Source organism: Kaistia sp. MMO-174, assembly GCF_037147815.1.
Classification (GTDB): Bacteria; Pseudomonadota; Alphaproteobacteria; order Rhizobiales; family Kaistiaceae; genus Kaistia; species Kaistia nematophila.
Map to the genome: position 1 here is coordinate 109,758 of NZ_JBBCUO010000006.1, position 51,024 is coordinate 160,781.

70 protein-coding genes, 1 tRNA gene and 1 pseudogene (1 of these 72 cut by a window edge) are annotated in these 51,024 nt (G+C 66.3%); 28 read left to right on the top strand and 44 right to left on the bottom strand.

Annotated features, from left to right (window positions below; genetic code table 11):
* Both WFK98_RS21245 and WFK98_RS21250 read right to left on the bottom strand, forming a co-directional pair.
* A protein-coding gene (locus tag WFK98_RS21245; protein WP_336801634.1) for a GNAT family N-acetyltransferase crosses the window boundary here: on the bottom strand, positions 1–580 show its 5' portion. The gene continues 56 nt to the left of window position 1, outside the view; 580 of the gene's 636 nt are visible here — the first part of the coding sequence; the start codon lies at positions 578–580; its stop codon lies off the left edge, out of view.
* The gene (locus tag WFK98_RS21250) at positions 577–870 is read right to left on the bottom strand and encodes a DUF3572 domain-containing protein (RefSeq protein ID WP_336801635.1); all 294 of its coding nucleotides are present in this window, start codon (positions 868–870) and stop codon (positions 577–579) included. Before WFK98_RS21250 ends, WFK98_RS21245 begins: the two co-directional genes overlap by 4 nt.
* A 95-nt stretch (positions 871–965) precedes the next feature.
* Here WFK98_RS21250 and WFK98_RS21255 point away from each other — a divergent pair, with 95 nt between their 5' ends.
* On the top strand, positions 966–1,337 hold the full coding sequence (locus WFK98_RS21255) for a response regulator (RefSeq protein WP_266340286.1): 372 nt from the start codon (positions 966–968) through the stop codon (positions 1,335–1,337).
* 320 nt (positions 1,338–1,657) lie between these two features.
* Here WFK98_RS21255 and rpmG read toward each other — a convergent pair whose 3' ends face one another.
* The 3 genes from rpmG to WFK98_RS21270 all read right to left on the bottom strand — a co-directional run bounded on the left by rpmG (position 1,658) and on the right by WFK98_RS21270 (position 3,671).
* Positions 1,658–1,825 (bottom strand): 50S ribosomal protein L33, encoded by a 168-nt coding sequence (gene rpmG / locus WFK98_RS21260; protein ID WP_018181260.1) that lies wholly within the window; start codon positions 1,823–1,825, stop codon positions 1,658–1,660.
* An 87-nt stretch (positions 1,826–1,912) separates the two neighbouring features.
* Positions 1,913–3,127 carry an MFS transporter gene (locus WFK98_RS21265; protein WP_266340287.1) on the bottom strand — a complete coding sequence of 405 codons (1,215 nt, stop codon included), beginning with the start codon at positions 3,125–3,127 and terminating at the stop codon, positions 1,913–1,915.
* Positions 3,128–3,221: 94 nt separating this feature from the next.
* Positions 3,222–3,671, bottom strand: a complete 450-nt coding sequence (locus tag WFK98_RS21270) for a DUF983 domain-containing protein (RefSeq protein ID WP_266340288.1) — start codon at positions 3,669–3,671, stop codon at positions 3,222–3,224.
* A gap of 188 nt (positions 3,672–3,859) precedes the next feature.
* On the opposite strand from WFK98_RS21270, the gene WFK98_RS21275 reads away from it, so the two are divergent.
* From WFK98_RS21275 to dprA, 4 genes are all read left to right on the top strand, one after another.
* Positions 3,860–4,816, top strand: coding sequence for an aspartate carbamoyltransferase catalytic subunit (locus WFK98_RS21275; protein WP_336801636.1), 957 nt, complete (start codon positions 3,860–3,862; stop codon positions 4,814–4,816).
* A gap of 7 nt (positions 4,817–4,823) precedes the next feature.
* A complete protein-coding gene (locus tag WFK98_RS21280) occupies positions 4,824–6,146 on the top strand; it encodes a dihydroorotase (RefSeq protein ID WP_336801637.1) in 1,323 nt (440 codons plus the stop codon).
* A gap of 73 nt (positions 6,147–6,219) precedes the next feature.
* Positions 6,220–6,840: a glycerol-3-phosphate 1-O-acyltransferase PlsY gene (gene plsY / locus WFK98_RS21285; RefSeq protein ID WP_336801638.1), complete on the top strand. Its 621-nt coding sequence runs from the start codon at positions 6,220–6,222 to the stop codon at positions 6,838–6,840.
* A gap of 4 nt (positions 6,841–6,844) precedes the next feature.
* Positions 6,845–8,059: a DNA-processing protein DprA gene (dprA, locus tag WFK98_RS21290; RefSeq protein WP_336801639.1), complete on the top strand. Its 1,215-nt coding sequence runs from the start codon at positions 6,845–6,847 to the stop codon at positions 8,057–8,059.
* A gap of 64 nt (positions 8,060–8,123) precedes the next feature.
* Here dprA and WFK98_RS21295 read toward each other — a convergent pair whose 3' ends face one another.
* Positions 8,124–8,282 carry a hypothetical protein gene (locus WFK98_RS21295; RefSeq protein ID WP_266340293.1) on the bottom strand — a complete coding sequence of 53 codons (159 nt, stop codon included), beginning with the start codon at positions 8,280–8,282 and terminating at the stop codon, positions 8,124–8,126.
* 296 nt (positions 8,283–8,578) lie between these two features.
* Here WFK98_RS21295 and topA point away from each other — a divergent pair, with 296 nt between their 5' ends.
* The 3 genes from topA (at position 8,579) to WFK98_RS21310 (ending at position 15,636) form a co-directional block, all read left to right on the top strand.
* On the top strand, positions 8,579–11,350 hold the full coding sequence (topA, locus tag WFK98_RS21300) for a type I DNA topoisomerase (RefSeq protein ID WP_336801640.1): 2,772 nt from the start codon (positions 8,579–8,581) through the stop codon (positions 11,348–11,350).
* Between the two features lie 293 nt (positions 11,351–11,643).
* Positions 11,644–13,893, top strand: coding sequence for a ribonuclease R (gene rnr / locus WFK98_RS21305; RefSeq protein ID WP_336801975.1), 2,250 nt, complete (start codon positions 11,644–11,646; stop codon positions 13,891–13,893).
* A 99-nt stretch (positions 13,894–13,992) separates the two neighbouring features.
* Positions 13,993–15,636, top strand: coding sequence for an acyl-CoA dehydrogenase family protein (locus tag WFK98_RS21310; RefSeq protein ID WP_266340294.1), 1,644 nt, complete (start codon positions 13,993–13,995; stop codon positions 15,634–15,636).
* Here WFK98_RS21310 and ruvX read toward each other — a convergent pair.
* Both ruvX and WFK98_RS21320 read right to left on the bottom strand, forming a co-directional pair.
* Complete coding sequence (ruvX, locus tag WFK98_RS21315; protein ID WP_266340295.1) at positions 15,615–16,142, bottom strand: Holliday junction resolvase RuvX; 528 nt, start codon at positions 16,140–16,142, stop codon at positions 15,615–15,617. The two genes, WFK98_RS21310 and ruvX, sit on opposite strands and share 22 nt — an antisense overlap.
* Before the next feature lie 10 nt (positions 16,143–16,152).
* The gene (locus WFK98_RS21320) at positions 16,153–16,767 is read right to left on the bottom strand and encodes a YqaA family protein (RefSeq protein ID WP_336801641.1); all 615 of its coding nucleotides are present in this window, start codon (positions 16,765–16,767) and stop codon (positions 16,153–16,155) included.
* A gap of 167 nt (positions 16,768–16,934) precedes the next feature.
* Between WFK98_RS21320 and WFK98_RS21325 the strand changes: the two genes are divergently transcribed.
* Positions 16,935–17,636, top strand: coding sequence for a metal-dependent hydrolase (locus WFK98_RS21325; protein WP_266340297.1), 702 nt, complete (start codon positions 16,935–16,937; stop codon positions 17,634–17,636).
* 339 nt (positions 17,637–17,975) lie between these two features.
* On the opposite strand, the gene sciP is transcribed toward WFK98_RS21325, so the two are convergent.
* Positions 17,976–18,251 carry a CtrA inhibitor SciP gene (gene sciP, locus WFK98_RS21330; protein ID WP_026303994.1) on the bottom strand — a complete coding sequence of 92 codons (276 nt, stop codon included), beginning with the start codon at positions 18,249–18,251 and terminating at the stop codon, positions 17,976–17,978.
* A gap of 327 nt (positions 18,252–18,578) precedes the next feature.
* Here sciP and mnmA point away from each other — a divergent pair, with 327 nt between their 5' ends.
* The 3 genes from mnmA (at position 18,579) to WFK98_RS21345 (ending at position 20,627) form a co-directional block, all read left to right on the top strand.
* Entirely contained in the window at positions 18,579–19,772 is a 1,194-nt protein-coding gene (gene mnmA, locus WFK98_RS21335; protein ID WP_336801642.1) for a tRNA 2-thiouridine(34) synthase MnmA, read from the top strand.
* A 9-nt stretch (positions 19,773–19,781) separates the two neighbouring features.
* Complete coding sequence (locus WFK98_RS21340) at positions 19,782–20,471, top strand: class I SAM-dependent methyltransferase (RefSeq protein ID WP_336801643.1); 690 nt, start codon at positions 19,782–19,784, stop codon at positions 20,469–20,471.
* A 79-nt stretch (positions 20,472–20,550) separates the two neighbouring features.
* Positions 20,551–20,627, top strand: a tRNA-Met gene (locus tag WFK98_RS21345).
* Here WFK98_RS21345 and WFK98_RS27410 read toward each other — a convergent pair.
* From WFK98_RS27410 to WFK98_RS21495, 29 genes are all read right to left on the bottom strand, one after another.
* Positions 20,584–22,203 (bottom strand): recombinase family protein, encoded by a 1,620-nt coding sequence (locus tag WFK98_RS27410; RefSeq protein WP_442907474.1) that lies wholly within the window; start codon positions 22,201–22,203, stop codon positions 20,584–20,586. The two genes, WFK98_RS21345 and WFK98_RS27410, sit on opposite strands and share 44 nt — an antisense overlap.
* Before the next feature lie 222 nt (positions 22,204–22,425).
* Positions 22,426–22,887 carry an SLOG family protein gene (locus WFK98_RS21360; protein ID WP_336801646.1) on the bottom strand — a complete coding sequence of 154 codons (462 nt, stop codon included), beginning with the start codon at positions 22,885–22,887 and terminating at the stop codon, positions 22,426–22,428.
* The gene (locus WFK98_RS21365; RefSeq protein ID WP_336801647.1) at positions 22,884–23,240 is read right to left on the bottom strand and encodes an A1S_2505 family phage non-structural protein; all 357 of its coding nucleotides are present in this window, start codon (positions 23,238–23,240) and stop codon (positions 22,884–22,886) included. The genes WFK98_RS21360 and WFK98_RS21365 overlap by 4 nt, the downstream gene beginning before the upstream one ends.
* On the bottom strand, positions 23,237–23,683 hold the full coding sequence (locus tag WFK98_RS21370; RefSeq protein ID WP_336801648.1) for a hypothetical protein: 447 nt from the start codon (positions 23,681–23,683) through the stop codon (positions 23,237–23,239). Before WFK98_RS21370 ends, WFK98_RS21365 begins: the two co-directional genes overlap by 4 nt.
* Complete coding sequence (locus WFK98_RS21375; RefSeq protein WP_336801649.1) at positions 23,680–24,777, bottom strand: PcfJ domain-containing protein; 1,098 nt, start codon at positions 24,775–24,777, stop codon at positions 23,680–23,682. Before WFK98_RS21375 ends, WFK98_RS21370 begins: the two co-directional genes overlap by 4 nt.
* Positions 24,761–25,210, bottom strand: coding sequence for a hypothetical protein (locus tag WFK98_RS21380; protein WP_336801650.1), 450 nt, complete (start codon positions 25,208–25,210; stop codon positions 24,761–24,763). The genes WFK98_RS21375 and WFK98_RS21380 overlap by 17 nt, the downstream gene beginning before the upstream one ends.
* A complete protein-coding gene (locus WFK98_RS21385) occupies positions 25,207–25,485 on the bottom strand; it encodes a hypothetical protein (RefSeq protein ID WP_336801651.1) in 279 nt (92 codons plus the stop codon). Before WFK98_RS21385 ends, WFK98_RS21380 begins: the two co-directional genes overlap by 4 nt.
* Entirely contained in the window at positions 25,472–26,068 is a 597-nt protein-coding gene (locus WFK98_RS21390; RefSeq protein WP_336801652.1) for a J domain-containing protein, read from the bottom strand. The genes WFK98_RS21385 and WFK98_RS21390 overlap by 14 nt, the downstream gene beginning before the upstream one ends.
* On the bottom strand, positions 26,065–26,463 hold the full coding sequence (locus WFK98_RS21395) for a beta-sandwich lipoprotein (RefSeq protein WP_336801653.1): 399 nt from the start codon (positions 26,461–26,463) through the stop codon (positions 26,065–26,067). Before WFK98_RS21395 ends, WFK98_RS21390 begins: the two co-directional genes overlap by 4 nt.
* 5 nt (positions 26,464–26,468) lie before the next feature.
* Positions 26,469–26,774, bottom strand: coding sequence for an ASCH domain-containing protein (locus tag WFK98_RS21400; RefSeq protein WP_336801654.1), 306 nt, complete (start codon positions 26,772–26,774; stop codon positions 26,469–26,471).
* Positions 26,771–27,421, bottom strand: a complete 651-nt coding sequence (locus tag WFK98_RS21405; RefSeq protein WP_336801655.1) for a hypothetical protein — start codon at positions 27,419–27,421, stop codon at positions 26,771–26,773. The genes WFK98_RS21400 and WFK98_RS21405 overlap by 4 nt, the downstream gene beginning before the upstream one ends.
* Before the next feature lie 20 nt (positions 27,422–27,441).
* A complete protein-coding gene (locus tag WFK98_RS21410) occupies positions 27,442–27,741 on the bottom strand; it encodes a hypothetical protein (protein ID WP_336801656.1) in 300 nt (99 codons plus the stop codon).
* On the bottom strand, positions 27,738–28,016 hold the full coding sequence (locus WFK98_RS21415) for a hypothetical protein (RefSeq protein ID WP_336801657.1): 279 nt from the start codon (positions 28,014–28,016) through the stop codon (positions 27,738–27,740). The genes WFK98_RS21410 and WFK98_RS21415 overlap by 4 nt, the downstream gene beginning before the upstream one ends.
* Positions 28,016–28,255, bottom strand: coding sequence for a hypothetical protein (locus WFK98_RS21420; protein ID WP_336801658.1), 240 nt, complete (start codon positions 28,253–28,255; stop codon positions 28,016–28,018). Before WFK98_RS21420 ends, WFK98_RS21415 begins: the two co-directional genes overlap by 1 nt.
* Entirely contained in the window at positions 28,252–28,524 is a 273-nt protein-coding gene (locus WFK98_RS21425) for a hypothetical protein (protein ID WP_336801659.1), read from the bottom strand. The genes WFK98_RS21420 and WFK98_RS21425 overlap by 4 nt, the downstream gene beginning before the upstream one ends.
* A gap of 10 nt (positions 28,525–28,534) precedes the next feature.
* Positions 28,535–28,804 carry a hypothetical protein gene (locus WFK98_RS21430; RefSeq protein ID WP_336801660.1) on the bottom strand — a complete coding sequence of 90 codons (270 nt, stop codon included), beginning with the start codon at positions 28,802–28,804 and terminating at the stop codon, positions 28,535–28,537.
* Between the two features lie 239 nt (positions 28,805–29,043).
* The gene (locus tag WFK98_RS21435) at positions 29,044–29,403 is read right to left on the bottom strand and encodes a hypothetical protein (protein ID WP_336801661.1); all 360 of its coding nucleotides are present in this window, start codon (positions 29,401–29,403) and stop codon (positions 29,044–29,046) included.
* Positions 29,400–29,744 (bottom strand): hypothetical protein, encoded by a 345-nt coding sequence (locus WFK98_RS21440; protein WP_336801662.1) that lies wholly within the window; start codon positions 29,742–29,744, stop codon positions 29,400–29,402. The genes WFK98_RS21435 and WFK98_RS21440 overlap by 4 nt, the downstream gene beginning before the upstream one ends.
* A gap of 277 nt (positions 29,745–30,021) precedes the next feature.
* Complete coding sequence (locus tag WFK98_RS21445; RefSeq protein ID WP_336801663.1) at positions 30,022–31,227, bottom strand: hypothetical protein; 1,206 nt, start codon at positions 31,225–31,227, stop codon at positions 30,022–30,024.
* A gap of 47 nt (positions 31,228–31,274) precedes the next feature.
* Positions 31,275–32,033 (bottom strand): hypothetical protein, encoded by a 759-nt coding sequence (locus WFK98_RS21450; RefSeq protein WP_336801664.1) that lies wholly within the window; start codon positions 32,031–32,033, stop codon positions 31,275–31,277.
* Between the two features lie 11 nt (positions 32,034–32,044).
* Positions 32,045–32,980: a PD-(D/E)XK nuclease-like domain-containing protein gene (locus WFK98_RS21455; protein ID WP_336801665.1), complete on the bottom strand. Its 936-nt coding sequence runs from the start codon at positions 32,978–32,980 to the stop codon at positions 32,045–32,047.
* Positions 32,980–33,402 carry a hypothetical protein gene (locus tag WFK98_RS21460; RefSeq protein ID WP_336801666.1) on the bottom strand — a complete coding sequence of 141 codons (423 nt, stop codon included), beginning with the start codon at positions 33,400–33,402 and terminating at the stop codon, positions 32,980–32,982. The genes WFK98_RS21455 and WFK98_RS21460 overlap by 1 nt, the downstream gene beginning before the upstream one ends.
* Positions 33,403–33,429: 27 nt before the next feature.
* The gene (locus WFK98_RS21465) at positions 33,430–33,762 is read right to left on the bottom strand and encodes a hypothetical protein (RefSeq protein WP_336801667.1); all 333 of its coding nucleotides are present in this window, start codon (positions 33,760–33,762) and stop codon (positions 33,430–33,432) included.
* A 106-nt stretch (positions 33,763–33,868) separates the two neighbouring features.
* Positions 33,869–35,434: an ATP-binding protein gene (locus tag WFK98_RS21470; protein ID WP_336801668.1), complete on the bottom strand. Its 1,566-nt coding sequence runs from the start codon at positions 35,432–35,434 to the stop codon at positions 33,869–33,871.
* 130 nt (positions 35,435–35,564) lie between these two features.
* Entirely contained in the window at positions 35,565–36,014 is a 450-nt protein-coding gene (locus WFK98_RS21475) for a tellurite resistance TerB family protein (RefSeq protein ID WP_336801669.1), read from the bottom strand.
* A 195-nt stretch (positions 36,015–36,209) separates the two neighbouring features.
* Entirely contained in the window at positions 36,210–36,431 is a 222-nt protein-coding gene (locus WFK98_RS21480; RefSeq protein WP_336801670.1) for a hypothetical protein, read from the bottom strand.
* The gene (locus WFK98_RS21485) at positions 36,428–36,622 is read right to left on the bottom strand and encodes a hypothetical protein (RefSeq protein WP_336801671.1); all 195 of its coding nucleotides are present in this window, start codon (positions 36,620–36,622) and stop codon (positions 36,428–36,430) included. The genes WFK98_RS21480 and WFK98_RS21485 overlap by 4 nt, the downstream gene beginning before the upstream one ends.
* Before the next feature lie 324 nt (positions 36,623–36,946).
* Positions 36,947–38,149: a DUF932 domain-containing protein gene (locus WFK98_RS21490; protein ID WP_336801672.1), complete on the bottom strand. Its 1,203-nt coding sequence runs from the start codon at positions 38,147–38,149 to the stop codon at positions 36,947–36,949.
* A gap of 322 nt (positions 38,150–38,471) precedes the next feature.
* A complete protein-coding gene (locus WFK98_RS21495) occupies positions 38,472–39,191 on the bottom strand; it encodes an XRE family transcriptional regulator (protein ID WP_336801673.1) in 720 nt (239 codons plus the stop codon).
* Between the two features lie 150 nt (positions 39,192–39,341).
* On the opposite strand from WFK98_RS21495, the gene WFK98_RS21500 reads away from it, so the two are divergent.
* The 14 genes from WFK98_RS21500 to WFK98_RS21565 are packed head-to-tail and all read left to right on the top strand — an operon-like array spanning position 39,342 to position 47,489.
* Entirely contained in the window at positions 39,342–39,644 is a 303-nt protein-coding gene (locus WFK98_RS21500) for a hypothetical protein (RefSeq protein WP_336801674.1), read from the top strand.
* Positions 39,645–39,692: 48 nt separating this feature from the next.
* Entirely contained in the window at positions 39,693–40,106 is a 414-nt protein-coding gene (locus WFK98_RS21505; protein ID WP_336801675.1) for a hypothetical protein, read from the top strand.
* A 9-nt stretch (positions 40,107–40,115) separates the two neighbouring features.
* A complete protein-coding gene (locus WFK98_RS21510) occupies positions 40,116–40,379 on the top strand; it encodes a hypothetical protein (RefSeq protein WP_336801676.1) in 264 nt (87 codons plus the stop codon).
* Positions 40,380–41,120, top strand: a complete 741-nt coding sequence (locus tag WFK98_RS21515; protein WP_336801677.1) for a hypothetical protein — start codon at positions 40,380–40,382, stop codon at positions 41,118–41,120.
* 3 nt (positions 41,121–41,123) lie between these two features.
* Positions 41,124–41,393, top strand: coding sequence for a hypothetical protein (locus WFK98_RS21520; RefSeq protein WP_336801678.1), 270 nt, complete (start codon positions 41,124–41,126; stop codon positions 41,391–41,393).
* Positions 41,390–41,998 (top strand): hypothetical protein, encoded by a 609-nt coding sequence (locus WFK98_RS21525; protein WP_336801679.1) that lies wholly within the window; start codon positions 41,390–41,392, stop codon positions 41,996–41,998. The genes WFK98_RS21520 and WFK98_RS21525 overlap by 4 nt, the downstream gene beginning before the upstream one ends.
* A complete protein-coding gene (locus WFK98_RS21530) occupies positions 41,995–42,459 on the top strand; it encodes a hypothetical protein (protein WP_336801680.1) in 465 nt (154 codons plus the stop codon). The genes WFK98_RS21525 and WFK98_RS21530 overlap by 4 nt, the downstream gene beginning before the upstream one ends.
* Positions 42,456–42,935, top strand: coding sequence for a dCTP deaminase (locus tag WFK98_RS21535; RefSeq protein WP_336801681.1), 480 nt, complete (start codon positions 42,456–42,458; stop codon positions 42,933–42,935). Before WFK98_RS21530 ends, WFK98_RS21535 begins: the two co-directional genes overlap by 4 nt.
* 29 nt (positions 42,936–42,964) lie before the next feature.
* Positions 42,965–43,561, top strand: coding sequence for a hypothetical protein (locus WFK98_RS21540; RefSeq protein ID WP_336801682.1), 597 nt, complete (start codon positions 42,965–42,967; stop codon positions 43,559–43,561).
* Positions 43,558–43,719, top strand: coding sequence for a hypothetical protein (locus WFK98_RS21545; RefSeq protein ID WP_336801683.1), 162 nt, complete (start codon positions 43,558–43,560; stop codon positions 43,717–43,719). Before WFK98_RS21540 ends, WFK98_RS21545 begins: the two co-directional genes overlap by 4 nt.
* A 24-nt stretch (positions 43,720–43,743) precedes the next feature.
* Positions 43,744–44,067, top strand: coding sequence for a hypothetical protein (locus WFK98_RS21550; protein WP_336801684.1), 324 nt, complete (start codon positions 43,744–43,746; stop codon positions 44,065–44,067).
* A 17-nt stretch (positions 44,068–44,084) separates the two neighbouring features.
* Positions 44,085–46,382: an AAA family ATPase gene (locus tag WFK98_RS21555; RefSeq protein ID WP_336801685.1), complete on the top strand. Its 2,298-nt coding sequence runs from the start codon at positions 44,085–44,087 to the stop codon at positions 46,380–46,382.
* Positions 46,383–46,398: 16 nt separating this feature from the next.
* Positions 46,399–46,941 carry a hypothetical protein gene (locus tag WFK98_RS21560; protein ID WP_336801686.1) on the top strand — a complete coding sequence of 181 codons (543 nt, stop codon included), beginning with the start codon at positions 46,399–46,401 and terminating at the stop codon, positions 46,939–46,941.
* Positions 46,941–47,489 (top strand): GcrA family cell cycle regulator, encoded by a 549-nt coding sequence (locus WFK98_RS21565; RefSeq protein ID WP_336801687.1) that lies wholly within the window; start codon positions 46,941–46,943, stop codon positions 47,487–47,489. The genes WFK98_RS21560 and WFK98_RS21565 overlap by 1 nt, the downstream gene beginning before the upstream one ends.
* A 31-nt stretch (positions 47,490–47,520) precedes the next feature.
* Here WFK98_RS21565 and WFK98_RS21570 read toward each other — a convergent pair whose 3' ends face one another.
* The 4 genes and pseudogenes from WFK98_RS21570 to WFK98_RS21585 form a co-directional block, all read right to left on the bottom strand.
* The gene (locus WFK98_RS21570; protein ID WP_336801688.1) at positions 47,521–47,808 is read right to left on the bottom strand and encodes a hypothetical protein; all 288 of its coding nucleotides are present in this window, start codon (positions 47,806–47,808) and stop codon (positions 47,521–47,523) included.
* Positions 47,805–48,098 (bottom strand): hypothetical protein, encoded by a 294-nt coding sequence (locus WFK98_RS21575; RefSeq protein WP_336801689.1) that lies wholly within the window; start codon positions 48,096–48,098, stop codon positions 47,805–47,807. Before WFK98_RS21575 ends, WFK98_RS21570 begins: the two co-directional genes overlap by 4 nt.
* Before the next feature lie 103 nt (positions 48,099–48,201).
* A pseudogene (locus WFK98_RS21580) lies at positions 48,202–48,477 on the bottom strand (BrnA antitoxin family protein); the annotation flags it as partial.
* Positions 48,470–48,721 (bottom strand): BrnT family toxin, encoded by a 252-nt coding sequence (locus WFK98_RS21585; protein ID WP_336801690.1) that lies wholly within the window; start codon positions 48,719–48,721, stop codon positions 48,470–48,472. The gene WFK98_RS21585 and the pseudogene WFK98_RS21580, both read right to left, overlap by 8 nt.
* Before the next feature lie 84 nt (positions 48,722–48,805).
* Between WFK98_RS21585 and WFK98_RS21590 the strand changes: the two genes are divergently transcribed.
* Together WFK98_RS21590 and WFK98_RS21595 are read left to right on the top strand one after the other, a co-directional pair.
* On the top strand, positions 48,806–49,015 hold the full coding sequence (locus WFK98_RS21590; RefSeq protein WP_336801691.1) for a hypothetical protein: 210 nt from the start codon (positions 48,806–48,808) through the stop codon (positions 49,013–49,015).
* A gap of 41 nt (positions 49,016–49,056) precedes the next feature.
* Complete coding sequence (locus WFK98_RS21595; RefSeq protein WP_336801692.1) at positions 49,057–49,368, top strand: DUF982 domain-containing protein; 312 nt, start codon at positions 49,057–49,059, stop codon at positions 49,366–49,368.
* On the opposite strand, the gene WFK98_RS21600 is transcribed toward WFK98_RS21595, so the two are convergent.
* Entirely contained in the window at positions 49,365–49,718 is a 354-nt protein-coding gene (locus WFK98_RS21600) for a hypothetical protein (RefSeq protein ID WP_336801693.1), read from the bottom strand. The genes WFK98_RS21595 and WFK98_RS21600 overlap by 4 nt on opposite strands.
* A gap of 14 nt (positions 49,719–49,732) precedes the next feature.
* Complete coding sequence (locus WFK98_RS21605) at positions 49,733–50,932, bottom strand: hypothetical protein (RefSeq protein ID WP_336801694.1); 1,200 nt, start codon at positions 50,930–50,932, stop codon at positions 49,733–49,735.
* Positions 50,933–51,024 lie beyond the last annotated feature (92 nt).

A 51,024-nucleotide genomic window follows, 5' to 3' on the forward strand; every position in this document is an offset into this window, starting at 1 on the left:
GGTGGCCGTCGAGGCGCGGGTCGGTCGACACCTCGATCGCGAACTTGAACGGCGCGAAGCCGGATCGCCTGTAGAAGCGCAGGGCGGCCGGATGGTCGAAGGAGCAGGTATGGAGCCAGACGCGCTCCGTGCCGCCGTCCCAGGCGACGGCAAGCGCCGCATTCATCAATTGCCGCGCCGCGCCGGTGCCGGTCGCTTTCGGCACGACGCCGAACATGGCGATCTCGACATTCGCGGGCCCGCCTTCGCCATGGTGCAGTTCGGCGAGGCCGATCGGCACGCCGTCCTGCTCGAGGAAGTGGATCTCGGTCGTCGGCTTCGCCAGCAGGGCGCGGAGTTCGTCGTCCGACATCACGGCGCGGGAAAACCACAGCCAGTCGGTGCCGATGCGGCGGTAGAGGTCGCGATAAGAATCGAGGTCCGGCTTTTCGACACGGCGCACCGTACGGTTACCGGCGCCGTCCGGCTCCGCCGAAGGGGCAGGGCGCTCCGTCATTTCCAGATAGGTGACGACATTGGCGATCCGGCCCGGCGGCAGGTCGGTGTAGCCGTCGAGGTCGAGCGCGATGGTTTCGGTCATTCCGTGATTTCCCGGTCGAGCAGGTAGCGGGCGGCGGCGATCATCGTCGGCCTTATGTTGGCGCGGGCGGCGAAGACAAGCAGCAGCGCCTCGTTCTCCATGAAATATTCGAGGACGCCGGCGAGGAAGCCGGGGTCGGAGGCAGCGTCGCGCAGCGTCTCAGGGCCGAGGCCGACCAGCGCCAGGAAGCGGCCCAGTTCCTCCGGTTCGGAAGCGAGGAACGCCAGTCCCTCGATCGCCAGCCTTTCCGCTCCCTCGACATCGAGCGGCGGCTCCTTGTGCCGGATCATGCATTTGCCTTTCCGAAACGAATCTTCGCTAATTTCCAGATCGATACCATCTAGTAGACGCCGTCGACGGGATCGAGGGCTGCAAGCAGGGACGAATGGCAAAGACCGTTCTCGTGGTGGAAGACAACGAGCTCAACATGAAGCTCTTCCACGACCTCCTCGAAGCGCATGGCTATAACATTATCCAGACCCGCAGCGGGCTGGAAGCGCTGGAGCTTGCCCGGACGCACCGGCCCGACCTGATCCTGATGGACATCCAGCTGCCCGAGGTTTCCGGCCTCGAAGTGACGAAATGGATCAAGGAGGATGACGAGCTGCGCGTCATCCCGATCATCGCCGTCACCGCCTTCGCCATGAAGGGCGACGAGGAGCGCATCCGCCAGGGCGGCTGCGAGGCCTATCTGTCGAAGCCGATCTCGATCGCCAAGTTCATCGAGACGGTGAAGACCTATCTCGGCGACGCCTGAGGGCAGTTTCGTCCGATCCTCCCCGGAATTTCCGATCGCGGCGTGGTCAGGTGGCCCGCTGCGCCCCATATGATCTGCATGGGCATCGGGCCGCCGCTGCGGGCGGCCGGCGCCGGTGAGGACCGGCGCTTCTCGAAAACCCCGCGGAGCCCCAGGGCCGCATCTCCTGGGTCCGCGAGGCCGGCCCGGTCGGAGCGGCGAGAGTGGCCTCCTCCAAGACCCGCACCCGGCCGGGCCACGCTTTCCGTCGGCGGAGCCGAAATGAGGACAATAAAAAAGGCGCCGAAATGGCGCCTTTTTTGGAAATCTGCGTGCCGATCCTACTTGATCTTGGCTTCGCGGAACTCGACGTGCTTGCGAGCGACCGGGTCGTACTTCTTGGCCGAGAACTTCTCGGTCATGGTGCGCGAGTTCTTCTTCGTGACGTAGAAGAAGCCGGTGTCAGCGGAGCTCACGAGCTTGATCTTGATCGTGGTGGCCTTGGCCATGGTCAAACCTCAAAATTGTTGCGCGCAACGTAGCAAGAACTGGCCCGGCGCCTTTGTGCGCGCACCCTACGGATTCAGAAGTGAAAGTCAAGAAACGTTCTTGGAGACTCCCTTGGAAACTCCCTGTGAGTTGCCTCTGGGCAGGCGCGCCAACCCCATGCGGATGATCAGCATGGCAAGATAGGCGGCGAAGAAGATGCCGATGCCGATGGCGAAGCCATGCGGATCCCACATGTCCATCGCGACGCCGAGCGTGGCCGGGCCGACCAGGCCGCCGAGTGAATAGCAGAACACGAAGGCGGCATTGGCGGCGGCGAGGTCCGAGCCGGTGAAGCGCGAGCCGAGATGGGCGAGGCCGACCGTATAGAGCGAGCCGATGACGCCGCCCCAGATGGCGAGCGCCACCATCAGGAGCCAGAAATGCGAGGCCACCATCGGCAGGATCGCCGCGCCGAGCAGGCCGAAGGCGGCGATGATCATCAGGAGCTTCCGCCGGTTCATCCGGTCCGACAGCATGCCCATCGGCATCTGCAGCAGGATGTTGCCGATGGTGACTCCGATGCCGAGCAGGATCACCAGGTCACGGGTGTGGCCGACGCGCTGGCCGTAGATCGGCAGTAGCGCGAAGGCGCCGGTCTCGATCGTGCCGAAGAGCAGCGCGGCGCCGGTCGCCGCCGGGGCCAGGAACAGGAAGCGGCCGAAGGAGTGGCTTTCGCGGCGGTCGAGCTTGGGCGCCACCGGCATGCCGCAGAGGACCGGGATGATGCCGAGCATCAGCACGACCGAGCCGACCAGGAAGGGCAGCAGGCCCTGCGTGCCGGTCAGCGACAGAATGACGGGGCCGAGCGCGAAGCCGCCGGAAAGCACGGAGGCGTAGATGCCCATGATGACGCCGCGCCGGGCAGGCGGCGCGGCCGAGCTGATCCAGAATTCCGACAGCACGAAGGTGGTGGTGACGGCGGCGCCGCCGACGAGGCGCAGGATGAACCAGGCCCAGAAGGGCGAGAGATAGAAGAGCGGCAGCGCGGCCGCGAGCACGAGAATGGCGAGGGCCAGCAGCTGGGCGGTGCCGATTCGCGCCGCGAGCCTGGAGACGAAGGGGGTGATGGCGATCGCCGCCAGGCCCCAGGTCGCCGTGTTGATGCCGATCCATGTCGAGGAGATGCCCCGATCTTCGAGCGTCAGCGCCAGCAGCGGCAGGGTGATCGAGAAGCCGAGGCCGACGGCCGCTACCGATCCGATCGCCGCGACGAGGCCAATCGTGCCTCCGCCATCGGTCCGCCGTTCGGATGCCATGGTCATATATTCGCCTCGGGTACTGAATTGCAGGGTCGCTCAAGGACGGCGCCGTTCTAGACGCTGAGCCGGCCGGGGTCGAGAGGGAGAGAAACCGGCGTCAGCCGGAATCCGCCCGCCACGCTTCTGCCGCGTGGTCGTCGGCGTCGCCGTCCGGGTCGAAGCCGTGCATATAGAGCGCCCATTGCAGGCCGACGATGGCGCCCTTGACCGGCCGCAGCAGGCCGAGCGTCAGCACCGCCGTCAGCGGCAGCCAGATCGCCAGATGCGTCATGTTGGAGAGATGCCAGGCCATTTCCACGATCAGCATCAGCGGCACCACGATATGGGCGACGATGGTGATGGTGAAATAGGGCGGGGCGTCGTCGGCGCGCTGGTGCGACAGGTCCTCGCCGCAGGCCTCGCAGGCATCGACGACCGTGAGGTAGCCGTTGAACATGCGGCCCTTGCCGCAGGCGGGGCAGCGACACAGGAATCCGCGCGTCATCGCCTGCGCCCATGAACGCTGGGGTCGCGCGGTCGCTTCCGAACTGCTGATCCACTGGTCCATCAGGATCTCCTCGACGCGGCTAATATCGCGCCTCCGACCCATGATACAAGCCGACGCGGCAATCCACCGCGTCGGCGTCTGCCGGTTGCGGGCGTCACTGGCGCCGCGTTGGCCGACGTGCAAAACAGGCGTCGGATCGCCCCCGGTCTTGTCGCACGGTCCGACTCCCCATATAGGGATCGCTTCAAATGAACGAGCTCAAAGCCAGTCCCGCCGCAGTGTTCGCGCATCGCCACCTGCTAGGCATAGAAGGTCTCCTGCCTGCGGAGATCATCGCCCTTCTCGACCTGGCCGAGGAGGCCGTCGAAGTCAGCCGACAGGTCGAGAAGAAAAAGGCCGTTCTGCGCGGCCGCACCCAGATCAACCTGTTCTTCGAAGCGTCGACGCGGACCCAGTCCTCGTTCGAGCTCGCCGGCAAGCGGCTTGGCGCCGACGTGATGAACATGTCGGTCGGCTCGTCCTCGGTGAAGAAGGGCGAGACGCTCATCGACACGGCGATGACGCTGAACGCCATGAACCCCGACATCCTCGTCGTCCGCCACCACGCCGCCGGCGCGGTACATCTGCTCGCGCAGAAGGTCGGCTGCTCGGTGATCAACGCCGGCGACGGCGCGCATGAGCACCCGACCCAGGCGCTGCTCGACGCGCTGACGATCCGTCGCCACAAGGGCCCGATCCACGACCTGACGGTTGCGATCTGCGGCGATATCCTGCATTCGCGCGTCGCCCGCTCCAACATCATGCTGCTGAACGCGCTCGGCGCACGGGTGCGCTGCATCGGGCCGTCGACGCTGCTGCCGAAGGGGCTAGACCGCCTCGGCGTCGAGATCTTCACCGACATGCGCAAGGGGCTGAAGGACGCCGACATCGTCATGATGCTGCGCCTGCAGCGCGAGCGGATGGACGGCTCCTTCGTGCCGTCGGTGCGCGAATATTTCCACTTCTTCGGCCTTGATGCCGAAAAGCTGGCCTATGCCAAGCCCGGCGCGCTCGTCATGCATCCCGGCCCGATGAACCGGGGCGTCGAGATCGACTCTGCCATCGCCGACGGGCCGCAGAGCCTGATCCGCGACCAGGTCGAGATGGGTGTCGCGGTGCGCATGGCCGTGCTCGAGGCGCTGGCGCAGAACCTGCCGAACGGATGAGGGCGAGATGACCGATGAGCGTCTGAATCCGGCCGAGCGTCCGCTCGTCCTCACCAATGCCCGGGTGATCGATCCGTCGCGCAAGCTCGATGCCCGCGGCAGCGTGATCGTCGAAAACGGCGTGATCATCGCCGCCGGCCCCGAGGCCGACGCGACCGCGTTCCCCGAGGGCGCCGAGATCGTCGATTGCCGCGGCGCCGCCGTGATGCCCGGCCTGATCGACATGCGCGTCTTCGTCGGCGAGCCCGGCGGCGAGCATCGCGAGACCTTCGCCTCCGCCGGCCATTCGGCCGCCGCCGGCGGCGTCACCACCGTCATCATGATGCCCGACACCGATCCCGTGATCGACGACGTGGCGCTGGTCGATTTCATCGCCCGCCGCACGCGCGATACGGCGCTCGTGCGCGTCATGCCGATGGCCGCCATCACCAAGGGCCTCAAGGGCCGCGAGATGACCGAATTCGGCCTGCTGCGCGACGCGGGCGCGGTCGGCTTCACGGATGGCCGCCATTCGATCACCAATGCGCTCGTGCTGCGCCGGGCGCTGACCTATGCGCGCGATTTCGGCGCGCTGATCATGCACCATCCGGCCGATCCCGACCTGACCGGCGCCGGCGTGATGAACGAGGGCGAGACGGCGACCCGGCTCGGCCTTTCCGGCATTCCGAAGGAAGCCGAGATCATCATGCTGGAGCGCGATGTCCGCCTCGCGGCGCTGACGCGCGGCCGCTATCACGCGGCGCAGATCTCCTGCGCGGAATCGCTCGAGATCATCCGCCGCGCCAAGAAGGCGGGCCTTGCCGTCACCTGCGGTGTCTCGGCGACGCATCTGGCGCTGAACGAGCTCGATATCGGGCCCTACCGCACCTTCTTCCGCCTGTCGCCGCCGCTCCGCTCGGAAGACGACCGCCAGGCGATGATCGAGGGCGTCGCCGACGGCTCGATCGACGTCATCGTCTCGAGCCACGATCCGCAGGACGTCGACACCAAGCGCCATCCCTTCGCGGAAGCGGCCGACGGCGCCGTCGGCCTCGAGACCCTGCTCGCGGCGACGCTGCGCCTCGTCAACAATGGCGATGTCGATCTGCTGACGGTGGCGCGCGCGCTGTCGACGCGGCCGGCGGAACTGCTCGGCCTGCCGGGCGGACGGCTGACCGCGGGCGCTCCCGCCGATCTCGTGCTGGTCGACCCGGCCATGCCCTGGATCTGCGACGGCGAGAAGCTGCGCTCGCGCTCGAAGAACACGCCTTTCGAGGGCGCGCGCTTCGAGGGCCGGGTGCTCCGGACAATCGTTGCGGGCCGGACCGTCTACGCATACGCTGGCGACTGACGGGGTCTCTTCGCGACGCCGGGCTCCGGGAGCCGGCGTCGCTTCTTGTATCTGAGTTTCGGGGGAAGCTGCCATGCTGCCACAGCCGGTCGGCTGGGATCTCACTGCGTCGCTCGTCGTGGCGGCGCTGGTTCTCGGCTATCTCCTTGGCTCGATCCCGTTCGGGCTGATCCTGACCCGCTTCGCCGGGCTCGGCGACATCCGCTCGATCGGCTCCGGCAATATCGGCGCCACCAATGTGCTCAGGACCGGCAACAAGAAGCTCGCCGCCGCGACGCTGATCGGCGACGCGCTGAAGGGGACCGTCGCGGTGCTGGTCGCCGGCCATCTCTGGGGCCCGGAAGCCGCCATCCTCGCCGGCCTCGGCGCGTTTCTCGGCCACATCTTCTCGATCTGGCTGCGCTTCAAGGGCGGCAAGGGCGTCGCCACCTATCTTGGCGTGCTGATCGGACTCGCCTGGCCGATCGCGCTGCTCTTCGCCGTGGTCTGGATCGCCGTCGCCTATATCTCGCGCTATTCGTCGCTGGCGGCGCTGGTCGCCAGCGTCGTCGTGCCGATCGTGCTGTTCGCCATCGGCGACATTCCGAAGGGGCTGCTCTTCGCCGTCCTGTCGCTGATCCTGATCGTCAAGCATCGCGCCAATATCGGGCGGCTCCTCGGCGGCACCGAAAGCCGCATCGGCCAGAAGGGCTGAGGCGATGGCGGGCGGGGAAGACGGTTCTCCCCGCGACGTCAGGCCGGCCGGCGCCGATCGTCTTTCGGACCGGGAGCGGCTGGCCTGGCTGAGGCTGATCCGCAGCGAGAATGTCGGCCCGGTCACCTTCCGCCAGCTGATCCGCCATTTCGGCTCCGCCACCGCCGCCCTCGACGGGCTGCCCGAACTCGCGGCCCGCAGCGGCCGGCAGGCCCGCGTCGCGGGCCGCGCCGACGCCGAGCGCGAGATCGCGCAGCTCGCCCGCCTCGGTGGCCGCTTCGTCGCCATCGGCGAACCCGATTATCCCGCCTGGCTGAAGGCGATCGACGCGGCGCCGCCGCTGATTTCGGTGCGCGGCGGCCTCGGCGTGCTCGCGCGGCCGATGATCGCCATCGTCGGCGCCCGCAGCGCCTCCGTCGCCGGCTGCCGGATGGCGCAGCGCCTCGCGCGCGATCTCGGCGATGCCGGCTTCGTCGTCGTCTCGGGCCTGGCGCGCGGCATCGACGCGGCGGCGCACCAGGCGGCGCTTGCCGCCGGCACGGTCGCCGTCTTCGCCGGCGGCCTCGACCGGCTCTACCCGCCGGAGAACGCCGCGCTCGCCGATCGCATCCTCGAGGCGGGCGGCGCGCATGTCTCCGAGATGCCGCTCGGCTGGGAGCCGCGCTCGCGCGATTTTCCGCGCCGCAACCGTCTGGTGTCCGGCATGGCCTCCGGCACGCTCCTGGTCGAGGCGGCGCAGCGCTCGGGCTCGCTGATCACGGCGCGGCTCGCCGGCGAGCAGGGCAGGGCGGTGTTCGCCGTGCCGGGATCGCCGCTCGATCCGCGCGCCGCCGGCACCAACCAGTTGATCAAGCAGGGCGCCCATCTCGTCACCGAGGCCGCCGACGTGCTGGAGATCGTGGCGCCGATGATCGGCCCCGCCTTCGCGCCGAAGCCCGACTGGCTGGCCGATCGCGGCGACGGCATGGCCGAGCGGCTGGCGGCGCCGGAATTCGCCGGCGAGGCGCGCGACGACGGCGATCCGGATGGGGTGGAGGATCCGGCGCGGGGCGACCGCGAGCGGCTGATCGAGGCGCTCGGGCCGGTGCCGACCGAGATCGACGACTTGATTCGGTTCACGGGGCTGTCGGCGGGGCTGGTGCAGGTGCTGCTGCTGGAGCTCGACCTCGCCGGCCGGATCGAGCATCACGCCGGCCAGCGCGTCTCGCTGCTTGCCTGAGGCGGGGCGACGGCCTCGGACACGGCCCCGGGTGTGTCGCCGCCCCGATGAATGCCGGGAGGCTCTAGCCGTGATAGTGTGTGCGCCGGCTCTGTTCGCGGGCTTCTTCCTCGGCGATGGCGAGGAGATAGGAAAGCAGCTCCAGGCCCACGCCGGCGGCCATGCCCCGCAGTTCCCGGGTCATGTCGGCGATGTAGACGGCCTGTTCGTGCCGGAGGCTCATGCCGTCGAGCCTGGCCGTTCCGCCCGGGTCGCTGGTATCTTCCGGTTGCCACCCCATATCCATACCTCGACCGTTGGGAGACCAGGCTTACTTTCACATAGTTGCACGACAAATCAGTTGCAACCAATAAGAGCAAGCGCGTTTGGTCTGCCCGGCTTCATTGACAGTCAGGGTGCTTTCCGGGATTGTCCAGCCCGAATGCGCCCACCTCCGTGGGCTGGCGGGGTTTCCGCCTTGTTCCAAATCCCGTCGGACCGGGCTTCGTCGCTCGTTCGGCCTTTTCGTAAATGGCATTGATGAATCTCGTCATCGTGGAATCGCCCGCCAAGGCGAAAACGATCAACAAGTACCTCGGCTCCGACTACAACGTCGTGGCGTCCTACGGCCATGTCCGCGACCTGCCGTCGAAGGACGGCTCGGTGCTGCCGGACGAGGATTTCGCCATGAGCTGGGAGGCGGACCCGAAGTCCGCCAAGCGCCTCACCGACATGGCCGCCGCCGCCAAGGCCGCCGACCGCATCATCCTCGCAACCGACCCGGATCGCGAAGGCGAGGCGATCTCCTGGCACGTGCTCGAGGTGCTCAAGCAGAAGCGGGCGCTGAAGGACAAGCCGGTCGAGCGCGTCGTCTTCAACGCCATCACCAAGCAGGCCGTCCTCGACGCGATGAAGAATCCGCGTCCGATCGACGAGGCGCTGGTCGACGCCTATCTGGCGCGCCGCGCGCTCGACTATCTGGTTGGCTTCACGCTGTCGCCGGTCTTGTGGCGCAAGCTGCCGGGCGCCCGCTCGGCCGGCCGCGTCCAGTCGGTGGCGCTGCGCCTCGTCTGCGACCGCGAGAACGAGATCGAGATCTTCAAGCCGCGCGAATACTGGTCGTTGCTGGCGACGCTGGCGACGCCGCGTGGCGACGAGTTCGAGGCCCGCCTCGTCGGTGCCGACGGCAAGAAGATCAGCCGTCTCGACGTCGGCACGGCCGAGGAGGCGGAAGCCTTCCGCAAGGCGCTCGACGCTGGCCGCTACACGGTCGCCGAGATCGAGTCGAAGCCGGCCAGGCGCCATCCCTTCGCGCCGTTCACCACCTCGACTCTGCAGCAGGAGGCGAGCCGCAAGCTCGGCTTCGCGCCGAACCGCACCATGCAGCTGGCGCAGCGCCTCTATGAAGGCGTCGACATCGGCGGCGAGACGGTCGGTCTCATCACCTATATGCGTACCGACGGCGTCGACATGGCGCCGGAGGCGGTCGCCGCCGTCCGGGGCGTGATTGGCGAGGACTTCTCCGCCAAGCATTTGCCGGACGCGCCGCGCAAATACCAGGTCAAGGCGAAGAACGCCCAGGAAGCGCACGAGGCGATCCGCCCGACCGATCCGAAGCGCCGTCCGCGCGAGGTCGCCCGCTATGTCGACCAGGACCAGGCCCGTCTCTACGAGCTGATCTGGAAGCGCACCGTCGCCAGCCAGATGGAATCGGCCGAGATGCAGCGCACCGCCGTCGACATCCTCGTCGATGCCGGCGGCCGCAAGATCGACCTGCGCGCCTCGGGCCAGGTGCTGACCTTCGACGGCTTCCTAGCACTCTACAATGAAGACAAGGACGACGACGGCGACGAGGACGAAGGTCGCCTGCCGCGCATGGAGAAGGGCGAGGCCCTGACCAAGAAGGCGATCGCCGCCACCCAGCATTTCACCGAGCCGCCGCCGCGCTACAGCGAGGCGACGCTGGTGAAGCGCATGGAAGAGCTCGGCATCGGCCGTCCCTCGACCTATGCGGCGACGCTCGGCGTGCTGCGCGACCGCGAATATGTGCGGATCGAGAAGAAGCGCCTCGTTCCCGAGGACAAGGGCCGCCTCGTCACGGCGTTCCTGCAGAGCTTCTTCGCCCGCTACGTCGAATATGATTTCACCGCCGATCTGGAAGAGAAGCTCGACCAGATCTCGGCCGGCGAAATCGCCTGGAAGGACGTGCTGCGCCAGTTCTGGCTGCAGTTCTCGACCGATGTCGGCGAGACCAAGGAACTGCGCGTCGCGCAGGTTCTCGATGCGTTGAACGATCTGCTGGGTCCGCACATCTTCCCGGCCCGCGCCGATGGCGGCGACCCGCGCGCCTGTCCGTCCTGCGGCACCGGCCGCCTGTCGCTGAAGCTCGGCAAGTTCGGCTCGTTCATCGGCTGCTCCAACTATCCGGAGTGCCGCTATACCCGCCAGCTCGCCGTCTCCGGCGACGAGGCGACCCCGGGCGAGAATGGCGAGAACGGCTCCGCGCTTGGCGCCGACGGCGCCAAGGTGCTCGGCAAGGATCCGGTCACCGGCCTCGACGTGACGCTGCGCACCGGCCGCTTCGGCCCCTATGTCCAGCTCGGCGAGCCGGAGGGCAAGGAAAAGCCGAAGCGTTCCTCGCTGCCCAAGGGCTGGGAGGCGGGAAGCCTGGACCTCGAAAAGGCGCTGGCGCTCCTGTCGCTGCCGCGCGAAGTCGGCATCCATCCCGAGGACGGCAAGCCGATCCAGGCCGGCATCGGCCGCTATGGCCCGTTCCTCCTGCATGACGGCAAATACGCCAATCTCGACAGTGTCGACGAGGTGTTCACCGTCGGCATCAACCGCGCCGTCTCGGCGATCGCCGAGAAGGCGGCGCGCGGCGGCCGTCCGGCCCGGGCCGGCGCCGAGCCCTTGAAGACGCTCGGCGACCACCCGACATTGGGCGGGCCGATCACCGTGCATGCCGGCAAGTACGGTCCCTACGTCAAGCACGGCGCCGTCAATGCGACGCTGCCGAAGACGCTGGCGCCGGAGACCGTCTCGCTCGACGAGGCCGTCGCGCTGATCGCCGAGAAGGCGGGCAAGACGCCGGCCAAGAAGACGCGCGCGGCGGCGAAGCCGAAGGCGGAAGCCAAGACCACCACCAAGAAGGCGCCGGCCAAGAAGGCCGCCGCCAAGGTCGCCGACGGCGACGACGTGTCGGAAGACGCGCCGGCCAAGAAGGCGCCCGCCAAGAAGACGGCTGCCGCCAAGAAGCCGGCCGCGAAGAAGGCCGCGCCCAAGAAATCGGCCGTCGAGGCCGACGCCGAGTAATCGGCCGTCGAGGCCGACGCCGAGTAATCGGCCGCCGAGCACACAATCGAGGCCGGCTGTTGCCAGAACTGGCGTAGCCGGCCATTCTCATTTCTCCCCCTTGGGAGAGGACGGGCGAAGTCCCGGCCGCACCCCTTTCCGAATTGGACACAATCTACTTGGCCAAGAAGCCAGAAACTCCCCCAAAAGCCGCCAAGGTCCGGACGCCCGGCGCGAGATCCGCGACGCGTTCCGCCGCCTTCGCCAAGGCCTCCGGCAAGCCGGTCGCCCCCGTCGCGCCGCTCGCCAACGGCATGCCGTCGCGCGAGGCGATCCTCGCCTATATCGCCGAGCATCCCGGCAAGGCGACCAAGCGCGAGATCTCGAAGCATTTCGGCATTTCCGGCGGCGCCCGCATCGCGCTGAAGCGCCTGCTCAAGGAACTGAGCGAGGACGGCCTCGTCGAGAAGCATCGCAAGAAGCTGACGCGTCCGGGCGACATCCCCGCCATCACCGTGCTGCTCATCACCGAGCGCGACGACGACGGCGAATTCGTCGCCCAGCCCGCCAACTGGGACAGCGACCATGGCTCGCCGCTGCGCGTCCTGATCCGGCAGAACCGCGGCAAGCCGCTGGTTCCCGCGCCCGGCGTCGGCGACCGCGTGCTGGCGCATGTCGATCCCGCCGATCTCGGCGAAACCGGCTTCGCGCACACGGCGCGCATCATCAAGGTGCTCGAGAAGCGGGCGGCCTCGATCCTCGGCGTCGTGCGCATCACGCCCGGCGGCGCGCGCATCGAGCCGGTCGACCGCAAGCAGAAGGAAGCCGACGTCTCGCCGGACGACCTGAACGGCGCCAAGAACGGCGATCTCGTCTCGGTCGAGCCGAAGCGCGCCACGCGCTACGGCCTGCCGCGCGTCCGCGTCATCGAGGTGATCGGCGAGATGACGAGCGAGAAGGCGGTCTCGATGATCGCCATCCACGCGCACGACATCCCCTACATCTTCCCGGCGCAGGTGCTGGAAGACGCCGAGGCGGCGAAGCCCGCCAAGCTTTCCGGCGGCCGCGAGGACTGGCGCGACATCCCGCTCGTCACCATCGACCCCGCCGACGCCAAGGACCACGACGACGCCGTCTACGCCGAGCCGGATACCGACCCGGAGAACCCCGGCGGCTTCCTCGTCACCGTCGCGATCGCCGACGTCGCCTGGTATGTGCGGCCGAATTCGCCGCTCGACCGCGAGGCGCTGAAGCGCGGCAACTCGGTCTATTTCCCCGACCGCGTCGTGCCGATGCTGCCGGAGCGGATCTCGAACGACCTCTGCTCGCTGCGCGAGAGTGAAGACAGGCCGGCGCTTGCCGTCCGGATGCAGTTCACCGCCGAGGGCAAGAAGAAGTTCCACTGGTTCCACCGCATCATGATGCGGTCGGCGGCCAAGCTCTCCTACCAGCAGGCGCAGGCGGCGATCGACGGTCGCCCGGACGACAAGACCGGCCCGCTTCTGGAGCCGATCCTGAAGCCGCTCTGGGCGGCCTACGCGGTGATGAAGCGCGGCCGCGACAATCGCGAGCCGCTCGATCTCGACCTGCCCGAGCGCAAGGTGATCGTCGGCGCCGACGGCGCCATCGACCGGATCGTCGTTCCCGAACGCCTCGACGCGCACAAGCTGATCGAGGAGTTCATGATCCAGGCGAACGTCGCCGCCGCCGAGACGCTGGAGCGCAAGGGATCGCCGCTCGTCTATCGCGTGCATGATGCTCCGTCGCTCGCCAAGCTCGAATCGCTGCGCGAATTCCTCGCCACGATCGAGATGAACCTGCCGAAGAGCGGCAATCTCAGGCCGAGCAACTTCAACACCATCCTCGACCGGGTGAAGGACAGCGAGCACGCCGCCCTCGTCAACGAGGTGGTGCTGCGCTCGCAGAGCCAGGCGATCTACAGCCCCGAGAACATCGGCCATTTCGGCTTGAACCTGCGCCGCTACGCCCACTTCACCTCGCCGATCCGCCGCTATGCCGATTTGATCGTGCATCGTGCGCTGATCCGCTCGCTCGAGATGGGCGAGGGCGGGCTGCAGGACGGCATCGACAAGGATCTGGAAGCGATCGCGCAGGAGATCTCCGGCGCCGAGCGCCGCGCCATGGCGGCCGAGCGCGAGACGATCGACCGTCTCGTCGCGCATTGGCTGGCCGACCGGATCGGCGCGCATTTCTTCGGCCGCATCGCCGGCGTCACCCGCGCGGGCCTCTTCGTCAAGCTCGACGAGACCGGCGCCGACGGCTTCGTGCCGATCGGCTCGATCGGCTCCGATTTCTACCAGTTCGACGAGGCCCGCCAGGCCGTCATCGGCGCCCGCAATGGCGAGATGTTCCGGCTCGGCGATACGGTCGAGGTCAAGCTTGTCGAGGTGGCGCCGGTCGCCGGCGCGCTGCGCTTCGAGCTGATGTCCGACGGCAAGATGCTGCCGAAGGGCGAGCGCAAGGTCGCGGAGCGGGAGTTCCGCGGACGCGGCCGGCCGACGGGCGGTTCGTTCAAGGGACGGCCGGGGGGCAAGCGGCGGTAGATAATCTCGAATCCTTGAGGCAAGACACCGGCGCCTTTTGCCCCTATTAACCTTGGCGGGCCATAAGAGTCGCGGGCCGAGTTACGGGGCAGGAGAGGCATGGTTTCGCCGGATTACGAGACGCACGAAGTCATCAACCAGGTCGCGTTCCGCGTGGGCGCGAGCCTCTATGCGTCCGACCCGGTGCTGGCGGCCCTCGTCGAGGGATTGCCGCGGCCGGTCGTCGACGGGCTTGCAACCCATGGTCAGCAATGGGGTTCGGCCGAAATGGCCGACCTGGCGCGGCTCGCCAATGCCGTGCCGCCGGTGCTGAAGACGCATGACGCGTCCGGCCGCCGGGCCGACATGGTCGAGTTCCACCCCGCCTATCACGCGCTGATGCGGCGCAGCGTCGCCGCCGGCCTGCAGGCGTCGATCTGGGACGCCAGCGGCGACGAGGCCAGCGTCCGCGCCGTGGCGCGCGCCGCGCGCATCTACATGACCGCCCAGGTCGAGGCCGGCCATGTCGGCGCCATGTCGGTGACCAGCGCCAGCGTGGCGGCGCTCGCGCATGCGCCGAAGCTGGCCGAGACCTGGCTGCCGATGATCCGCTCGCGCCGCTACGATTCGCGCGTCATCCCCGCCGCGCAGAAGGCGGGCGCGCTGTTCGCCTTCGCCACCACCGAGAAGCAGGGCGGATCCGACCTGCGCGCCAGTTCCACCCGCGCCGACGCGTCGGGCGACGGCAGCTACCGCATCGTCGGCCACAAATGGTTCGTCTCCGCGCCGATGAGCGACGCGCTGATGGTCCTGGCGCAGACGCTGGAAGGGCTCTCCTTCTTCCTGGTGCCGCGCTTCCTGCCCGACGGCAAGCGCAACCCGATCCGCCTGACCCGGCTGAAGGACAAGCTCGGCACGCGCTCCAACGCGGTCGCCGAGATCGAATTCCCCGGCACCACCGGCTTCCTCGTCGGCGAGGCGGGCCGCGGCGTCGCCACCATCAACGAGACGGTGACGCTGACCCGCGTCGACAGCGCGCTCACCTCCGCCGGCATCTCGCGCGCGGCGCTGGCGGAGGCGGTGCACTATGCCCGCCATCGCAAGGCCTTCGGCGCGCCGCTGATCGACCAGCCGCTGATGACCCGCGTGCTCGCCGACATGGCGCTCGACGTCACCGCGTCGGCGGCGCTCGCCTTCCGTCTCGCCGAGGCGGTCGACCGCTCGCATGACGATCCGGTCGAGGCCGCCTTCGCCCGGCTGATGACGCCGGTGGTCAAGTACTGGATCACCAAGGTGACGCCGGCCGTGGTCGCCGAGGCGATCGAATGCACCGGCGGCAACGGCTTCGTCGAGGACAACCACCTGGCGCGGCTCTATCGCGACGCGCTGGCGCCGGCGCTGGCCGACGGTCCCGGCAACGTGCTTTGCCTCGACGTGCTGCGCATCCTGCGCCGTTCGTCGGATTCGCTCGAGGCCGTGCTCCGCGTGATCGAGGACGGGCTCGGCCAGGCCGCCCGCTCAACGCTCAACGTGCTGCGCGCCGCCACCGCCGTGGCGCTGGCGGACGAGGGCTCGGCCCGCATCCTGGTCGAGCAGCTCGCCATGACCGTCGCCGCCGCAGCCATGCGCCGCCGCTTTCCGGCCGTGGTCGCCGACGCCTTCCTGGAATCGCGCCTCGGCAAGCCGTGGCGTTCGACCTACGGGATGCTCGACGCGCGCTTCGATGCGCGCGCCTTCGTCGACTACATCTGCCCGAGGGGCTGATCCGGATCGTCCTCGCGCGCGGCCTCGGCGTCGCGCGCGAGCTTCTGCAGACGGTCGAGCGCGCCCTGCAGGATGAAGGCCGCCGCCATCTTGTCGACCAGCTCGCCGCGCCGCTTGCGGCTGGTATCGGCCTCGAGCAGCGTCCGCGTCACCGCCACCGTCGACAGCCGCTCGTCCCAGAACGACACCGGAATATCGATCTTCGGCAGCAGGTTGCGCACGAAGGCGCGTGTCGCCTGGGCGCGCGGCCCCTCCGTGCCGTCCATGTTGAGCGGCAGGCCGATGACGATGCCGGCCACCTGGCGCTCGCCGATCAGCTTGATCAGCGTCTCGGCGTCCTGGGTGAACTTCACCCGGTTGATCAGGACCAGCGGCGAGGCGATGCGCCGGCCGAGATCCGAGATCGCGACGCCGATGGTCTTGGTGCCGAGGTCGAGCCCGATCAGCGCCGCCGCCGGCGGCAGGGATTCGCGAAGCTCGGGGAATTCCAGGATGGTGCCGGCCATGTCCGCGCCCTCAGATGTAGACGACGGCGACGAAGCCGAGGATGACGACGATGGTGCCGACGATCATCACCGTCGAGAAGTGCCGGTCGATGATGGCGCGCGCCTGAGGCCCGAAGGCGTAGAACAGCGCCGCCACCAGCAGGAAGCGCAGGCCGCGCGTGATGATGCAGGCGATGATGAAGGTCGCCAGGTTCAGATGCGCGACGCCGGAGGCGATCGTCACCAGCTTGAACGGGATCGGCGTCAGCCCCTTCGCCACGATGATCCAGCCGCCCCATTCGTCGAAGCGGGTCTGGAAGGTGTGGAAGGCTTCCTGCAGATTGTAGAAATTGATTACCGGCTGGCCGATCGCCTCATAAAGACCGGCGCCGATGGCATAGCCGGCGAGGCCGCCGAGCACGGAAGCGACGGTGCAGACGAGGGCGGCGACCCAGGCGCGCCGGCGATTGGCCAGCACGATCGCCGCCAGCACCGGATCGGGCGGGATCGGGAAGAACGACGCCTCGGCGAACGACACGATCGCCAGCAGCCAGAGCGCATGCTTTCCGGCCGAGAGCACCATGATCCTGTCGAAGAGGCGCTTCATCAGCCCGCTGCGGCCGGCCTTCGGCGCGGTTGCTTCCATGTCCGTCACAGTCCCTCCGGTCGTTCGTTCCGCCCTTATCACGGATCGTGATCCGCGCGGCAACATGGCGCTCTGCCGCGCCGCGCGAAAGCGCCGTCCGGGGCTAGCCAATTCCGGCCGCCCGCCCATATTGGAGCGGGAATTCGACAGAAGGATGGACCTTACCCATGAAGCTCACCTGGCTCGGCCACTCGGCCTTTCACCTTGAAATCAAGGGCGCCGTCATCCTCATCGATCCGTTCTTCACGGGCAATCCGAGCTTTCCGGGCAATGAAGAGGCGTGGAAGCGCGGCGTCACCCATATCCTGCTGACGCATGGCCATGGCGATCATCTCGGCGACACCGTCGCGATCGCCAGGGCGACCGGCGCCAAGGTCGTCGCCGATGCCGATCTCGCCGGCTACCTCGCCCACAAGGGCGTCGCCCATGTCGACCCGATGAATTCGGGCGGCACCACCGACCAGGGCGCCTTCCGCGTCTCGATGACGGTGGCGCACCATTCCTCCGCCACGCTCGACGAAAACGGCGTCTCGCATTCGCTCGGTCATCCGCACGGCCTCGTCATCGCCGCCCCGGGCGAAAAGACGCTCTATCATGCCGGCGACACCGACATCTTCTCCGACATGGCGCTGATCGACGAGATCTACCAGCCGAAGATCGGCATCCTGCCGATCGGCGACCGTTTCACCATGGGCGGCAAGGTGGCGGCGTTGGCGGCGCGCCGGTTCTTCCATTTCGACACGGTGATCCCCTGCCACTACGCCACCTTCGGTCTGCTCGACGCGACGGCGGACACGTTCGTCGAGGCGATGCAGGGCGCCGATGCGAAGGTGGCGGTGCCGGCGGTCGGCGAGACGCTGACGCTCTGAGGCGGGAACAAGACCCTCACCCAACCCTCTCTCGCAAGCGGGCGACGGCTTCTATTGCGTACGCTTGCCCCGCACTCGGCGTCATCCCGGGCGAAGACCCGGGATCCATTCCGCCGGGTTGGCAGGCATGCGAGCCGGAGAGGCTTCGGCTGCATGGATCCTCGCCTGCGCGAGGATGTGGTCCGGATCGAACGGCCGCTGCCAACCGGCGCGGGGCTCTCTCTCCCGCCTGCGGGAGAGGGCTGGGGTGAGGGCCTGCCGCGACCGACCAAAAGAAAAGGCCGGCGAAGCGCCGGCCTTTTCGGTTTTCGTGAGCGCTGCCCCGAAAGGCCGCGCGATCTACTGGCGATATTGCTGAATCCGCGTCGTCCGGAGCCCGGCGAGGCCGTGCTGGTCGATCGATTGCTGCCAGGAGATGAACTCCTCGACGGTCAGCGTATAACGCTGACACGCTTCTTCTAGGCTGAGCAGGCCCCCCCGCACCGCCGCGACGACTTCTGCCTTGCGGCGTATAACCCAACGCTTCGTGTCACGCGGCGGCAGATCGGCAATCGTAAGCGGACTGCCGTCCGGCCCGATGACGTATTTGACGCGCGGACGCATTTGATCGGTCATTCTACTCTCACACACTCAACCTGACCTTGCGATGGTGAGACTACGACGTCGGCTTTAAAAATTGACTAAGCGCTCGGCAACAATTCGGTAACGCCTGCAAGCACCTGCGGGAGGTGGAATCCGCCGCGGCGCATCGGTTTTCGTGGCCGCGCCGCCGCCGCCCCGGATCCGCCGATCCGCTTCCATTCAGGATTGTGGCGACGCTTGCGCCTTGAAGATGACGCGATCGCCGCTATAGTCCCGCCCTTAACGCGGCTTCGCCGCCCCATGCGTTTCTGCTGTCGCGGCGAGAAGTTGGCCGCGGCATCCCGGCAAGGCATCCCCACCATGCTCAACAGCCTCGATCTTCCCGGCCGCCCCGAGGACACGCGCATCGTTGTCGCGATGTCGGGCGGCGTCGATTCCTCGGTGGTGGCGGGGCTTTTGAAACGCGAGGGCTACGACGTCGTCGGCATGACGCTGCAGCTCTACGATCATGGCGAGGCGACGCACCGGAAGGGCGCCTGCTGCGCGGGCCAGGACATCCACGACGCCCGCCGCGTCGCGGAAAGGCTCGAGGTCCCGCACTACGTGCTCGACTATGAGGAGCGCTTCCGCAAGTCGGTGATCGATAGCTTCGCCGCGAGCTACATCGCCGGCGAGACGCCGATCCCCTGCGTGGCCTGCAACCAGACGGTCAAGTTCTCCGATCTCCTGACCACCGCGCGCGAACTCGGCGCGGCGGCGCTCGCCACCGGTCACTACGTGCAGAGCCGGTTGCTCGGAAACGGCCATCGCGGCATGTTCCGTCCGTCCGATCTCGATCGCGACCAGAGCTATTTCCTGTTCGCGACAACGCCGGAGCAGCTCGATTTCATCCGCTTCCCGCTCGGCCACCTGACCAAGCCGGAAACCCGCGCCATCGCCCGCGAGCTGGGCCTCGAGATCGCCGACAAGCACGACAGCCAGGACATCTGCTTCGTGCCGAACGGCAAATATTCGGATGTCATCGAGCGGCTGAAGCCGGGCGCGGCCGAGGGCGGCGAGATCGTGCATATCGACGGCCGCGTGCTGGGCCGGCACGAGGGCATCATCCACTACACGGTCGGCCAGCGCCGCGGCCTTGGTGTGGCTTCCGCCGATCCGCTCTATGTCATCCATCTCGACGCCGTGCGCGGCCGCGTCATCGTCGGCCCGCGCGAGGCGCTCGCCGCCCGCCGGCTGGTGCTGCGCAACGTCAACTGGCTCGGCGACCTGCCGCTGGAGGCGGCCGGCGCCGAGGGGATGGAGATTTTTGCCCGCGTGCGTTCGACGCGCCCGCCGCAGCGCGCCGAGATCCGCCGGAAGGACGGCGAGATCCAGGTTTCGCTGCTGGACGGCGAGACCGGCGTCGCGCCCGGCCAGGCCTGCGTCTTCTATGCGGGCGAAGGGGAGGGCGCGCGCGTGCTTGGAGGCGGCTGGATCGCCCGGGCCGAGCGCAACGCCGAGGCGGAGCAGGCGCTCCGCCGCCTGATCGTGACGGATAGCGTCGCCGCAGCCTGAGGGAGAGCAATGCCGGAGTTTTTCGAAGACGTCGCCCGCAAGTGGAAGTCCTTTGCCGGCAAGCGCCGCGCGTCGAACCGCATCGACGAGAACGCGGTCCGCAATACCTATGCCCGCTGGGCGCCGGTCTATGACCGGGTCTTCGGCTATGTCTTCGATTCCGGCCGCCGCGCCGCGGTCAGCTTCGTCAACGAACTGCCGGCCGGCCGCATCCTCGAATGCGGCGTCGGCACCGGCATCTCGCTGCCGCATTACAGCCGCGATCACCGCATCACCGGCATCGACCTCTCGCCCGAGATGCTCGACGTCGCGCGCGAGCGCGTGGCCGAGGCGAAGCTTCCTCATGTCGAGGCGCTGGAAGTGGCCGATGCCGGCGATCTCCAGATGGCGGATGCGAGCTTCGACACCTCGGTCGCCATGTTCGTGCTGACGGTGGTGCCGGATCCGCGCGCGGTGATGGGCGAGCTCGCCCGCGTCACGCGGCCGGGCGGGGCCGTCGTGCTGGTCAGCCATTTCCCCGAGCAGAAGGGCTGGCGCGGCTGGATCGGCGAAAGGCTGGCACCGCTTTCCGCAGCGCTCGGCTGGCACATGGATTTCGACATCAACCGCATCCTCGGCCGCACCGATCTGCGCCTGGTCGACCGTCGCCGCGTCGGCCCGATCGGGTTTTTCACACTGCTCGTATTTGAGCGTGTGTGAAGCGCTGTCGATGCTTGACAGCCCTCGGCCCGGCTCCCTATAAGCGGGCCATTCCAGCCGGCGCAAGCGCCGGCCCTGGGGCGGAGTAGCTCAGCTGGTTAGAGCAGCGGAATCATAATCCGCGTGTCGGGGGTTCAAGTCCCTCCTCCGCTACCAACCCTAAAGCAACCTTTCCGAAGGGGACCATAGCCTCGGCCAATAGGGCGTTGAGGCTTCCCCTGACCTCGATCGCGAAGGGCTCGAAGCCCTTCGACGGAAAGACGCGGACCTCAGCAACGAGCCGGCGCATTGGCGCAACGACTTCAGGCGGCACGGCGGCCGGATCTTGATCGAGCCGATCGTGCAGGATCTTGATGTCGTGATGGTATTGCCGCAGCGCTTGGGGGTGCAGAGAGATGCTCGGGACCGGCTCGGCCGCAGCAAGCTGATCTTCGAGGCGAGCCACCTCGGCCTCCAAGGCTGGCTTGCGCTCCGCGAGTTGGTCGATGTCGAGAAGGCCCCGGGTGTAGGCGTCGATCAGGCGCGAGACCGCACCCTTCGCGTCGGCCAGTCGGCGCTCGATAGAGCCTCGATTGCGCGTCGCGCTTGCGGCGAGGCGCTTTCGCTCCGCCATATACTCCTCGACATACGCCTCGATCGCGGCCGGATGAGCGAGTTGCTCTTGAATGCCCTTCAGCACGGTCCGTTCGATCACGTCGATCCGATATCGGCGATTGTGGTCGCAGATCCCGGCTTCGCGCTGACGCGCGCATGAGATCTGCGGCTGCCCCGTCTTGGTATGCCCGGAGATCGTCATACCGCCGCCGCATCCGGCGCAGCGGAGCAGCCCCGAGAAGATCCGATGATTGCGCTCGTAGTGCTGCGTCTCGGCTCTCGGCCGCTCAAGCCGGGCGCGGGTCGCTCTGAACGTCTCGTCGTCGACGATGCGCAGAGCGGGAACCTTGACGACCTTCCACTCGCTTTCGGGATTGGCGCGGCTGATCCGCCGCCCGCTGTCCGGGTCCCGAACCATGCGAACCTTGTTCCAGACACGGACGCCTTCGAAGAGGCGATTGCGGAGCAGTCCGCTTCCGCGCTCCTTCGAACCAATCATTGCTGACGGCGTCCATGCCTGGCCGCGCGGAGGGGCGATGCCGTCTGCATTCAAACGGTGGGCGATCTCGCGCGGCGGTGCGCCGGCGGCATACTCCCGGAAGATCCGCCGGACGATTTCTGCCTCTACGGGATCGATCTCAAGCTGCCCCGGGGCGCCAGCAACCGGGCGGTAGCCATAGCTGCGCCCGCCGGCCGACAGCCCGCTATCGACCCGGCCGGAGAGCCCGCGCCGAACCTTCTTCACGCCGTCCTCTCGGAACAGTTGCCCGACCAGCCCCCGCAAGCCGATCAAGATTGTGTCGGCCTTGCCTTCGTGGACAGCTTCGAGGTCGACGCCGGCGAAGCTCAGTCGCTTGTAGGTTCCGGCGAGGTCCTCGATGTCGCGGGAGATACGGTCGAGCGCCTCGCAGACGATGACCTGATACTGGCCGTCCTGCGCTGCCTGCATCATCCGGGCGAACCCGTCGCGGCCGACCATCGACCCGCCCGACTTGGCTCGATCGAAGAAGACATCGGCGACCCGATACCCTTTGCGCTCCGCATAGTCGCGGCAGAGCCGCTCTTGGTCCTCGATCGAGCGGTCGCTCTGGAGGTCGGTACTGTAGCGCGCGTAGATCGCGGCGCGGCGTGCCGTCATGGCCGGAGAACCCCCGTAGTCTGTTCTTGCCGTCAACCTATCCAGTGGACCTGATGGGGTCTACTAGGAGGATCGGCCTCACATTTGCGGCCGGCGTCCTGCGTTCCGATAGCTCGGCGAGCGGATCTGGTTCGAGGCCATGGTCGCGGCGAGCCGCAGCCCGGGCGAGGGCGCGGGCGAGTTCGAGAATGTCGGGGGACGGCAGCGAAGGGTGGTTCGTCATTACCAATCCACCTTGATCACGCGCACGCCTGCCTTCGTGGCGCGCGACACCATATCTCTCGTGCCCGACCCGCCAGGGAAGGCGATGCATACCTCGGGCTTCCCCTCGTCGATCATTTGCTGATTGCGTCGAGCGCCGGCAGCGGCGTCATAGCGGTTGCCCCGTGAATTGACCCTCACCACGGCGCCAGCCCGCTCAACGTCGGCTGACCATTCTGCCTGGTAGATCTGCATGGCAATCCCGCGTGCCTTCGCCGAGGAGCCCGCGTTACGGTCAGCGCCGAACGCGCCACCGTGGATAAGCAGCGTGAGCCGGAGGCGGGAGACGGCGGCATCGAGCACCTGAAAGAGCCGCGCGACCTCCTTCGCTGCTCGGGCTCTTTCGAAGTCGAGCTGATCCAGGGGGCAATCCCTTGGAACCTCGCCATAGCCCCGGCCGCCGCAGACAAGGACGCGGGTCATTCGAGCACCGCGCGGAATTCATCGGGCAGGATGCAGTTCGGCGGCGCGTCCCGGAACATCGGCGCGATCTGCGCTGGGGTGAAGCCAGCGAGCCCGCAGCCGATCGGCGTCACCTGAAACTGAAGATCGGGGTGCGCGCGGGCATAGCCGAGAAAGACGAGGACATGGCAATGAACCTCGTTCAGCGGGAGCGTTTCCCAAGGGGTGCGCTTGGTCGGTATCCCGTAAGCGTTGCCCTGCCGGCCGCCGCCGCAGCCTGGGATAGCGCCGCGATGCTGCACCGCCCACAGCGCCGCGCCCTTGCCGTGTCGGCCTTGAAGGTTCGAGCCGAAGACGAATACCGGGTCAGTCATGTCTTTGCCTTCTTGTTCAAGCTCCACAGCGGGCCGCAGAGCGCCGTGATCCGCTTCGCGAGCTTCGGGTCCATGGTCCTGAAGTCGATCGCCGCCGGCTGTACGGCGAGCTGGCCTGAGAGCCATGCAACGCCGGCGCGCCAGGCGGCGTCGTGAGCTACATCGCTTCGGAAGACGCGATCGAGCACGATGCGGTTGAAAGCGACCTTTGCCTCGTTTCGCACGGTCTGAGCCGTCGAGACCTTGAAGCCGGCTTTCGGCTTGCGCGTGTCGGGATCGAACGCCTGCGAGGCGTCGCAGGCAGGGCATCGCCAGATGGCTTCGCCCGCGTTCCGGCCGCAGCGCTTGCCGCAGAAGCGGCAAAGCGGCTCAACGAGCTTGTCCGGGTCGGAGACGGGCTCGAAGAGCGTAGCGCCCGCTCGCTGCCTTCTCGGGCTGGTCATGATCCGAAGGCCCCGGCGTTGATCTTCTCAAGGAACGCTGTGACCTCGGCATGTACCCGCGCGCTCGGCTTGTTGTTGCCAGGTCCCGCGACCTGCGCGACTTCGTATCGCCCTGAATTGTTCTGGACCAGTTCGAGCGTCGCAAGGCGATGCGCACCCTCCCTGATCGAGAAGATCCGGGAACGACCCGCCGCGACCTCGCCGCTGTAGGATGCAACGCAATGGTGCATAGCGCGGCCTTCGAGGAACAGCGCCTCACCAGATCGCAGCGCAACGAACGAGAGGGCCTTGTCGCCCTTGTTCGGGTTGCGCCATTCGATCGGCATTCCGCCATAGTCGACCTCTTCGTCGAAGCGCTTTCCGTACTGCAGAACGAAACGCGCGTTGTCACGGCGCGCGACCAACTCGGCGTGCCAGCGCTCTTGCGCGGCAATCGCCTCTGTGAGGGTCCAGTTGAAATTGAAGCCGCCGTGCTCGATCCGATACCGGAAGAAGTCGCGGAGGAGATCGCGCATATACCCGGACGGGTCGGTGCCGCGCTCGGCGACATAGCCGCTGATCGCCGTCACGAGCCAGCAGAACAGCGGATGACGGCTCGACGCGGCGGTGTAGCGAATGTAGCCATGGGCTATTCTCAACGCGCGGAGCCACTTCAGTTGCAGGCGGCGCTCGCTAGGGATCGCCTGAGCGAGAACGCTCGGTGGGATATTCCGAAGAGCAAGGATGATCTCGAAGTTCGCCGGCGTGACGGCAGCGCCGCTGAGCCGGCGGATCGGGTAGGGCGCGTGCAACTCGTCCAGCATCGCCTTGAGCTTGATGCCGCGTCGCACCATCCCGCCGAACCGGCTCGCAAGGTGCAGGCGTTCCTCCGGCCGCCGGGGAACTCCTCCCCAAGATAGGTAGACGACCGCAGCCGGAGCCTGCCTCAGGTAGTCGATCGACCGCCGGTGCGTCCGCACGAGCACGCTGACGAGAGACCCCATGCCCGACCGCATGCCTGTGGCGGAATAGATCTCGTGCACCTCTTTCCAAGCGGCGTCCCGGTCCCACGGCTCTTCGAGATGGAACTCGTCCTGCTCAACACTCTCCGTCATGGCGCACCTTCGGCTTCTTGCGTGAGGGAAAGGGGCGCGTCGGCCAGGTGCTCTTGCGCTGCGGCGTCGGCTTGGGCTCGTCGTGCTCTCTAGCCAAAAGCCGCCGGCGGAAGTCTTCCGCCGCGCTCTCGCGCTCCGACCGCGCGCGTTCGAGCCTCTTGGTCTTTGCAATCCGGTGGATGTCGGAGCCCGCCGTCGTCGCGCGCTTCGCTCCGCCCTTGCCGAAGGTCTTCTCTCGGTGCTCGTCGATGGTGACGAGGAAGATGTGATCGGGGTCGTTCGCCGGCGGGATCGTGTCGCCGGTGTCGGGGTCGACCGGCCGCAGCGCGAGCGGAGGATCGTGATCGAAGTTGACCTGCTCGATCTTGAGGCCGAGCCGCCGGAGCGCCGCGTGCAGCTTGACGCGATCGGGGATTGCCTTCCGTTTGCTCATGCAATCCCTCCCGCGATCTCGATCGCCGCGCGCTTGCATTGGTCCCAGACGGAGTGATCGAGCCGGGCTGCCTTGGCGTCGTCGTATCCTCGACGCGTCAGCCGCCGGAGCTTGGCGCGCCGCCGCTTGAGCCGTTTCGGCACGAGCGCCCAATGACGGGCGCAGATCCATTCCATGGATGCCGTGATCGGATCGTTCTTGCGGTCTCCGCGCGTTGCCCGGCAGAAGGGGACGCAGCAAAGGAGACGTGCGGGAGGGATCTCATCCCCGGCCATTTCCCAATTCCTTGAGGGCTTCGTCCCGGGCACGGTTCAGCTCGGCCATTGCCTCGTTCGAGCCGCCCGGCATGTCCGGGTGGCGCTGCTTGGAGAGAGCCTTGAAGCGGCTCTCGACATCGCCTGTGGTGACGCTGGGCGACGTGAGGTCGAGCACGTCCTGCCAATGGCGCTGGCGCGGCTCTGAGCCCGGCGGCGGAGCAATGAAGCCGCGCAGGCTTGCGCGCACGAGCGCAAGGGTGCCGTGCCGCAGCTCGACACGCCGCGCTTCGACGATGTGGTGGATCGCCTGGATGTTGGCCTCAACGGTCGAATAGCGGTCGACGGGAATGCAGACCTGCATCCCGTCCCAGACGAACCAAACGGCGACGCCCGGATCAGCCGGCTTGCTCACGCCGAGCGTGACATTCGACGACAAGGTGATGCCGTCGACGCGCTTTCCGCTGTCACGCGCGAAGCCTTCGATGCTCTTTCGAACGTTATCGAGCGCCCCGGAAAGGGATGTCCTGAAGGCCCCTTTCTCGCGGGTCGTGCGCCGGGGGAAGCCAGCCGGCCAGGCCAAGGGAAACGCGGCTGCGGTCACGATGCGCCCCCGAGGCGGACATCCACATCAGGCAAGATCACCGCCGGCTTGAACGTGACGCGGTAGCGGTAGACGCTCACATCGGACGGTTCGAGCTGTTCCACGAAATAGGTCACGTTGTCCGAGAGCCCGAGAAAATGCTTCTTGAACGCCCGGGGGCCAGTCTTGCAGGTGATCGAGACTTCGCGGGCCTTGTCGTTGTTGCCGATCGAGCAGAGCCCCTCGATGCTGAGCATGTATTCGCCGGTGATGCCGTTGTAGAAAACGACCCGGCGGGTGATCTCGAAGTTGTCCGCCGCCTTCGACAGATTGTGCGACGCGACATCCGCATCGGTGCAGCCGGCCAGCAGCGCGGCGGTGAAGGCGACAGCGGCAAGCGCGGTGTGCTTGAGCAAGGCAGTTACTCCGTGATGGCGTCGGCAGAGCCGACGCGGATTGCGAAGACATCGACAGGCGACGAGCCGAAATGCGGGTGGGTGATCTGGCGGCAGGCGTAGCCTCGCCAGGGGAAGACGAGGCGGCGGGATTGATCTCCTGCGGGTGGATAGCCCCGCGTGATCTCGACCTCGTCATAGGCCCGGCCCACGAGCCGCTTGGTCCAGTAGGCCGTCACGAGCCGGTATTCCTCCGGCTTCTCCCCGCACGCGATCTGGTCGAAGTATTCGCCCTTCACTGCGAGGGTCAGGCGGCGGGGCTTGGCGTTCACTTCGTCGCCTCGGAGATCAGTACCGGAACGATCCTGTTGCCGGTCTCTTCGCCGAACCTTGTCCAAGCCGTTTCGATCTGCCCGTCCGTAGCGTCGTGCTTCACGAAATGGCCGGCGAGGTGAAGGCCGTTCACCTTCGCCGCGCGCTCGGTTGGGGAGACGGTGCGGATGTCGATCGCGCCGTCGCTGGCCTTGATGCCGAAGCCTTTGAACTCGGGCACCGCCGGTGCGATCGGAGGAGGCGGAGTGACAGCCCCGAGCAGCCGGGCCGCACGCCGGAGATCGCCGAGAGTGACAACATCGATCGGATCGCCGTCGCCGTCAGTGCCGATCGGAAACTTGAACTCATCGGCGAGCATGATCCCGACTGCGGGATTGGCGCAGAACAGCATGAAGCCTTCGAAGGTGCGGCCCGCATCGGCGAAGGGCTTCAGCGCCTCTTCCAACTCCCGCACGCGCGCCTCGGCGGCGCGTGCGCGTTCGAGGTAGCGGTTATTCGCTTCGAGCAGCTCCTTCTCCCGGGCGACCCGCTCTCCATGCGCGCGCATCGCCAGCCCTGCGACCTGATCCAGCTTGAACCGGAGGAAGGGATCGGGGTCGTCGGGATGAGGTTGGCGCGCGGCCGCGCTCGGCTTTTCCGTGGTCATTGTCGTGCTCCCGGTGAGGATCAGTTGCTAGCCGTCTCGTCGCCGGTCAGTTCTGTCTCGACGATCGCAGTCGCGACCTGCTCGATGATCTGCCGGAAGACGATGCCAGCGTGATCGAGCCGCATCCCCGTCTTGAGCTGGGTTTTCATCACGGCCCAAGCGACCTGGATCGCGACCGAGGCGACCGCGACGATGATCTCCTTCGGATCACCCGCCTTGTGCTCAACAACGGCGGCGTGAAGCTCCCTTTGGTGCTCGTTGTAGGCCGCGACGAAGTCGGCCTCGATATCCGCCTGGACGGCGGCAATCTCTCTGGTCATAGCAATGCTCCATGAGGCCGGAGGACCTGCGAAAGCTGTCGGGCGATGCGCAGGACCCAAGCGTTTTGCAGTTCCGCGAGCCGGGCGCGTGCCCGCTCGGTCGAGAGGTCGGCGGCGGGGGTGGCTTCGAACGCTTGCCCGGTCGCGATCTCCGCGATGCGGCCGGGGTTGCAGCCGAAAAGCGCGGCGATGTCGTGCTGCGCCCAAGGCGTCAGGATCAGCGCCTTGGCGATACTCGCGTCGAGGTCATTGAGCCGGCGGGAGGGAACGGCCATCACTGCACCTCGCGCTTCGGCTTCCGCGCCGGCTGCTTGCGGGGCGGGCGCGCGGCCTTGGCGTCGCGCTTGGCGCGCTCGTCATCGAGCCAGTTCTGCGCTGCGTCCCGGACGAATGCGGCCGATGCCCCCGAGAAGATCATGGGGAGCTGACCGTTCTTGTTGATCAGCGTGGCGACGAACCGGAGCGGCTCGGGGCAGTCCTCGTCGGTCGACGAGTAGACGACGACGCGGATCATTCGCCCGGCCTCCGTTCAAGCATCTTCCCGAGGTCCTTGTCGGAGAGAGAGACGCGGGCGCGGATCGGCACGATGCGCCAGCCCGCGCGCTTGGCGTCGGTCCAGCCCTTGAGAGGGGCATCGGGGCGGTACAGTGCCCCGATGGCCTGCTTTACGGCTCGCGAGCTTTCGCGGCAGTAGTTCGGGGAAACCCAAGGTGCGCGCCGCACCCCGGGCCGGGTCTGCATCGCCCCGTAGAGCTTCAGGATAGAGGGCGGTTTGAACGACATGACGCGCGCCTCAATGCCGGAACGCGGGTTCGTCAAACCGATCCCGGAGCATCCGATCGGCCATCACCTTGCGGATTGCCTTGATGGTCAGGTCCGTGCCCTGCTCCCGGTGCTCACCCGGCGTGCTCTCCGCTTCGATGGCGTCACAGAGTACCTTGACGGACGCGGCGATCACCGCCCCGCTCCCGATCTCGGGCCGACCGTCGTCAGACTTCGGCGCTTTCTCGTTCAGCCACTCCAGCATGGACGCCATGAGGTGGCAGTGCAGGCAATCGTTCATGCTAAACCCTCGGAGAAATCGTGGGCCGGCCTCGGGGAAATCCGGGGTCGGGTATCGTTTGCGCTACAGCGGCCAACCCATGACCTGGGCCGCCGTCTGAACCGCCAGCGCGCCGCCGAGTGCGACCGGGACGACCCGGAAAAGCAGGGCGCTGGCCGCGTTGGGTGTGTTCGTCATCAAGCCCATCGTGAGGAGAAACCCGGCGGCGCAGGCGGGGAGAACAAGCGACCCGTCCACGGCTAGGCGTCCTGCCCGGATGCCGTCAGAATGGTGGTGCTTCCGGGGGCGGCCTGGGGTTCGGGCTGAGCGGGTGGGATCACAACATCCGGCATCGATCCGTCGAGCAGATCTGCAAGGGCGCGCAGCGTGCCGGCGCTCTTGCGAGCGGCGTCCTGATGCTCGGCGATGCGGGAATGGAAGCCGTATGCCGCCGCGACCTTGATCTCGGTTCCGATCTGGAGCGTGTCTCGGCTGTAGCTCTCGCGCCCGCTTGCCTTTTTGAAATCGCCATCCGCGTAGGGGTAGCCGGCCGCCTTGGCAATTTCGTCCTCCGTCATCTCGACGAGGTAGCCGAAGCCGGTCTTCGCAATCACTTTCATTGCAATTCTCCTTCGTTGATCAGGCCGAACCGGGCGTCCGACCTCAGGTCTTCATCGTTGATCAGGGACAGCCGGAGCGCCGCGAGCGCCTCAAGGTCGCGATCGGCGGCAATGCCAAGGCGTACGTCGAGCAGCATTCCGGTGAAGCAGACCGCACCGAGGCCGAACGAAAGCCAACTGGCCGACGCGACAAAATCTGCGATCTGGGCTGTCGTACCGACGCCAAGGACAAGGGCAGCGAACCGCGCCATCCTTGCGTTGACCCGGCACTCGTCTTCGACTGTGGCGATGCGGTTGAAGAGCTGCGCCGCCTTGCGCTGGAGATCGACAGGGCGGCTCATGATCCGCCCTCTTCCATATCGCCGGGATCGTTCGGGTCTACGAGGTCTGGGTCCAGACTGTGCTCCCCGCACCAATCCCGATCTTCGGAGAACGGCCAGACCGCGAGACCCGTGCGGCTGTCGAAGCCGGGCGGGGACCTCCGGCACTGGCCGGTCTCCTCTTCAGAATGGGAGGAGATGGCAGAGTTGTCCCAGAACAGGCAGTTTTCGCAGCGGTTACGCGGGTTCCTCCTGACCAGCATGGTCCCGCGAAGAGGGTACTGCCTCTCGTTGGCGCTCATGATCCGCCATCTTTCGCTGCGGCCTTGGCCTCCTCGGCGCGGCTCTTCGCGCTATCGAAGCCTTCAACCCAGGCCGCTGCCTCGGCGCTTCGGTCGGCCTCGCGATACTCCGGCGGCACTGCCTTTCGGGACATGCCCTTTTGGCGCGCAGCTTCGCCGCGCTGCCGGGCCGTCGCGATCGGGTCGGCGTCCGTCTGTGCTGCTGTGGCGTCGCTGCTGGCGGCGTTCTCGGAGCCAAGGGCGGCGTCGTCGCCGCTTGCGGTTCCGCCTGTGGCAGCGTGATTTGCGGAGACCTGCGCGGCCTCGCCATCCCCCTGAACGGCGGTTGCGCGGGCGTCCAAGTTGGCCACTTCCGCCTCGGCCTCGGCCTGCGCCTTGGTGGGGACATCCGAGAGGGCGTTCTCGACGACCTGATGCGCCGGCTTGGCCGCCTTGGTCCCGCGCAGAAGTTCTTCCGCCGTCGTCTCGCCGTTCTTCAGGTTGGAGCGGATCGCCGAAAGGGTGACGAGGTCGTCGATACCGAGATCGTCCTCGCCTTCAACCTCCATGATCGCGAAAACGTCGGCGGCCGAGAGGTTGTAGTGGGCGAGGGCGGCCAGCGCCCGGCCCCGCCGCTCGGCCAGCGTCTTCACATCGCCCCGGATCACATCTTCCGCCGCATCAACGGCGCGGCGCCAGACGCCTTTCGGAACGCCGGCAAGGATCGCATTGCGCTTGGCGATCGAGCAGGCCGCGTTGCCAGTCACCGCGATCATGTCGTCGTTGAAGATCCGACCGCTCTTGTCGCTGATCCGACGCTGCACCGAGGCACGCGTCGCGCTGTTCGTCTCCAGGTCGTGGAAGAACCCTTCGGCGACGATGATCTTGTTGATGCGGTCGATCGACGTGACAACCGCGCCGCTGCGGTTGTTCCCCCAGGTCTGCTGGATGATTTCAGCAAGTCGGATCGACGGGCCGCGCAGCGGCTTGCCGCCGCGCTTGAGCGCATAGATGCACTCTTCTGCGGTCTCTTCGTCCAGCGTCGCGAGGGACACGATGCTGTCGATTGCCCGCTTGATCGAGCGCGGGAATTTGTGCGCCGTCGCGATCTGCATGTCGATCTCGGCGCGCGCGAGCGTTCCAGCCATTGCGTCGTCGATCATGGCGGGGAGACCCGTCGTGATCACCTCGCCGTCTGCCGTGATGATTTCCTGTTCGGCCATCTGGCCCTCCTCGTGTCGCAAAGGGGCGGTGCTGGCGGCGAGCGCCGTCAGCGGTATTGGGCTTTGGTCTCTTCGAAGATGCGGACGCCCTTCAGTTCTCGGCCACCGGCCTTCACGAACTTGCCGATCGCGCGCTCGATCTCGGCCTGGGACAGGTATGGCCGGAGGCTAGCGAGCGGGATCGCCTTCAGGTTCTCGACCTCGAACTTCCAGCCGGTCTTGAGCGTCGAGACGCCGCTCGCGGTGCGAGTTCGGGCGAGGTCGGCTGCGGAGCCCGCAGCGGCGTCGGTTGCGAGTTCCACGCGCCGGGCAGCGGCGTCGGCCTGGTCCGTCTTGATCGCGGCGTGAACTTCGCGCCCGGCCTCTGCGGCGATCTCCGCCTCGCGGCGGAGCCGCTCCTCTTCTTCGCGAGCGATATTCGCTGCCTCTTCGCGCGCGATCCGCTCCTTCTCGGCCTTCCCGTCGAGGTACTTTTTGCCGCGAGCTTCAAGGATGCTCTTCCCCTTCTGGATCCGGTCGGCCAAACCGGCGAAGAAGGCATTGATCGTGCGCTGCGCTTCGAGGTGGGGCTCGTTCTCGGCCTTGCGCGATGCCTCGGCTTCGGTTGCCACCGCGCGCAGCTTTTTGACGATTTCGCCCAGAGAGGAGTTTTCGGCATCGGACGTGATCTCGACAGGGAGGCCACGCGCTTCGGTGAGCGTGTCCGCGACCTTTTCGATCAGCAGCTCGAATTCGAGCGGCAAGCGCTCAGCCAACGGGGGATTGTTGTGATCGCGGCCGACGCCGCCCTCGGTCTCGCTCGTCATGCTCTTCTCCATCAGAGGTGCCGGCCGTAGGCGGTTTCGAAGTCTTCGACGGTCAGCTCGCGTAGCGGCTCGTATTCGATCCACGCGGCGTCGGTGCCGAACCGGGCGCGGTAATTTGCGAAGTTGCGGCGGGCTTGCTCGACAGCGGCGCGCGGGTCGTCCAGCAGGGGATTGGTGGGGCTGAACTGCGAGGTCCAAACGAGCGGCGGCCCTTCGGACGCCCAGAAGATCCAGACGAATGCCCAATCCGACGCAGCGGCGAGCGCGTCGAGAAATGCCGCGTCGATATCGCCGTGAACCTTGCCCTCGGCGACGAACCGGCCGACATGCTCCCGCCCTTCGAGGTAGAGCGCGGCCTGAACCGGATATTTGAAGATGCGCATCGCTCGGATGCAGAGGACCGGGAACGGCAGGGGTTGCGTGATCGCGATTGACTTCAGATCAAGAATTGCCCGGGGCCGCAGATAGTCGAAGCGGCCCTTGCACCGCACCGGCGCGCCGTCGACTTCAACGGTCCAGAAGATCGAGACCTCCGGGTATCCGTTCGCCAATGCGCCCGAGAGATCGGGGTGGGCGCGGATCATCGCGCTCGCCAAGGCCGCCCGGTCGTACTGGTCCCCGGTGAGAACCCGCTCGCCGCGCGGCGCAAGGATCGCCCTCTCCTTCGCCGTCAGGCGTTCGAGGTCATCGGGACGACGGACGAACGCCTTCTGGAAAGCGGCGGCTCCTTCGAGTGCCGCCTTGTGCACGCCATGTCCGAGAAGTCGGGCCGGCGTTTCCTTGTGTTCCGGCCGGGCGGGGTTGTAGAGGCTGCCGAACCAGTATGCCTCCGGGGCCATGGCGAGCGCCTTGTGATCGCCGGAACCGAGAGCCGGATCGGCGAAGTATTCGACATCGGACAACCCGAAATAGATGCCGTCTTCGTGCTCGATGATGCGGGCGGCCATCAGAGCCCGGCCTCGTCGAGAGCGTCGGGCATAGCATCGACGGGAGGCTGGGCGTTGTACGCGTCGACGGCCGCAATCGCGGCTGCGAGCGGCGGCTTCGGTTCGGGCTCGTCGTACACGCGGCGCGCGCTGTCAGCGGCCAGAACATGCGGCTTTGGGCCAAGGTTGTTCTTCACGATCAGATAGTCGCCAACGATGGCTTCCACCGACCAAGACGCCTGCTCTCCGATCCTCGCGACGGTATCGCCGACCTCGAATGCCTCGCGGAGGGGGCGCTCGCGCAGCTCGGATACCACCGCATAGATGACGGCGTGCCCGAACGTTGGGCGCAGCGTGACATGGTCGTCGTAGCAGCTCTCGACTGTTGCCTCGATCTGCACAACGTCGCCCTTGCGGAACCGGGGCGTGACGTGATCGGTCATCGAATTTCCCTCTCTGAAATTCTGGCGCTAGAACCAGACCCGACGCGCGAACAGCACGGCGGTCCCGTAGATCGCGGGGAGATCATCCGGCGGCGTTCCCGGGTGCATGGTCAGCCAATTGTTGCGGTAGATCTTCGTCGCGGCCTCGTTGCGGGGCAGCCCGTTGAGCGCCCCAAATTCGTCGACGAACATGTCCGCCGGCTCGTCTTGATGAAGGACCGCGACGTGCTCGAACCGCGCGCCGTCGAGCAGAGGCGTGAGGAGGTCCCGCAGGAGGCGATAACCGGGCTGCTCCGGGAGGTCGGCCTCGGCCTGTTCGGGCTCAGCGTCGACGCGGTAGATCGTGAATGCGGTGCGCATGGCGCGTTCCTGGTCGAAAGGGGGGAAAACGGCGGCCCCAGGGGGGGGGCGGGGCCGCCGTCGTGCCAAGGCCGCGAACGGCCTCGGCGCTACTAGATCAAGCGGATCAGACGGCGTGCTTGATCTGGTTGGCGGTGTCCTGAAGGACGCCGATCTTCTCGACGGCCTTCTGCGACGAGCCGGCCGCGCCAGCGGCAAGCTCCTTCACCGCACCGACTTCGCGGCGAGCCGCCGAGATATGCGACACGACCTGCTTGACGCCCTCGCGAACGGTCTGATCTGACGCTGCCGGCTCGCCGTTGGCGGTGCCGCCGATGGCGCCGACGATCATGTCGGAGAACGCCTCGTAGAAGCTTTCGGCCGGGGTCTTCTCGTTGGACGGCGGATCGAGGAGAAGCATGTGCCGCTTCATGCCGATCGCCGAGGCGTACAGGTCTTCCTCGGACAGCGAAGGCCGATCTTCACCAAGCATCGACAGCTTGGCGCGTTCGACGACTTCGCGGATCGTCGCCGGGATCTGGCCCGCAACGACCTCGCCGACGCGTGCCAGGTTGACATCCGGGCCGAGCAGGTCGCGGGCGTAGGCGCGGATCAGACGCTCGGCGGTCTCGGCGTCGGGCTGCTGGATCGAGATCACGGCGTCGAAGCGGCCCGGCCGGAGCAGGGCGCGGTCGATCTTCTCGACGAAGTTCGTGGTCAGGATGACCATGATCTCCATCTCCTTCGAGATCACGCCGTCGATCAGGTTCACCAGATCGTTGACCGCCTCGTCATCGCGATCCGCCGCCCGGTCGATGTCCTCGGCGAAGATCACGCAGGGCTGATAGGTCTGCGCGAATTCGATCGCGGCCTTGAGACCCTGAGAGCGGTCGAGGATGATGAACGTCCAGCCGTTGTCCGTTGCGACCTTCGCCGTAACACGAGCGGTCAGCGACTTGCCGGTGCCGTAGCGACCTTCGAGCAGGATGCCGCGCTTCAGCGGAATGCGGTGCTTGCGGCACGCCTCCGTATTGCGCAGCGGCGAGAAGATGTTGGTACGGATCAGGGCCTCGGTCTCGGCCGTGTGGATCATGTCGGAGACCGCAACCCGCGAGAGGTCGAGGAACTCCGGCTGCTGGCCCATGTCGAGATCGCCGTCGTCATCGACGCCGATGCGGATTGCGCGAGCGCGGTAGACCGACGACGACTTGAGAAGCTCGCGCGCCCGGTTGGCGATCTCAATCAGGCGGGCACGATCCCGCTTGCGAACCACGCCCGTAATGAATGCGCCGGTCGCCACGATGCCGATACGCACCGGTTCGGTAACGCCGGGAAGGCTCATCTGGCCGACAGGCACCTGCACCTTGTCGAGCGGGCCAGGGCCGGTCTTCACGGTCAGGAAGTCGGGCTTGATCTCGCCGAAGAACGTCTGGATGCTTTCGGCAATGACGACGCCGTAGATATCCTGCATGGCGCGGTAGACCGCAACGATCGCGTCCCACGGAGCGGCCTTGACGTACTCGGTCACGTCGAAAGTCTGGTTTTCCTGGTCGCGGATACGACCGATGGTCACGATCGCGTCGTCGTAATCCATCTTGCCGGGATCATTCGGGAGAATGATCTGCTTGCCGTCGTGGCGGATCGTCGTGTCGATCTTCGTCCAGTCGGGGGGCGCGTTGGTGATAGCGTTCATCAGAAACTTCCTCTCAAGGGATCTTCAGCGTTTGCCAGCGCCGATTTCGGGTTGTTCGGGTTGGCGACGGGACACCCTTCCCGCCGCCCTCCGGCGCTCAGCGCCGGTCTCGCCGATCCGCCGAAGCGGATCAGAAGTCGAAGCGGGAGGGGTCGACGCCCAGGCGGGCCGCGATCTTTTCGAGGACAACCTTTTCCTCGGGCTCGATCTCGCCGTCTGCGTTGGCGATATCGACGGCGACGAGATAGACATCGTCGGCCATAGCCGGGCCGTTCGGGCGACCCTTGATGTCGTCGAGTTCGCGAGCGAGCTGCTGGCGCCCGGAGGCGTCCTTGGCGAGCTTGAACATGCGCTCGGAGGTCTGCTCGATTTCGTTCTGCTTGTAGAGCCGGCCGAGCTGCGAGTGGTTCGTGATGATCGAGATCGCCTTGCGGCGCTCGCTCTCCTCGATATCGCCATCGGCGGCGGCCACCAGTGCGACGGCGGCGCAGACCGCTTCCAGGAAGTCTTTATTCTCGCCGTATTCGGCTTTGACTTCCGTCGCTCCGGCCTTGAGCGCCTTTTTCAGAGCACCAAACATTTTCAGATAGTCCTCTCAAGTAATCGGGGACTTTCGCCCGGCCCCGTTTCGGTTCCGACCGCGCTCAGCGCGCGGTGCGGGATGCTTTCCACCGCTCAAAGCAGCGGCCGATCCAGAAGAAGACCCCTGTCCAACACAGGCCGAGGGCCATCTCCGGTAGGTTGTTCACGACGGCGATCCACATCGCTTGCCTCTCTATTCGAGCAGACCCACGCACATCGGGGTCTCGCAGTAGGCCCGGAGGCGGAACCCGCCCTCGGGGTAGTGGTAGTGAAGGGGCTTGGAGCAGACCGGGCAGGGGATCGTCCCGACATCGCCGGGCTTCCCGTCAGGGATCGCCCGCAGTGCCCGGAGAGCGCGCTCGACGCGGGCGATCCGCTCGTCGGCGTCGTCTCGGCTCGGCGCCTGGCTCGTCATGGTCCGTCGTCCTCCGGCGGCGCTTCCTCGCTGGACGTCGGCTGGTCGAGGAAGCGGACCCGGGGCAGGGAGATCGGGATGTACCGGATCAGCACCCGCTCAATGCCGTGCCTCGGCATGAGCAAGACTTGGCGGTGCATCCGCGTCTCGACCTCGATGTTGAAATCCTTCGCGAGGGAGGCGGCGCTCATGCCTTCCCCCCGTTGATCGAGGGGCTCGTCCAACTCGCGCTAGGCGAGTGGCTCCGCACGTCCGCGAACTGCATTGCGAGCGGTCCAAGCCGGTCGACTGCGATGGGAGCGAAGCCGCGCGAGAGCAAGGCAGAAACCGCGTCGGCTTCGTTGACGGGCTGCACTTCCGACAGAGCGAAGACCATCTGGTCGACGATCTTTGCGCCGATGAAAACGGCTAACTTCGCGCTAGGAATATCGAAGATAATTGACATTGCGGTGGCCCGCTAAGGGGTTGCGAAGAGCCGGCGGATAACGGCCGCCGGCCGCCTTTCCAGTGCTCGGCTACGCGACGCGATCGAGGATGCGGCGGGCCTCAAGCTCAAGCTCGACGCGGCGGTCGGTGTTCGGCTCAGACCGCGCCAAGGCGGTGATGCCGGTCGCGAAATCCCAGATCGTGCGGGCGGGGCGGCCCTCTTCGCGCTCGACCGCTTCCAGCACCGCCCGGGAGCGGCTCGCGGTGAACTTCCGCTGCTGAAGGAACGAGAGAGCCTCGTCCTGGTCGCTCGCGACCTTCGCGGCCTTGGCCTTTTCGACGCCGTCGAGAAGCCGCTTCACAGAGCCGTCAGCGAAGCTCTTGAGCGCGGGCCGGGTCTCTTCGATGAACCGGCTCGGCGCGTACTTGCTGTGGCGCATCGTGACTTCCTGGAAGCCCTCAACGCCCCACATCATCCGGTTGCAGCACACGGCGCGGAGGTAGAAGGCCGCGAGCCGCAGCGCAGACGATCCGACTTCGGAGTTGGTGATGTAGAAGCCCCGAAACATCAAATCGGGGTCGCCGCTCGGCAGCTTTCCAATCTCGATGGGATTTCGGTCGTCGACGAGGAAGACGAAGACATCGCGATCGGAGGCATAGAGCGTCGTCGTGTCAGTGGTGACGGGGTGCTCGGGGTCGTAGAGCATCGTGCGCCAATCGAGGACCCCCGGAACTTTCCAACGCTCGTCACCGGCCCCATTTCCGGCGATCTGCATCACCGCCTCGACGACCTCGCGGTCGAAGATCCGGCCGTAGTCAGGCCCGGTCGCCGCGAGAAGCTCGTCGCCGGACGCGTACGCTTTGATCTCTTCGGTCGGGCGGTTGTAGCGCATGCCGTACTGGAGAGCGTCCGCCGCGATCTGCGAAGGAAGCTTCCGCAGATATCCCGCCGGAGCCTGCGCCAACCCCGCCAACTGGCTGAAGCTCCAATGCGTCGGAGCGATCTCGTTGCCGTTCGGCAGACCGATCGACAGGCGGTGCAAGTCGTCGGGAGTGGTCGGCTCGGGAGCGATGAATTCGATGCGGCGGATGTCGAGCCGAGCCTCGAAAGAGCGCTCGGCGCGGGCGGCTACGCTATCGCGAAGGGAGGAGAGGGAGAGGAAGCGCTGATCTGCCGGTCGGCTGATCCACTGTTTGGAAAGGTCGGAGCGGGTATCACCAGCGTGGAAGTTTCCAACAGCGAAGGCGGAAGTCTTGACGGGCGACGACGGGGCGGCAGAGACGATATCCATGAGCTTCTCCTCACCGCTCAAATCGGCGGCGAGGTCTAGGTAAGCGGATATGCGATCGGATTACAACCCTCGGATCAAAATATTTCCAACTGATATCCAATCGGTCGGGCCGGGATTTTTTGTGCATCGCACACGCGCTTTTGGCATGGCTCTTGCGGCGTGCGCGCCCGGGTTTAGAAAAATCCTTTCCGATAGATACTAAGGGGGGGATAGGGTTAATACCCTATCCCCTCTTAACCGTAGTTATATACTGGTTGCCGCGCGCGCGTATACGCGAGGGCGACGCGAGCGCGTCGCGCGCACATACGCGAGGGGATGGGATTTAGTGGCTCGGCCGCATCGCTGGGGACAGGAAAAGCTTTATCGCCCGGGTCACAATTCCAACGATCTCGACCTTCTCGCCGGTGGGAAGGCGCGAGAGCGAGATCGGGGCGAAGCTGTTTTCGGCGCGCGCAGGGCTTGCGCGAAGGACGAGGCCGTCGCCGGCCGCTTCGACCAGGCGGAGGGAAAGCTCAATTTCCCGGCCGCCCGCGCGAGACCTGCGGCAGACTACAACCGAACCGGGCTGCGGGGCTCCCGGGAACTTCACCGCCGCGACGAGCATGCCGTCGTAGATGCCTTCCCCGGCCATTCCGTCGCCCCGAACGAGGAAAGCTCGGTTTTCCAATCCAGGAAACCGGCTGTCCACTTCCATCGGCGTCACTTCTGGCACGGTAACGGAGCGCATAGCGGCTTCCGAGCGCCAGGCTTCCGTCTCGCAAATACCACCGAATTCCACCCATGAGTGGTCTCGGGGAACGGTTTCTGCAACGGGCTTGCGTACCTCTTCCTGATCTCCGGTCAAGTAATCTGGATCGCAGCCCAAAGCTTGCGCAACCAGACTTAACTTGTCGGCGCGAATAGACGCTTTGCGTCCGATCATGAGGTCGTTGATATAGCCGCGCTCAAGCCCCACAGAGCGCGCAAGCGTGATTGGCGACTTGCCTATCACTTCGACGCGCTCCTTGACGCGCGCCTGGGTTATGCTTGGAACCTTCGGCATTTATTCTCACCCGTCGTTCAATCACCGGTCTTTCCGATCGGCCGTTCACCTATACGCGATATGCGCAAAAAGCGCTATTGACTTTTCCAACCGTTTCGCAACGTACAATGCCCCTCGTTCCAACGATTTGATTGGGTGTTTACAATGCCAATGGAGCCCCTTCTGCGCGGGCATCTCATCTCCCTTTTCGAGGCGTACCTGGCCCACACCGGGCATGCCGAGATCCGAACATCGTTAATTACGAGCGGGGATGCGCGCTTCCTTAAGAAGCTCCGCGAGGGCACGTCGATGTTCTCGGTCCACGTCTACGACAAGACCGTGGCCGGCTTCGCTGCAATCTGGCCCGAAGACCTGCCGTGGCCGACCGACATCGAGCGGATCAGCCAGAGCGACCTCGTGCCCCGTCCCCGCAAGCCCCGATCTGACCGGGCTGTTCCGCAGGCTGCGGAGTAGCGCCGAACGCGTGCCGCGTCCCTCCCACCCCCCCCAAAGGAGATCAACATGGCTAAGAACAAGCTGACGTCGGCCGACAAAGTCGGCGGCGTCTCGGCAGAGGACCTTCGCAAGGCGATCGAGGAGATCAGCCGGCAGAAGTCGCTCGCATCCGAATATGCGGGCCTTGCCGGTAAGGCCACGCAGGGCGCGGTCGAGCGCCACGGCCTTGAGAAGAACGCGCTCACGTTCACCCGTCGCATCCACGACATGGAAGAGAACAAGCGCAGCTCGGTCATCTATTCGAGCATCGACTACTGGAACAAGCTCGGCTTGTTCGATCAGGGCGACGCCTTCAATGACCCGATCGAGCTGTTCCGCGAGATCGTCGCGCAGGCTGATGCGGCTCGGGGGACCTCGAAGCCGGAGAAGCGCAAGCTGCCCGCTGAAGACAAGGCCCTCAACGACGCCCTGACGCACTGAGGCCGGGCGATGTCGATCTTCAGCGTTACGACTTCGATCCCGAGCAAGAGCGGCTTCGTCTGGTTCATGGCGGAGTTTGAGCAGGCGACCCTCCGTGAGATCCGGGACGTTCTCAAGGCTGACGGGTTGATCATCTGTCAGAAACTGGAACTCGAACACGGCGCGGGCGACAGCCGCGTGATCCGGTCCAGGCAGGAGCAACTCGTCGGCCTGTCCGGGGTTCTCACGATCACCCCGGCGCACTTCCGGGTCATCGAGCCGGACGATCGCTGAATGCCCTCGCTCAAGAGCCGGCACTTCGACCCGATCACCGTGCCGGCTGAGGCTGGCCGCCGCAGGGTCCACCGGATCACATGCGGCGGCTGCGGCGCCACCAACGATGTGAGCGCCAACACCGAGTGTGGCTCACGAGCCCACTCGGACCTTCTCAAGATCTGGCGTCGGGGCGGCTGGACTATCGGGCCGAACCCGCGCCGCGACCGATGCCCGGGTTGCTCCTCCGCTCATCGCCGGACCAAGCGCGCCCGCGCCATCCCCATCCCAGAGGTAGGCATGTCAACCGCACCGAACGAACCCGCCCCGGCGGGCAACGGCGACGGCAGGGCCGCTCCGCGCCTTGTTTCCGTTGCCGACATTCCCAGGACGCCGAGCTTCGACGATCGGCGGATCATCAACGCGAAGCTTGAAGAGGTCTACCTCGACGAGAAGCGGGGCTATGGCCCCGGCTGGACCGATCAGAAGGTCGCCGACGATCTTTCGGTTCCTCGCAAGTGGGTCGAGATCCAGCGGGAGGCGAACTTCGGGCCGGCGCGCGACAACGAGGATATCCGAGAGGCGGTCGAGACCGCCAAGGCGCTGCGTGAGCAGGCCGAAGCTTTGCTCCGCGATGTTCGCGCCGAGGGCGAGCGCATCCGCGCGTTTGGCGAGGCGCTCGCCGAGAGGGTCGCCCCGCTGTCGAGCAGCATCGTTGCAGTCGATCGCCGGCTCGCCGCGATCGAGAAGGCGGTGAGGTAAGCGATGGCTGTCTTCTGGATCGTAACCACGCTGCCGGGGAAGCTCCCCGACCGACCGTATCAGCTCGTCTTCAGCGCGCCGGAATACGAGACGGTCAAGGACCTCTCGGATGCGTTGGCCGCACGCGGAACCGTCCCCGGCGAGAGGCTGTCGGTCATCGACGACGGGAAGGGCCGCAAGATGGTCCGCGCGCGCTCCCCCTACGCGATCGGTGCATTCGCGATCGGGTCCATCCAGCCCTCGATCCACGAAATCTGGGAGCCGGAGGATTGACCCATTCCGGCTCCCTCTTGTTTCTCGACATCGCAACTCGATCCGGGTGGGCCGAAGGCGTCCCCGGCGAACGGCCGAGCTTCGGCTCGATCAAACTCGCCCCGGCCGGCGCCAGCGGCGATGAGGTGCTGGCGGGGATGGTGCGCTTCCTTGGCGAGCGCATCATGGCCTTTCCTCCTCGCTGGATCGTCTACGAGGCCCCGCTGGTGCGAAACCAGCGGACGGCCGAATTGCTCATGGGGCTTTGCGGCGTCGTGCGCGGGGTCAGCTACCGGCTTGGCGTTCGCTCGATCAAGCAGATCCACGTCAGCACGGTTCGCTCGCGCTTCCTTCCGAAGGGCTATCCGAAGGGAGGCCCGGAGCTGAAGGCCGCTGTCATCGATGAGGTCGTCCGGCGAGGCTTCGATCCCGCCAACGACGACGAGGCCGATGCCCTGGCAGGCTGGATCGTGGCGGTCGGGATGATCGCGCCGAAGGTATCGCCCCAATACGACCCGCTTCTCGCGGGTGGCCGCCCTAACGCGGCTCGGCTGCTGTCCCCAACGAAGACCGAACCGCGTCGAGCCCGCCGGGCCGCGCAAGCCGATGAGGAGGTCCCGCTTTGAACACCGACGCTGATTTCGAGAGGCTCGCTGCGGCCCCTCCGATCCTGCCGCTGCCGTGGACCGTCGATCGGTTCCGCCTCATGGGCGCGGATGGCGCTTGGAGCGAGGGGACCGTCGTGGGCTGGACCTCTGGTGGGTTTGGGATTTGGGCTCGCGCGATAGAGAACGGGGTCGTGCTGTTCTGCCTGACCCATCTCCGCACCGGCGCGGCGCTCGTCTACTTCGTGGATCTGCATGACGCCGCCCGGTACGCCGACCTTGCGAACACGGTCGCCGACTGGAGTGAGATGGAAAGCGCCGAGGCGGCGGCGACTGCCCCTTGGCTTGAACGCTGGACCCGCACCGCTGCTCTGACGAGGGCAATCGGCTTTCACCGCCTCGTCGGTCTTCCGGTCAGCGTCCCGGTTCCAATTCTGATGCTGGTCGAAATGCCCGCGCCGGAAGCGGCGGTGCTGTCATGAGGCTCCCCGCCCAGACAATCCGCCGCCTGTGCCGGGGTTCGCGTCCCATCATCTGGCCTTTCTTCGAAAGGGCGGTGTCGAACGGGCGAACCTTCGGACTGAGCTCGGCGGGCTACGACGTTCGGATCGCAGAGACAATTTGGGTGTGGCCGCTCTGGGGTCGGCTCGCCAGTACGATCGAGCGGTTCGAGCTGCCCGCTGATCTTGCGGCCGACGTGAAGGACAAATCGAGCAACGCTCGCCGGTTCCTGACCGTCCAGAACACGACCGGCGAGCCGGGCTGGCGGGGGCACCTGACCCTTGAGCTGACCCGCCACCTGCCTTGGCCGATCCGCATCAAGGCCGGCACGCCGATCGCGCAGATCGTGTTGGAGCGGCTCGAAGAGCCGACCGAACAGCCCTACGCCGGTCGCTATCAGGATCAGGAGGCCGGTCCGCAGCGGGCGCGCGTGGCGCGCGCCGGGGGGCGGGTATGACGACGAACCGCTCCTCCGAAGAATTGGCAATGCGTGATCTGATCGAGGCTTGGGGCCGGCGGCGCTGGCCAGGCGCGCGGGTCGTCCACGAACTGGTGGTCGCCGACTGTCGCATCGACATGGCTTTCATCAGCGCTGATCATCTCGCCGGCGTCGAGATCAAGTCCAGCCGGGACGTGATGACGAGGCTCGATCGTCAGATTGAGACCTTCCGGGAACACCTGCCCGAGGTATGGCTCGCCTATGCGCCCCGCTGGCTCCCCGTTCTCGGCTACGACGGCGGCAATCGCCGGCTCGGGTCCGGGATCGGCCACATCATCGTCAGTGATGCTGTCGACGAGATGATCCCGTTCAGCGCGACCTCGCGGCGCGGCTACCCGCGCAAGGCGGTCATCGACGAAATGATCACGTCGAAGATGCTCAACCTGCTGTGGCGCGACGAGGCATTCGCGATCGCGCAACGGACGGGGGCGGTCAAGGTCAACTCCCGATCGAGCCTTCAGGCGATGAAGCCGGCGCTCGCCCGCGCTCTCACCGGCGGACAGATCGTGCGTGAGGTCTGCCGGTCGCTACGCGACCGTGACGCGTTCTGGAAGGCGGATCAACCGATGGGCGAGGCGGCGTGAGTGGCGACGAAATAGAGCACGCCGCGCACCTCTGGCTTCAGGGGTTCGACACGGCCCGGATCGCTTCGGTGTTGTTTCTGCGTGAGGCCGCCGTCTACCGGAACCTTTCAGCGATCAAGGCTCGGGCAAAGGAAATTCTGGAGAGCACCCCGCAATGACCCCGTCTCACCGAGTTGTTTCCGATGGATGAAGCGAAGCCTGAGGAAGCTACGGGAGAACCCCAAGAAGCCGAACAGGATCTCGGGCCGCCGGCCGCCGTCGACCCGCCCGAACCGCCGAAGAAGCCGGTGGGCCTGTCCGAGATGGCCGAGGTCTGCATGGTCGAGGCCATTCGGATCACCTCGACGCAAGAGGCGCTGATTGCGGCGGGATATCGGATCGAAGCCGAACCCCGGCAGACGCGGCGGGCCGAGGTCATGGAGGCCACGGCGAAATTCCTGGATGCGCTGGCGCCGCACCTGCCAGCCATCCGACAGATTTTGAAGCGGCCTCAGGGCCGCGCTTAGCATTTCGGGGCTTCATCTTGGAAGATCAATTCGGTCAGCACATCATGGGCGTCGCGGAACTCCTCTGGGGGAAGCCGCGCGCCGGCGGGACGAAGACCGAGCAGCGGTTCGGGGATGGCCGCACCGTCAACCCGGTCAAGGGGCTCTGCTTCGTCCACGGCGAGAACGTCGGCGGCGGCGTGCTGTGGCTGATCGAGCGCGAGGTCGGCCTAAAGGGTCGTGATGGGATCGAATGGCTGCGCAGCCACGGTTTCCCGATCGAGGATGATCCGAAATACGAGCGCCGCGCCGCGCCAGAGCGCCGTCAGCCGGCGGCGCAGCCGGTGCGGCGGCAGCAGACGCAGCCCGCCGCCGATAAGCCTGACGACGGCGCGCGCAAGGAGTTGGTCAGGACGTGGGACTACGTCGATGAGGCGGGCAAGGTCCTGTATCAGACGATACGGTTCCAGTTCCGCTTGCCGGACAAGACTTGGCGGGTCGGCGAGGATGGGAAGCCGGAAAAGACCTATTCACAGCGCCGAGTTGCCAGGCCCGACGACGATCCTGAGAAGGTGCGCGATGGATGGGTCTATAGCCTCGCCGGCGCGCGGATCGTGCCGTACCGCCTCCCAGACCTGATCGAGGCGGTGAAGGGCGGAGATCGGATATTCTTCGTTGAGGGCGAGAAGGCTGCCGACGCGCTGTGGGAGCTTGGCGTCCCGGCGACCTGCAACCCCATGGGGGCGGGAAAGTGGTGGGACGAGCTGACCCCGTTCTTCGTCGGCGCGGATGTCGTCATCATCCCCGACAACGATCCGCAGGCGATCAACAAGGCGACGCGCGAACCTCTGTTCCATGCGGACGGGCGGCCGAAGCGCGCCGGCATCGACCACGCCGAGGCCGTGTTCGGGAAGCTCAGGCCGGTAGCGAAGGCGGTCGGGCTGCTCGATCTTCCCGGGCTCCCGCTGAAGGGGGATGCTTGGGACTGGATCATGGCCGGCGGCAGCGCCGAGAAGCTCTATGATCTGGCCTTGACGGTGCGCCCGCCTGAGGCCCGCCCGCAGCCACGGTTCATCTCCAGGTTCGGTGCGTTGCGCTGGCGCGATCTCGACGCGCCTGGTCCTGAACACGAATACCTGATCGATGACTTTCTGACCGTAGGCGACAAGAGCGTCATCGGCGGGCCGTCGAAGTCCGGCAAGAGCTTCCTCGCGATCCACGCCGGCATGTCGGTGGCGCGAGGCGTCGATTTCTTCGGGCGGCCGGTTCGGCGCGGCCTCGTGATCTATCAAGCCGGCGAGGGCGCGCGCGGCGTGAAGAAGCGGTTGCGCGCCTATCGGAAGCACTTCGGGGTGCCAGCCGACGAAGATGTCCCATTCGTGCTGTTGCAGAGCAAGATCGACCTCTACCGGGCCGATGGGGACACGGCGGCCTTGATCGAGGAGATCAAGGCCATCTGCCAGTTCTATCCCGAATATCCGTTGGCGATGTTCTTCATCGACACGCTCGCGACCGCGCAAGGCGCGGCCGACGAGAACAGCGGGAAGGACATGGGCGCGGTCCTCGACAACATCGACCGGATCAACCGCGAGACCGGGGCGCACGTCTGCCTCGTCCACCACATGAACGCGCAAGGGTCGAAGCTCAGGGGGCATACCTCGATCATCTCGAACCTCGACCAGGCGATCTTCGTCACCCGGGACGAGACGACCAAGGTCCGCACCGTCACCCTCGACAAGCAGAAAGACGATGCTGACGGGATCAATTTCCGCTTCGAGCTGATGAGCATCGAGATTGGCTCTCGGCCCGGCGCTCACCCGGACGATCTGCCTCGCCCTATCACGAGCTGCGTCGTGGTCGACGTGGGCCAGAAGGCGAAGGCGGTGGAGGAGCGAGCGAAAGGCTTCAAGCTCAGCGTGAACGAAAGCGTCGTGTTCCGTGCGCTGCTCGACGCGCTCCGCACCCAAGGAGAGCAGGCGCCATCTTCCCTCCGGCTGCCCCTTGGCACGAAGGTCGTTCGGGCTTCCCATTGGAAGAAGGCTTTCGAGGCAATCGCGCTGATCGAGATCGGCGAAGAGAACGACGAAGAGGCGCAGAAGCGCCGCGCCGATGCGATCAGGAAGCAGATCAAGCGCGCCGGCGAGAGCCTCTTGAAGTTCAACATCATCGGTCGATCGGAGCCGTTCGTGTGGTGGACGGGGAAGGCCGTGCTTGGCTTCCCGGAAACCTACGATCGGACAAACGCGCCAGACCAGCGCCCAGAACCGCCCTTCGAAGCGGACCAAGCCTCAGCGTATGCGGACACAGACGACAGCATTCAGGACTTGATCGGTTAGAAGACGGGGGCGTGCCATGCCGCAGATGCGAGTACTGGACGACGAAACACTGGAAGACTTGGACGACCGGCGAGGCATCGCTCCGGTCTATGGCATGGACCCCGACATCTGGGTCCCGAAGCTCGTCGAGCGCAGGCTGGTGGGGGCCGCCAGGCTGATCAACAGCATCGCCGGGCCGGTCGGCCCGAAGGGCTACGGCTCGGGCATGCCGCGATACGTCCACAGCGAGGCGGAGGCGTTCGCCGCGCAGATCCAGATGGACGAAGAGACGAGGGAACTCGACGCCGTCGCCCGGAACCGTGGGCGTATCCGGGCGACGAGCCGGGACATCTCGCTCATGGAGGCGGCGCTCCGCTGGCCTGTCCGTTACCTGGCGGAGGCAGCCGAGGTGCGGGGCGTGCTTGCGGTCTATCTGCGCTGCAAAGCCTATCGCACGCCCTTCGATGGCGCCTGCAAGAAGCGCGGGTGGTCGCGGGCAACCGCCTACCGCGACCGCGATCGAGCCTTGGCGCTGATCGCTCAAGCTCTCAACAAAGATGGTGTCGAGGTTGAAGTCTGATGGCGAGATGGACTGAAGAGCAGATCGATGAGGTCCGGCGACTTTACGCCGAAGGAAAGTCGGCGCGACAGATCTCCGAAACCATCGCCGGCGGCTTCTCTCGGAACGCAATCTGCGGCGTCATCGACCGCCATCGCATGATCCGCCGGGCCGGCGCGTCAGTTCCGGTTCCGGGCCGACGCGTGCGGCCTCAGAACTCGGGGAAAAAGAAGGGCCAGAAGAACGGGCCTGACGTGACCAAAGCGATCAAAGTTACAGAGCAGCGCCCGGAGGTCGCGCCATCGGCGAACCCGCCCGAGGCGCGCCCGACTTTCGACTTGGAGATGCTGACCGACTTTCAGGCTGGCCGAGCCGTGTCCGAGTATGGCCTCGGGAAAGGTCCTCGGCCGCTCTCGATGCTGGCGCTGTTCGATTGCCGCTACGTGATCAGCGGAGAGGGTATCGACGCACTGTTCTGCGGTGCGACAGCGCGGGTCGGCTCAAGCTACTGCGATGACCATCATCAACGTTGCTATCTGAAGTCTCGCTCGCCGTCGCGGGAAGGTTGAGGGGCCGCCGCCGGCACCCCGGCGGAGGCGGTCACCATGTCTTGTGCGGATACTCGCCCGGCCGATGGTGAGGCAGCTCCATGATCCGCTCGAACGCCGCCCGGAAGGCTTTCGCGGCCTCGTCGCGGCTATCCTCGCGACCATACTTCTGAACCGTGGTCAGGCCGCTTTCCTCGATGCCGGAGATCGACCACTGCCAGAACGTCGTCAGCCCGACCGTCTCCTGCAGGATGGTTCCGACGCGCTCTTCTCCATTCCAGACGCGATAGATCTCGCTGCCGGCCGCGCCGGGCTCGTGGCGAAGGACCAAGCCGATCACGCCTGCCCCTCCTCGACGATCGCTCTCAGGCGATCCAGCATCTGCCGGGACATGCTGAAGTCATCCGCGCCATGTTCGTTCGCGCCCAGGCACAAGTCGACGACGAGGGAACGCGGCTCCTCTCCGGCGATCTGGCACTCCGCCTTGGCGCGATAGAACAGCCGCCGCGCCTCGGCGGCGGTGCGCGTCGGGTGGTTGAGGACCGTGACCGGCTCGGTCTCGTCATCGGACATGCCGCAGACGTGCAAGCCGATCGCGCACGGCGCGTATTGTGCCGGCCGAGCGGTCATATCATGCCCTCTTTTTTGAAGGCGAGGGCCGCTTCATCCTGTGAAATCTACCGTCAGCGTCGCGGTGGACCCATCCGCCGCTGTCTCCGACCTTGGTCAGCATTCGCAGCGCGTCGTTGATACGGGTCTGCCAGCCGGAGCCTTCGCCCTTGAAGTGTGCGATGACATCGGGGTCGAGCCGAAGCGTCACCACTTCCTTCTTCGCCTTGACGCCTGGCCCGCGACCGCGCCGGATCGACGCCGCCAGCTCAGGGAACGCCTCGGCGAACGGGCGGGCCTGTGCAAGCTGCTCGTCGGTCGCCTCGGGGGCGTCCGGGTCGCTCGCGATACGCTGCTGGATCTCAGCCTCGGTCAGCGCCGGGTGCTTTGCTTTAGCCATGGGCTTCCCTCTCTTTCTTGCTTGCCGGCCGCATCGAGATCACCGAGATTGCCTCGGAGCCGAGCGGGCGGAAGACGACGGCGACGACGATTTCGCCCTCGTGTTCGCCAATCGCCATGAAGCGGTCGGCCTTCGCCGGGACAACGGTCGAGCCGAGGAAGAATTCCTCGGTCAGATCAGCGAAGTCGAGACCGTGCTTTGCAAGGTTCGTTTCGCGCTTCGTGGTGTCCCATACGATTTTCATGAGCCCACTTTCTAGTGAGCTATCTGGGCTGTCCAGCCTAAATCGTCAATACAGAATAATTATCTCAAGAGGGGATGAGCGCGGATGTTCCTCGTCGGAAGCGACCAGAACGACATGAAGGTCAGCATCGCAATTCGCCACATCGTGGCGCTGGTCGAGCACGAGGCGGTCGGGTCCGGCGGCGTGCTGACGCAGGTCTTTACGACCGGGCAGCTCGCGGACGACGTGCAAAGCTTCTATCTGAAGATGACGCGCGACGAGGCTATGGCGGAGATCTCCCGAGGCTTGAACTAGCACCTCTGTCGGCCGAGCGCCGCCGCACTATGTTCGGGGGAATGCGCAGCTTTCCGCCGGTTCATCTATGGCGAAGCCTCGGCACAACTGAGGTCGTTGCCGACGTGGTCCGCGCCGCCGAATGGTTGCTCGAAAGATGGCCGCCCGAATTCGTCTCGACCCCGCTGCACCGCGCCGCGCAGATCGCTTGCCTCAAGGCCCTAGAAGACGATGGAGATCCGATCGAGGTGCGCGCCGCTCTTATCAAGGCCGCAGAGGAGGCCGACATTCTGGCAGAGCGGGACGGGCCGGATTTCAGCCGCCGCGGCTCCGCAAAATCGCCGCGGCGGGGTCGGAGAGGGAGCGCTGGCTAAGAGCCGCCGAACTCGATCATCGCAAAATCACGGTCGGCCTGCTTCTCAATATCGAAGGCGCGGAGGAGCCATTGTGGCTCGGGATGCCATTCCGTCGCGCCGTACCAGACGCCGCGCGGGATGATCGTGCGCAGGTGGCTCTCTCCGCGCCAGTTCGTGTAGAGGATCTCCAGCGGCGGCTCGCCTGGCTGCGTCGGCACCCCCAGCCGGACGGCTAGAGCCTTTGCCTCTTCCGCCTCGATCGGCCCGCGCTTGCCTGCGGCGACAGCGAGCAGAGTGTCCTCGACCTTGACGCGTCGGTTCAGGAAGTCGACAGCAGCGTTCCAGAACGCGCGCTCGGCGGGCGTCAAGCGATCGGCTCCCATCACGTCTCTCCCTTCGGCGCGGGAGAGGCGAGAGAGCGGATCTCCGAGGCGTAGTGTTCGTGCATGTTGGCGCGGCCTCCTCCGGCAAGATGCCCTCGGTTCCACCTTGCCTTCTCGTCATGCCACTTCGCCGCCGCCTCGATCCCCCGCTCGAACCCCTTCGCCTCGGCGTCTGCGTAGGTGGGAGGGGCGGAGACGAGAGCCGAGCTGATGCGCCGTTCGAAGTCGGCTTGAGCGGCGGCCTTGGCGGCGTTGATGCTGCGGAAACTCCCCAGACCATCTACGGTGTACGGGCCTTTGTGATCTGTGTGCCCTCGGCCATAGCCTGTCCAGTCGATCCGGTATGACTTGGTTTCCGTTCGCGCGCCAACCGCCCAGAAATATGGGTCAACGCCGTGCCCAGATGGTCCATACCACTCCAACGCCTTGACCGCCACCGGCTCCTGCCCTGGCGCTTCGGCTGCGGGAGGCGTGAAGCGGGAAAGCCTCTTGAGGATCAACGCCGTGATCATGTCCTCGTTGTTCGGCCTCGGCCCCGCAAACCACTCGATCATCATCTTGGCGATCGAGCGCGCCGCATCCTCGGCTTCGGCTTCGGCTGCGGGAGGCGTGGGGGCGGCGGCGAGGATGGCGCGGATCTCAGCGGCGGCAGTTTTAGCCAGCAGCCCGGGGTGCACATCTTCGCCCGCTTCGTACTGCTCGCCGTTGCTGTCGGTATAGCCGGTCGGATCGGCATAGTTGTCGAGTGCGGCCAGAGCCACACGGGCCACTTCCGGCACCGCCACGGCTGGCGCGGGTTCGACCAGAGCCGAGGCGCGCCGATCGTGATCGGCTTGGGCAGCGGCTTTCGCTTCCTTCTGAGATCCATACTGCTCCCAGACGAACGCATCGTGGGCCATCCAGAGCGTACCGTCTGGCTCGACCTTATAGTGGCCGCCGATGCCGGCGGCCCAATAGACGAACGGTTCATGGTCATGGGCCGGCGGCGGACGCTGCGTCCACTCCAGCGGCTTGATTGCCACGGTTGGCGCGGCCGGGGAGGCGCGGCGGTTCCAGGCGGGGAACGCTTCGGCGAGAACGACCAGTTGAGACAGGACGCAGTCATCTCCCGGGTGCTGCGCGGTCTCGCCTTTGGCGTCGAGTTCGAGGCTGATCCCGCAATGAGCGCACCGCTCAAGCCTTACGATTTTGCTCGTCATGACATAGCTCCGAGAAGAAGGTGAACGATATCGACGCCGGCCGCAGCGAGCACCCCGCACACGGCTCCAAGGATCGCGCCCCAGAACAGGAT

Bases quoted from the DNA above. Each gene is read 5' to 3' on its own strand.
- WFK98_RS21310 (WP_266340294.1), top strand. From the start codon at position 13,993: ATGGTTTCGCCGGATTACGAGACGCACGAAGTCATCAACCAGGTCGCG.
- WFK98_RS21460 (WP_336801666.1), bottom strand. From the start codon at position 33,402: ATGACCGATCACGTCACGCCCCGGTTCCGCAAGGGCGACGTTGTGCAG.
- WFK98_RS21550 (WP_336801684.1), top strand. From the start codon at position 43,744: ATGGATGAAGCGAAGCCTGAGGAAGCTACGGGAGAACCCCAAGAAGCC.
- plsY (WP_336801638.1), top strand. From the start codon at position 6,220: ATGCTGCCACAGCCGGTCGGCTGGGATCTCACTGCGTCGCTCGTCGTG.
- ruvX (WP_266340295.1), bottom strand. From the start codon at position 16,142: ATGGCCGGCACCATCCTGGAATTCCCCGAGCTTCGCGAATCCCTGCCG.
- WFK98_RS21590 (WP_336801691.1), top strand. From the start codon at position 48,806: ATGTTCCTCGTCGGAAGCGACCAGAACGACATGAAGGTCAGCATCGCA.
- WFK98_RS21475 (WP_336801669.1), bottom strand. From the start codon at position 36,014: ATGTTTGGTGCTCTGAAAAAGGCGCTCAAGGCCGGAGCGACGGAAGTC.
- WFK98_RS21415 (WP_336801657.1), bottom strand. From the start codon at position 28,016: ATGGCCGTTCCCTCCCGCCGGCTCAATGACCTCGACGCGAGTATCGCC.
- WFK98_RS21470 (WP_336801668.1), bottom strand. From the start codon at position 35,434: ATGAACGCTATCACCAACGCGCCCCCCGACTGGACGAAGATCGACACG.
- WFK98_RS21435 (WP_336801661.1), bottom strand. From the start codon at position 29,403: ATGAAAGTGATTGCGAAGACCGGCTTCGGCTACCTCGTCGAGATGACG.
- WFK98_RS21250 (WP_336801635.1), bottom strand. From the start codon at position 870: ATGATCCGGCACAAGGAGCCGCCGCTCGATGTCGAGGGAGCGGAAAGG.
- WFK98_RS21575 (WP_336801689.1), bottom strand. From the start codon at position 48,098: ATGACCGCTCGGCCGGCACAATACGCGCCGTGCGCGATCGGCTTGCAC.
- WFK98_RS21455 (WP_336801665.1), bottom strand. From the start codon at position 32,980: ATGGCCGCCCGCATCATCGAGCACGAAGACGGCATCTATTTCGGGTTG.
- mnmA (WP_336801642.1), top strand. From the start codon at position 18,579: ATGCTCAACAGCCTCGATCTTCCCGGCCGCCCCGAGGACACGCGCATC.
- WFK98_RS21320 (WP_336801641.1), bottom strand. From the start codon at position 16,767: ATGGAAGCAACCGCGCCGAAGGCCGGCCGCAGCGGGCTGATGAAGCGC.
- WFK98_RS21535 (WP_336801681.1), top strand. From the start codon at position 42,456: ATGAGGCTCCCCGCCCAGACAATCCGCCGCCTGTGCCGGGGTTCGCGT.
- WFK98_RS21410 (WP_336801656.1), bottom strand. From the start codon at position 27,741: ATGACCAGAGAGATTGCCGCCGTCCAGGCGGATATCGAGGCCGACTTC.
- WFK98_RS21510 (WP_336801676.1), top strand. From the start codon at position 40,116: ATGTCGATCTTCAGCGTTACGACTTCGATCCCGAGCAAGAGCGGCTTC.
- WFK98_RS21280 (WP_336801637.1), top strand. From the start codon at position 4,824: ATGACCGATGAGCGTCTGAATCCGGCCGAGCGTCCGCTCGTCCTCACC.
- WFK98_RS21360 (WP_336801646.1), bottom strand. From the start codon at position 22,887: ATGACCCGCGTCCTTGTCTGCGGCGGCCGGGGCTATGGCGAGGTTCCA.
- sciP (WP_026303994.1), bottom strand. From the start codon at position 18,251: ATGACCGATCAAATGCGTCCGCGCGTCAAATACGTCATCGGGCCGGAC.
- WFK98_RS21295 (WP_266340293.1), bottom strand. From the start codon at position 8,282: ATGAGCCTCCGGCACGAACAGGCCGTCTACATCGCCGACATGACCCGG.
- WFK98_RS21515 (WP_336801677.1), top strand. From the start codon at position 40,380: ATGCCCTCGCTCAAGAGCCGGCACTTCGACCCGATCACCGTGCCGGCT.
- WFK98_RS21560 (WP_336801686.1), top strand. From the start codon at position 46,399: ATGCCGCAGATGCGAGTACTGGACGACGAAACACTGGAAGACTTGGAC.
- rpmG (WP_018181260.1), bottom strand. From the start codon at position 1,825: ATGGCCAAGGCCACCACGATCAAGATCAAGCTCGTGAGCTCCGCTGAC.
- WFK98_RS21405 (WP_336801655.1), bottom strand. From the start codon at position 27,421: ATGACCACGGAAAAGCCGAGCGCGGCCGCGCGCCAACCTCATCCCGAC.
- topA (WP_336801640.1), top strand. From the start codon at position 8,579: ATGAATCTCGTCATCGTGGAATCGCCCGCCAAGGCGAAAACGATCAAC.
- WFK98_RS21370 (WP_336801648.1), bottom strand. From the start codon at position 23,683: ATGACCAGCCCGAGAAGGCAGCGAGCGGGCGCTACGCTCTTCGAGCCC.
- WFK98_RS21480 (WP_336801670.1), bottom strand. From the start codon at position 36,431: ATGACGAGCCAGGCGCCGAGCCGAGACGACGCCGACGAGCGGATCGCC.
- WFK98_RS21595 (WP_336801692.1), top strand. From the start codon at position 49,057: ATGCGCAGCTTTCCGCCGGTTCATCTATGGCGAAGCCTCGGCACAACT.
- WFK98_RS21445 (WP_336801663.1), bottom strand. From the start codon at position 31,227: ATGGCCGAACAGGAAATCATCACGGCAGACGGCGAGGTGATCACGACG.
- WFK98_RS21255 (WP_266340286.1), top strand. From the start codon at position 966: ATGGCAAAGACCGTTCTCGTGGTGGAAGACAACGAGCTCAACATGAAG.
- WFK98_RS21490 (WP_336801672.1), bottom strand. From the start codon at position 38,149: ATGGATATCGTCTCTGCCGCCCCGTCGTCGCCCGTCAAGACTTCCGCC.
- WFK98_RS21540 (WP_336801682.1), top strand. From the start codon at position 42,965: ATGCGTGATCTGATCGAGGCTTGGGGCCGGCGGCGCTGGCCAGGCGCG.
- WFK98_RS21440 (WP_336801662.1), bottom strand. From the start codon at position 29,744: ATGAGCCGCCCTGTCGATCTCCAGCGCAAGGCGGCGCAGCTCTTCAAC.
- WFK98_RS21485 (WP_336801671.1), bottom strand. From the start codon at position 36,622: ATGAGCGCCGCCTCCCTCGCGAAGGATTTCAACATCGAGGTCGAGACG.
- WFK98_RS21385 (WP_336801651.1), bottom strand. From the start codon at position 25,485: ATGGCCGGGGATGAGATCCCTCCCGCACGTCTCCTTTGCTGCGTCCCC.
- WFK98_RS21465 (WP_336801667.1), bottom strand. From the start codon at position 33,762: ATGCGCACCGCATTCACGATCTACCGCGTCGACGCTGAGCCCGAACAG.
- WFK98_RS21420 (WP_336801658.1), bottom strand. From the start codon at position 28,255: ATGATCCGCGTCGTCGTCTACTCGTCGACCGACGAGGACTGCCCCGAG.
- WFK98_RS21380 (WP_336801650.1), bottom strand. From the start codon at position 25,210: ATGAGCAAACGGAAGGCAATCCCCGATCGCGTCAAGCTGCACGCGGCG.
- WFK98_RS21340 (WP_336801643.1), top strand. From the start codon at position 19,782: ATGCCGGAGTTTTTCGAAGACGTCGCCCGCAAGTGGAAGTCCTTTGCC.
- WFK98_RS21495 (WP_336801673.1), bottom strand. From the start codon at position 39,191: ATGCCGAAGGTTCCAAGCATAACCCAGGCGCGCGTCAAGGAGCGCGTC.
- rnr (WP_336801975.1), top strand. From the start codon at position 11,644: ATGCCGTCGCGCGAGGCGATCCTCGCCTATATCGCCGAGCATCCCGGC.
- WFK98_RS21565 (WP_336801687.1), top strand. From the start codon at position 46,941: ATGGCGAGATGGACTGAAGAGCAGATCGATGAGGTCCGGCGACTTTAC.
- dprA (WP_336801639.1), top strand. From the start codon at position 6,845: ATGGCGGGCGGGGAAGACGGTTCTCCCCGCGACGTCAGGCCGGCCGGC.
- WFK98_RS21450 (WP_336801664.1), bottom strand. From the start codon at position 32,033: ATGACGAGCGAGACCGAGGGCGGCGTCGGCCGCGATCACAACAATCCC.
- WFK98_RS21520 (WP_336801678.1), top strand. From the start codon at position 41,124: ATGGCTGTCTTCTGGATCGTAACCACGCTGCCGGGGAAGCTCCCCGAC.
- WFK98_RS21375 (WP_336801649.1), bottom strand. From the start codon at position 24,777: ATGACGGAGAGTGTTGAGCAGGACGAGTTCCATCTCGAAGAGCCGTGG.
- WFK98_RS21605 (WP_336801694.1), bottom strand. From the start codon at position 50,932: ATGACGAGCAAAATCGTAAGGCTTGAGCGGTGCGCTCATTGCGGGATC.
- WFK98_RS21500 (WP_336801674.1), top strand. From the start codon at position 39,342: ATGGAGCCCCTTCTGCGCGGGCATCTCATCTCCCTTTTCGAGGCGTAC.
- WFK98_RS21325 (WP_266340297.1), top strand. From the start codon at position 16,935: ATGAAGCTCACCTGGCTCGGCCACTCGGCCTTTCACCTTGAAATCAAG.
- WFK98_RS21585 (WP_336801690.1), bottom strand. From the start codon at position 48,721: ATGAAAATCGTATGGGACACCACGAAGCGCGAAACGAACCTTGCAAAG.
- WFK98_RS21505 (WP_336801675.1), top strand. From the start codon at position 39,693: ATGGCTAAGAACAAGCTGACGTCGGCCGACAAAGTCGGCGGCGTCTCG.
- WFK98_RS21270 (WP_266340288.1), bottom strand. From the start codon at position 3,671: ATGGACCAGTGGATCAGCAGTTCGGAAGCGACCGCGCGACCCCAGCGT.
- WFK98_RS21265 (WP_266340287.1), bottom strand. From the start codon at position 3,127: ATGACCATGGCATCCGAACGGCGGACCGATGGCGGAGGCACGATTGGC.
- WFK98_RS21430 (WP_336801660.1), bottom strand. From the start codon at position 28,804: ATGAACGATTGCCTGCACTGCCACCTCATGGCGTCCATGCTGGAGTGG.
- WFK98_RS27410 (WP_442907474.1), bottom strand. From the start codon at position 22,203: ATGACGGCACGCCGCGCCGCGATCTACGCGCGCTACAGTACCGACCTC.
- WFK98_RS21425 (WP_336801659.1), bottom strand. From the start codon at position 28,524: ATGTCGTTCAAACCGCCCTCTATCCTGAAGCTCTACGGGGCGATGCAG.
- WFK98_RS21275 (WP_336801636.1), top strand. From the start codon at position 3,860: ATGAACGAGCTCAAAGCCAGTCCCGCCGCAGTGTTCGCGCATCGCCAC.
- WFK98_RS21365 (WP_336801647.1), bottom strand. From the start codon at position 23,240: ATGACTGACCCGGTATTCGTCTTCGGCTCGAACCTTCAAGGCCGACAC.